The sequence below is a fragment of the Xanthobacter sp. DMC12 genome (genome assembly GCF_056314105.1).
Window position 1 is genome coordinate 283,019 of sequence record NZ_JBQUYZ010000002.1, and the last position, 55,911, is coordinate 338,929.

Genomic DNA, 55,911 nt, shown 5'->3' on the forward strand with positions numbered 1-55,911 from the left:
GCGCCTTCAGCACGAAGGCGTTGACCTGCGCCACATAGGCCGGCGCCTCGATGCCGCGCTCGCGATATTTGCTGCGCTTCACATACCAATCCTGCAGCAACGGCTTGATGAGCGTCGCCGCGAACAGCGGATCGTTAGCCGCGAAGGTGCCGCGCTGCATGCCCTCAGCAATGGCGTCGGCAAGAATGCGCTCGGTGGTGCGCTCGCTCTCCACCGCGCGCCTGCGGGCCTCCGGTGGGAAGGCTTTCGCCTCCATGTAGGCGAAGACGAACCACGGGTGCATGGCCTCGGTGAGGAGGATGTGGCGCTCGATCAGCCAGGCAAGGTGCCGGGCCGGGTCCGCGCGCACCGCCTCCGGCGCCCCGGCGAGCGCGCCCTCGGCGGCCTCCGCCACTTCCTCCAGGATCATCAGGAGCAGCGTGTCCTTGCTGTCGAGGTAGGAATAGAGCCCGCCCATGCTGAGGCCGGATTCCTCCGCCAGCTGGCGCAGCGTCATGGCGTGGAAGCCGTGGCGGTTGGCCAGTGTCAGCGCCGCGCCCAGGATGCGGGCAAGGTTCGCCACCGCCAGATGGGGCTTGCGCACCTTGATGGTGTCGCGATGCCGGGCAAGGATGCGCGCGGCGCTGGCCGCGAGGGCATGGTCCGGCGCGTGAGATGTCGCGATCTGCGCGTGCGCCGCCTGTTCCTCGCCCAATCGAGACCCCCGCCAAAGCTGTGCGCAGACTGCGGCCGGGCCGGCGAATGTCAAGCGAGGTGCCGCACCGGCGGATTTGTCCCATCCCCTTGCATCATGGCCCCGCCTTCGCTTTTCTGCCGGAAAGGGACCGGAGCCCGTCCGCATGAGCCTTCTGCGCGTCTATGCCCGCACCATCAGCCTCCTCGGGCCGGAGGCCCGGCTGGGGGCGCTGCTGGCCGGCTCGAACCTCGCCCTGGCGGTGTCGCAGTTTGCCGAGCCCATCCTGTTCGGCCGCATCATCGATGCGCTGGCGAGCGCGCAGGCCGCCCAGCGCCTGCCGCACACGGACGACCTCGTGCCGCTCCTCGCGGCGTGGGTGTGCTTCGGCCTGTTCAACATCGGCGCCGGGGTGCTGATCTCGCTCCACGCCGACCGGCTGTCCCATCGTCGCCGGCTGGGCGTGCTGACCCAGTATTTCGAGCATGTGCTGCAACTGCCGCTGAGCTTCCACGGGGAAACCCATTCCGGCCGCCTGCTGAAGGTGATGCTGGAGGGCGTCGATGCCCTGTGGGGGCTCTGGCTCTCCTTCTTCCGGGAGGATTGCGCGGCAATCCTCTCCCTCGTCATCCTCGTGCCGGTGGGCATCTACCTGAATTGGCGGCTGGGGCTGGTGCTGATCGTGCTGATGGCGGTGTTCGGCGCCATCACTGCCTATGTCATCCGCCGCACCGAGGCGATGCAGCGGCAGGTGGAGGAATACAATTCCGACCTCGCCGAGCAGACCTCGGACGCGCTGGGCAACGTGGCGGTCATCCAGAGCTATACCCGCACGGAGGCCGAGGTCTCCGGCCTGCGCGATACGGTGAACCGGGTGCTGGCGGTCCAGATTCCGGTGCTGTCGTGGTGGGCGATGGTGTCCATGGCCACCCGCGCCGCGACCACGCTCACCATTCTCGCCATCCTGCTCATCGGCACGTGGCTCTACATGCAGGGCCTCGCCAACATCGGCGACATCGTCACCTATGTGGCCTTCGCCAACATGCTCATCGGCCGGCTGGACCACACCGTGTCCTTCTTCAACCGGCTGATGATGTCGGCGCCGCAGCTCGCCCAGTTCTTCGAGGTGCTGGACACGGTGGGCGCGGTGCGCGACCGGCCGGGGGCCAAGCCCCTGCCGCCGGTGAAGGGCGACGTGACGTTTGACGACGTGTCCTTTTCCTACGACGGCAAGCGCACGGCGGTGGGGGATGTGTCGTTCCACGCCGCGCCCGGCCAGACCTTCGCCTTCGTGGGCACCACGGGGGCGGGCAAGTCCACCGCGCTCGCGCTGCTGCACCGGGTCTTTGACCCCCAGTCCGGCGCCATCCGCATCGACGGCGAGGACATCCGGGACGTCACCCTCTCCTCCCTGCGCCACGCCATCGGCGTGGTGTTTCAGGAGCCTCTGCTGTTCAACCGCTCCATCGCCGACAATCTCAAGGTGGGCAAGCCCGACGCCACAGAGGCGGAGATGCGCGAGGCGCTGGCCCGCGCGCAGGCGCTGGAACTGGTGGAGCGCAATCCGCTCGGCCTCCAGGCGGTGGTGGGCGAGCGCGGCCGCGCGCTCTCAGGCGGCGAGCGCCAGCGGCTCTCCATCGCCCGCGCTCTGCTGAAGAACCCGCCCATCCTCATCCTCGACGAGGCGACCAGCGCGCTCGATGCCGCCACCGAGGTGAAGGTCCAGGCGGCGCTGGACGAGGTGATGAAGGGTCGCACCACCTTCGTCATCGCCCACCGCCTCGCCACCGTCCGCAATGCCGACCGCATCCTGGTGTTCGAGCACGGCGAAGTGGTGGAGGCCGGCACGTTCGAGGAGCTGGTGCGCCTCGGCGGCCGCTTTGCGGCCTTGGCCCGAGCGCAGTTCATGGCGGGTGCCGAAGAGACCCGGCAGCCGGCACCCGCGGTGATCGTCGAGACATGAGTGCCTTCGGCGGCCGAGCATTGCGTACCGTCAAGGACAAGCTGAAGTCTTCATGGTAAAGGTTTCGCGCTTTAAAGGAGTGCGGCCGAATTGTGGCAGACTAGGTTTGGCTTCCACCTGTGCCCGACCGGCAGTCCGCGTCCTTCCGCCTTTTCCGCGCAAGCGAAACCGGTTATGGAAGGACAGTTCCTGCGCGCGATTTCTCAACAGGGAGCGGATCGGTTGGCGCCCACGACATCACGTTTCGCCCTCCGAGCCTCGTTTGTGGGCTGCCTGTTGGCCGCTTTCGGGCTTGTGCTTGCCGCCGGTGCCCCGGCCCGCGCCAACCCGATCCTGCTGGTGGAGGCCGATACCGGCCGGGTGATCGAGCAGAAGGAGGCCGGGCGCCCCTGGCATCCCGCCTCCGTCACCAAGCTGATGACGGTCTATGTGGCGCTCAACGCCGTGCGCAACGGCAGGCTGACCTTCGATACGCCGCTCACCGTCTCGCCGGCTGCGGCGGCGCAGCAGCCCTCCAAGATGGGTTTCAAGGTCGGCACCGTCGTCACCCTCGACAATGCCCTGAAGATGGTTCTGGTGAAGTCAGCCAACGACATGGCCTGGCTGGTGGGCGAGGGCGTCGCCGGCTCCATGCCCGCCTTCGTCGCCGAGATGAACGCCACCGCCGCGCACCTCGGCATGACCGGCACCCATTTCGAGAATCCGAACGGCCTGCCGGACCCCGCGCAGGTGACCACCGCCCGCGACCTCGCCATTTTGGCGCGCGCCATCATCTATCATTTTCCCGAGCAGGAAGCCCTGTTCCGCATCCCGGCCATCAAGATCGGCAAGGTGGTGCTGCGTAACTACAACCGGCTGATCGACCGCTATCCCGGCGCGGACGGCATGAAGACCGGCTTCGTCTGCGGCTCCGGCTACAATCTCGTCGCCACCGCCACGCGCGGCAACAAGCGCCTCATCGCGGTCATCCTCGGTGCCCGCTCCGGCACCGCCCGCACCGAGCAGGCGGCCCTGATGTTTGAGAAGGGCTTCCAGTCGTCCTGGTCGGTGTTCGGCGCCGCTGCCCCGCTTCTGTCAGCCATCCCCAACAGCGGCGGGCCGATCTATGACATGCGGGCGGAAGTGTGTGGCGGCAAGCGCGCCGTGACCGCCTCCGAGGCGGACGACGAGCCGGATCCGCAGGCAAGCTCCAGCTTCTCCTTCGCGACGCCCGCCCTGCCCAAGTCCGGAGCCGAGTTGCTGCAGACCCTGCCGCCCTCCATGCCGCCGGTTCCGGTCTATGTGGGCACGCGCAATGCGGTGGAGGACTTCGCCACCGCCTACGAACCAGACCCGCCGAAGAAGCCCAAGGCCGGCGCGGGGTCGAAGCCGGACAGCAAGTCGGCCTCCACCGCCGACAAGCCCAAGGCTTCTGGAGATGCGGCGAAGAAGCCGGCAACCTCTGCCGACAAGAAGCCCGCCCAGCCGCAGGGCGCGGTCGCGGCCGGCAGCTCTGCAACGCCGAAGCCGAAGCCCAAGCCGGCCCCCGCTCCGGCCAATCCCGAGGCGGCCGCTCCTGCGCCCAAGCCGGCGACGTAGGTCGCCGGTTCAGTAGGCAAGCTTCGGCGGCGTCGGTCGCCGGTTCAAACCGTCGCGGCACCCTTGACCCGGCAGGCCGTCTCGTAGAGGCAGGGAGGCAATCCATCCCTTCGTCCGGGAGACACCCCATGCCGGGCTCCTCCGACGCTTTCCTCCCGGAAGGCGCCTCTCCGCCAGACGCCGCGCCCCGCCGCGGGCCGCCCGATCCCATCGCCGTCACTGTGCTCACCGGCTTTCTCGGCGCCGGCAAGACGACGCTGCTCAATGCCCTCCTCGCGGATCCGGCGCTTTCCGATACCGCCGTCCTCATCAACGAGTTCGGCGAGGTCGGGCTGGACCACCTGTTCGTGCGGCCGGTGGAGGAGGGCATCGTGATGCTCTCGTCCGGCTGCCTGTGCTGCACCGTGCGGGGCGATCTGGTCGCCGCGCTGGAAGACCTGCTGCGCGGCCGCGACAACGATCGCCTTCCCCCTTTTTCCCGCGTCGTCATCGAGACCACCGGCCTTGCCGATCCGGCACCGGTGATCCACACGCTGATGACGCATCCCTATCTCGGCCTGCGCTATCGGCTCGACGGCATCGTCTGCGTGGTGGATGCGGTCAACGGCGACGCCACCCTCGACGCCCACGCCGAGGCGGTGAAGCAGGCGGCGGTGGCCGACCGCATCGTCCTCACCAAGACGGATCTCGTGACCAACGCCGAACCCCTAGACGCGCTGAGGACGCGGCTGCATCGCCTCGCCCCGGCGGCGAAGATCGTCGATGCGGCGGCGGGGGAAGCGACGGCGGACGCCCTGCTCGGCGCCGGACTGTTCGACGCGAAGACGCGGACCCCGGACGTCGCCCGCTGGCTCGCGGCCGAGGATGTGGCGGCGGCGCAGAGCGAGGTGGATCCCTCGGGTCTCGACCCCAACCGTCACGACAGCCGCATCCGCGCCTTCACCCTCGCCACCGACGCCGCCATTCCGGCCGCGACGCTGGACCTGTTCCTGGAATTGCTGCGGGCGACCCATGGCGCCAGCCTGCTCCGCATGAAGGGCATCGTGAAGCTGGCCGAGGAACCGGACACGCCCGTGGTGCTTCACGCCGTGCAGCATGTGATGCACCCGCCCGCCCGCCTCGCTGGCTGGCCCGACGACGACCACAGGAGCCGCCTCGTGATGATCGTGCGCGACCTCGACCCCAAAGTGATCGCCCGTTTGTTCAACGCCTTCCTCGGCATCCCGCAGGTGGATATGCCGGACCGCGCCGCGCTCACCGACAATCCGCTGGCGCCTCCGGGGATGGCCCGATGAGCGCCCCCGTCCCCAGCACCGAGGCGGTGCTCTCCTTCTGGCAGGCCGCCGGACGCGAGAAGTGGTTCGGCGGTGGTCCGGCCTTCGACGAAGAGGTCCGCGCCGCTTTGCTGCCGGCCTATGAGGCCGCGGCGGAAAGCGCCCTCGACAGCTGGCAGGGCACCGCGCCCGGCGCGCTCGCCCGCATCATCCTCCTGGATCAGGTGCCGCGGAACGTGTTCCGGGGCACGCCGCAGGCCTTCGCCACCGATGCCATGGCTCTAGCGGCGGCGGAGAAGGCGGTGGATCGCGGCTTCGACGCGGACCCGTCCATTCCGGAGGCGCTGCGCAGCTTCTTCTATCTGCCCTTCATGCACGCGGAGGACCCGGCGGCTCAGGCCAGATGCGTGGCGCTCTACAAGGCGCTGGGGCAGGAGGAAGGGGTGCGCTACGCGCTCATCCACCAGGAGTGCATCGAGCGCTTCGGCCGCTTCCCCCATCGCAACGCCATCCTCGGCCGCGCGACCACGCCGGAAGAGGCGGACTATCTGGCAAACGGCGGCTTCAGCGGCTGAGGCGCACCTTTACACCTTCCCCGGCGGCCCGGCCGGTGGCGATGACCGCCTGAAGCAGGTAGCCGCCCGTGGGCGCCTCCCAATCCAGCATCTCGCCGGCGACGAACACCGGCGGGAGGTGGGGCGGCAGGCCGAGGAGCGAAAAGTCTCCGGCGATACCCTCCCAGCCGATGCCACCGGCCGATGAGATGGCCCGCTCCAGCCTGGCATGGCCGGTGACGGTCAGCGGGAGCGCCTTGATGAGGCGGGCCAGCGTCGCCGGATCGGATTTGCCCGGGCCAAGCTTGGCCGGGCCGGTCGCCTCGCGGAGGAGCCCCACCGCTACCGGCGCCAGTCCTGCCGCCTTCCGCAGGAAGGTGGAGAGCGAGGCGCTGCCCGGCCCGCCGCCGAGCCGGCGCGCCAGCTCTGCGCCATCGAGGTCGGGCCGAAGATCCACATGCAGCGTCACGGCACCATCCGTCAGCGCCCGCCGGATCGGCGCGGAAAGGGCGTAGACAGCCCCGCCTTCCAGCCCGGCCGCGCTCACCATGGCCTCGCCCTTGACCGTCACGCCGTTGAAGGTGAGCGCGATGCGCTTCAGCGGCGTGCCGGCGAACTTCTGCCGGAAAATCTCGGACCAGGGGACGAGCACGCCCATATTGGCCGGCACGAAGTCGTTGATCTGCACGCCGAGCGTGCGCAGCGCCGGCACGAAGGCGCCATCCGATCCCAGCCGCGGCCAGGAGGCGCCGCCGAGGGCGAGGATGACGGCATCCGCCTTCACCTCGGCCCGGCCGTCGGGCGTCTCGAACAGCAGGGCCCCGGTGGTGTCGACGCCCCGCCAGTCGTGGCGGGGATGGAAGGTGACGCCGTTCGCCGCGAGCCGGCCCAGCCAGGCGCGCAGCAGCGGCGAGGCCTTGAAGCTCTTGGGGAAGACGCGGCCGCTGGAGCCGACGAACGTCTCCTCTCCCAGCCCCGCCGCCCAGTCGCGCAGCGCCTGTGGCGGGAAGGCATTGAGCGCGGGGGCGATGCGCTCCGCGGACGTGCCATAGCGGGCGCGGAAGGCGTCCGCCGGTTCGGAATGGGTGAGGTTCAGCCCGCCGCGCCCCGCCATCAGGAACTTCCGCGCGGCGGATGGCATGCGGTCATAGAGCGCCACCCGCAGACCGGCCGCCGACAACACCTCCGCGGCCGCGAGCCCGGCCGGGCCGGCGCCGACGATGGCGATGAAGGGGGGAGGCTGGATCACGATGGGGTCCGGGGTTTTGGGGGTGACCGGGTGTAAGCACGACCGCGCCCCGGACGCCAGCGTTCTCGGCTCTGCGGCCCGCAAAGCCGTGGACGGCGGGGATTTGGCGCAGCGGCCATCGACGTGCGGGCGCGCGATGCTATGTATGGGGCAGGCCAGCGACGGCCCCGAAGGCAGGCAGATGAGCGACGAGCAGCACACCGACGACCAGCAGGACGGACCGGGCTTCGACCTCGGCCTGCCCGAAGCTGCGCCGACGCCTGCCGCCCCCGCACCCGCCCAAACTGCGCCCGCCGAGGCCTCGCCCGGCGCCTACCGCGTGCTGGCGCGCAAATACCGGCCGCAGAATTTCGCGGACCTCATCGGCCAGGAGGCCATGGTCCGCACCCTGCGCAACGCCTTCTCCTCGGGGCGGATCGCGCAGGCCTACATCCTCACTGGCGTGCGCGGCGTGGGCAAGACCACAACCGCCCGCATCCTTGCCCGCGCCCTGAACTACGAGCCGGCCGACGGCGCCCCCGGCGGCCCGAGCCTCGATCTCGCGGTCATGGGCAAGCACTGCCGCGACATCATCGAATCCCGCCATGTGGACGTGATGGAGATGGACGCCGCGTCCAACACCTCCATCAACGACATCCGCGAGATCATCGAGAGCGCCCGCTACCGTCCGGTGATGGCGCGCTACAAGGTCTACATCATCGACGAAGTGCACATGCTCTCCACGGCGGCCTTCAACGGGCTGCTGAAGACGCTGGAAGAGCCGCCGGAGCATGTGAAGTTCATCTTCGCCACCACCGAGATCCGCAAGGTGCCCGTCACCGTGCTGTCCCGCTGCCAGCGCTTCGACCTGCGCCGGGTGGAGGCGGGCACGCTCGCCGCGCACCTCTCCGGCATCTGCGCGCGCGAGGGCGTGACCATCGAGCCGGAAGCGCTCTCCATCGTCGCCCGCGCGGCCGAGGGCTCGGTGCGCGACAGCCTTTCGCTGCTGGATCAGGCCATCGCCCATGGCGGCGGCACGGTGAGCGCGGATGAGGTGCGCCGCCTCCTCGGTCTTGCCGACAAGGGGCGCGTCATCGACCTGTTCGAGGCGCTGATGAAGGGCGAGATGGCCCGCGCGCTGGCGGAATTCCGCGACCAGTACGATTCCGGCGCCGACCCTGCCGTCATCCTGACCGACCTTGCCGATTTCACCCATCTCGTCACCCGCCTGAAGATCGTTCCCGACGCAGCGGACGACGCGGCGCTGGTAGAAGCCGAGCGGGTGCGGGGGTCGGAGATGGCGCAGGGCCTCTCCATGCGGGTGCTGGCCCGCGCCTGGCAGATGCTCTCGAAGGGCATCGGCGAGGTGCAGCAGGCGCCCAAGCCCGCCCAGGCGGCGGAGATGGTGCTGGTCCGCCTCGGCTATGCCGCCGACCTGCCGACCCCGGACGAGGCGCTGCGGCGGCTGAAGGATCAGCCGGCCCCCGCGCCCGCTGCTCCGTCCCTGCCCTCCGGTGGCGGCGGCGGGGGCGGCGGCCCGCGCCTCTCCCTCGCGCCCCGTCCGGCCGAGGCCCGGCCGCAGCCGCGCGTGGAGATCCGCACCGACGCCCGCGCAGCGATGCCGGCGGAAGGTCCGCGCCTCGGCAGCCTTGCCGATGTGGCGGCCCTCGCCGCGGCCCGCCGCGATCTCGCCCTCAAGCATGGGATCGAGACGCAGTTGCGCCCGGTGCATGTGGAGGACGGGCGCATCGAGGTGGCGCTGGTGCCCGGCGCACCGGGAACCCTCATTCAGGATCTGTCCCGCAAGCTCAACGACTGGACCGGCCGGCGCTGGATGGTCTCGGTCTCCTCCCAGTCCGGCGGGCCGACGCTGGCGGAGGAGAATGCGGCGGTGAAGGCCGAGCGGGAGGAGGGCATCAAGGCCCATCCTTTGGTGGCCGCCGTGCTCGCCCGCTTCCCCGGCGCCGAGGTGGTGGACGTGCGCACCCGCGAGGAGCCCCCCGCCGACGAGGGCCTCGCGCCCTCCGAAGAGGATTACCTCGCCGGACCGGGCGCCGACGACGAGATCGAATTCTAAGCAAGGGATTGGAGCACCATGCGCGACCTCATGGGCATGATGAAGCAGGCCAAGGAGCTTCAGGACCGCATGCAGCAGATGCAGGCGGAACTGGAGACCGTCGAGGTGGACGGCGCGTCCGGCGGAGGCCTCGTCTCGGTGCGGGTTACGGCCAAGGGCGAATGCAAGGCGGTGCGCATCGACCCTTCGCTGGTGAAGCCGGACGAGGTGGAAATCCTCGAAGACCTCATCGTCGCGGCCTTGGCCGACGCCCGCGGCAAGGCCGAGCGGGTGATGCAGGAGAAGATGAAGTCGCTCACCGGCGGGCTGGCCTTGCCGCCGGGGCTGAACCTGTTCTGACGTCAGCGCTCCCAGACCATGCCGGCGAGGCGCGGGTCTGCGGCGAAGGCCTCACGTCCGAAGGACAGTTGCTGGCGCGGCGCCTCGCAGACAGCTGAAACGCCGGTGCGGCCGAGCAACACGTGCCATGTCCGCCGCTCCACCGGTGCCGGGGCCGCGAAGGCCGCGCAGGCGAGCACGGCGAGGTTGGCGCCCGCATCGAGATCGCGCACGGAGCGGTAGCGGATGATCTCCACCGCCGCCGCCCGCGCCGCATCGGCGAGATGTTGGCAGGGGCCATAGTCGATGGGGTGGGTCCAGGCCGACCCGTCGCGGGAGAGCGGTTCTGCCGTGAGATCGAGATGGCGGTCCGTCCGCACCTCGGCAGCGAAGGCGGTGAACTGGCCGGCGCTGCGCGGCCATGGCGTCCCCGGCGATTCCGCGAAGAACAGCAGGCGATAGAAGGCCAGCTCCGCCAGCGCGGTCTCCGGCTGCTCCGCCGCATAATAGACGCCGGCCGTGCGCCCCGCGCGGCGGAAGCGCGAGCCGTGGGGGTAGGGTGGCTCGTAGCGGAAGGGCGTGAACAGCAGATAGTCGAGATGCCGGCACTCGGGCGGGAGGGGCGGCTTGGTGGCCTCGATGAGGTCTTCCAGCACCTTCTGCTCGTCGGTGTCGTCCACCAGCTTGAGCGTGGACGTGAGGTGCTGCGCCTCCACCAGCCGCCAGCAGCGCCCGGCATAGGGCCGCGCCTCAGACGACAGCGCGTCGGGCGTCCAGATAGGCGATGACATCCATCAATCCCGGGATGGTCCTGATCTTGTCGATGGGCGCGGCGTCCAGCGCGGTGTTGGGGCTGGTGAGCCATGCGCGGGCGATGCGCTCATCCCCGCCAGCGATGGCGTCCAGCGAGCGGAACAGGCGCACGAACAGGATGGCCAGCTCGAACGGCTTGGTGCCGGCCTCCAGCGCGAATTCACCCTTCTTCATGCGGGTCAGCGAGGCGGGGCTGAGGCCGACGACGGCGGCGAGCGTCGCCCCCGTGACGCCCAGCCGGTCCGCGGCGCGCAGCAGGGCCTTGGTCAGAACCGCGCCCTGGCTGAGGGGCGCTTCGGCGAGGGGGGCAGCACGCATGTGGGCTCCCGGTACGTTCATGTGGAAAGAATAGCACGGGATAATTTCTAGGGGAATATCTTCGCGCTTGGAGAGGCCCAAAAGAAAAGGGCGGCCTCGAGGCCGCCCTTCCCAATTCAACGCTGATGCGACGGATCACTCCGCCGCGCCGGCCTCGCCCTCGGAGGCGGTGCGGCCGGCTTCGCGCTCGGCCTTGGCCTTGGCTTCGAGGTCCTCGCCGGTGGCCTGGTCGACCACCTTCATGGACAGGCGGGTCTTGCCGCGCTCGTCGAAGCCCATCAGCTTCACCTTCACCTTGTCGCCTTCCTTGACGACGTCGGAGGGCTTGGCCACGCGCTCGTTGGCCATCTGCGACACGTGGACGAGGCCGTCCTTGGAGCCGAAGAAGTTCACGAAGGCGCCGAAGTCCACCACCTTCACCACGGTGCCCTCATAGATCTGGCCCACTTCCGGCTCGGAAGCGATGGACTTGATCCAGTTGATGGCCGCCTTGATCGAGTCGCCGTTGGCGGACGCGATCTTGATGGTGCCGTCGTCCTCGATGTTGATCTTGGCGCCGGTCTTCTCGACGATCTCGCGGATCACCTTGCCGCCGGAGCCGATCACTTCGCGGATCTTGTCCACGGCGATCTTCATCACCTCGATGCGCGGGGCATGCTCGCCGAGTTCCGCGCGGGCGGTGGTGAGGGCCTTGGCCATCTCGCCCAGGATGTGGACGCGGCCGTCCTTCGCCTGGGTGAGGGCGACCTTCATGATCTCCTCGGTGATGCCGGCGATCTTGATGTCCATCTGGAGCGAGGTCACGCCCTGCTCCGTGCCGGCCACCTTGAAGTCCATGTCGCCGAGGTGGTCCTCGTCGCCGAGGATGTCGGAGAGCACCGCAAACTTCTGATCCTCGAGGATCAGGCCCATGGCGATGCCCGCCACCGGACGGCGCAGCGGCACGCCGGCATCCATCAGCGCCAGCGAGGTGCCGCAGACGGTGGCCATGGAGGACGAGCCGTTGGACTCGAGGATCTCCGACACCACGCGCAGGGTGTAGGGGAACTCGTGCTTGGCCGGCAGCATGGGGTGGATGGCGCGCCAGGCGAGCTTGCCGTGGCCGATCTCGCGGCGGCCGGGCGAACCCATGCGGCCGGTCTCGCCCACGGAGAAGGGCGGGAAGTTGTAGTGCAGCAGGAAGTGCTCCTTGTAGGTGCCTTCCAGGCTGTCGATGAACTGCTCATCCTCGCCGGTGCCGAGGGTGGCGACCACCAGGGCCTGCGTCTCGCCGCGGGTGAACAGGGCGGAGCCGTGGGCGCGCGGCAGGATGCCGACCTCGGAGACGATCGGGCGAACGGTGCGCACGTCGCGGCCGTCGATGCGGATGCCGTCGTCGAGGATGTTCCAGCGCACGATCTTGGCTTCGAGCGCCTTGAACACCTCGGAGACCACCTGCGGGTTCGGCACGGACGTGCCGCCGATGGCGAGCTCCTCGTAATACTTCTTCACCTTGGACTTGGCGGCGCCGACGGCGGCGTAGCGGTCCTGCTTCTGCTTGATCTTGTAGGCGGCGCGCAGATCGTGCTCGGCGATCTCCTTCACCTTGGCCTCGATCTCCGAGACGTCGAGCGGCGCGAAGGTGCGGGGCTCCTTGGCGGCCTTCTCGGCGAGGCGGATGATGGCCTCGATCACCGGCTGGAAGTGGCGGTGGCCGAACATCACGGCGCCGAGCATGATCTCCTCGGGCAGCTCTTTCGCTTCCGATTCCACCATCAGCACCGCGTCGCCCGTGCCGGCGACCACGAGATCGAGGGAGCTTTCCTTCACCTCGTCCACGGTGGGGTTGAGCACGTACTCATTGTCGATGAAGCCAACGCGGGCGGCGCCCACCGGACCCATGAAGGGGATGCCGGAGAGGGTCAGCGCGGCGGAGGCGGCGACCAGCGAGACGATATCCGGATCGTTCTCGAGGTCATGCGCCAGCACGGTGACGACCACCTGGGTGTCGCACTTGTAGCCCTCGGGGAAGAGGGGACGGATCGGGCGGTCGATGAGGCGGGAGACCAGCGTCTCCTTCTCGGACGGACGACCCTCGCGCTTGAAGTAGCCGCCGGGGATGCGGCCGGCCGCGTAGGTCTTTTCCTGGTAGTTCACGGTCAGCGGGAAGAAGTCCTGGCCCGGCTTCGGCTCCTTGGCCGAAACGACGGTGGCGAGGACCTTGGTGTCGCCGTAGGTGGCCAGCACGGAGCCGTCGGCCTGGCGGGCCATCTTGCCCGTCTCGAGGGTGAGGGTGGTTCCGCCCCAGTCCAGCTCTTCGCGGTGGATGTCGAACATGTCTTGCTCTTTCAGTTCAGGCGCGAACGAAAAAAGCCATGAGCAAGACGGCCGGACGCGCCGCGCGAAGCCAACCCCTCATGCGGGGGCTCCGACGGTTGCGTCCGGCGATCCTGCCATGGCTTTTTCCATTCACGGACCCGCAGCAGGCCCCATGCCCGCTGCGCAAATGCACCCCCCGTGGCGGGGGCGCGCGGCGCCAACCGTTCCTCGGCCGGCGCCGGAAACCGGCGTCAGCGGCGGATGCCCAGACGGCCGATGAGGGACTTGTAGCGGCCCTCGTCCTTCTTCTTCAGATAGTCGAGGAGGCTGCGCCGCTGCGAGACGAGCTTCAGAAGCCCGCGACGCGAGTGGTTGTCCTTGTTGTGGGACTTGAAGTGCTCGGTGAGGTTGGTGATGCGCTCGGTGAGGATCGCCACCTGCACCTCGGGCGAACCCGTGTCGCCGTCCTTGGCACCAAAGTCCTTGATGAGCGCCTGCTTGCGCTCGGCCGTGATCGACATCGGTCAATCCTTTCAACAGAGAGTGGGAAGGAGGCGGAAGCCCTGGCGCCGGGTCCCTCCAGAAGTTCCTTCGGGAGGTAACGGCGGGCTCTCGATCTCCGCTCGGCCGGGCCGGGATGTCGTCCAGCACGGTCGAAGCTGTGCGAAACTTAGGGCCGGTCCAGCGACCGCCCGTTGCCGTTTCCGTATTGCCGTCAGCATATTAAGCTGCCAACAGGAAACGCGGCGCCCCGAAGGGCACCGTCCGCGCGGCGGACTATAGCCAAATTTCCGCGCCCGGCCAGCGGAATGTTTCGCGGCTTCCGGGGGGGCTCAGTCCGCGCCCTGATCGGGCGTGTGGCCGGCGGCGGTGATGCCGGCGATGGCGCAGGCCTCGTCATTGTCGGAGGTGTCGCCGGAGATGCCGACCACGCCGATCACCTTGCCGTCGCCGGAGCGGATCAGCACGCCGCCCGGCACGGGAATCAGCGAGCCGCCGATGGCGGAGGTGGCGGCGGCGATGAAGAAGGGCTGGTCCTTCGCCCGCTTGAAGAGCGAGCGCGAGCCCATGCCCAGCGCCAGCGCGCCCTTGGCCTTGCCGAGGGCGATGTCCATGCGGTTGAGGCTGGTGCCGTCCTCGGATCCGGCCGCCTTGAGCGCGCCGCGCGCATCGAGCACGCAGACGGCGAGCGGGTTCATGCTGCCCGCCCGCGCATGGGCGAGGGCCGTCGTGACGATGGTCTGGGCCTGATCGAGCTTGAGTTCCGACACGCCTTGGTCCTTTCCCCTTCGGACGCCGGGCGGCGTCGCGATTGCCTCTGATGTCTCCCTCTAGCCCATGCGGCGCCCGATGCGAACCGGGTGGGGAGGGCGGGAAAATCCTCTCCCCCGTGCGCCCGTCGCCGTGCCACCATGCGCCGCCCCGCCCCAGAGATCCGATCCGGGAGAGCCGTCATGATCCCCACGCGGACCGTAGCCCCGCGCCAGAGCCGCGAACCCGGGCATCGTCGCAAGTTTCTGGTGGTGGTGGACGATACCCCGGAATGCGACCGCGCCGTTTATTACGCCGCCCGCCGCGCCGCCGGCACCGAGGGCGGGGTGGTGATGCTGGGGGTTCTGGAACTTGAAGGCGTCAGCCAGCAATGGCTCGGCGTCGCCGATCTCATGCGGGCCGAGGCTCATGAGGAAATGGAGGCGCGACTCGCCAAGTACGTCGCGCGGGCGCGGCAGGTGGCGGGCATCGCACCGGAGACCGTGATCCGGGAGGGTGCTTTGGCGGAAGCCATCGGTTCCGTGATCCACGAGGACCGCGATATCGCCATCCTGGTGCTTGCCGCCGGGACCGGAAAGGAGGGGCCGGGGCCGCTGGTCGCCTCGCTTGCTGCCGGCCATGCGGCGCGGTTTCCCATCCCCGTCACCATCGTGCCGGGTGCGCTGACCGATCAGGAACTGGACGGGCTGGCCTGAGAGCGTAAACCGCCGGGACGGATCGCTCCATCCCGGCGGTCGCGCGGCCCGGCGAGAAACGCAAGGACTTGATCCTCGCTCGGGACGGCGGTTCGAATGTCTGGTTGATCCGGCAGCTTTGGCGGATCGGGCGCGGCAGGCCTGACGCGGACGGGCCATCGAGATAGGGTGATGGCGGGCTCTTCAGCGTCGGGCGTCGCCATCGACGGGTCGAGGCGGAGCGCGGTCGGCCGGCTTGAACACCCCGCGTGCGGCGCAATTGCGGCGGCCCGGCTCGGGTGGGGCGGATGTGCCATGCGCGAATCGCAGGTCATTGCCGGCAAAGCGCTAACTTGGACGCCGGGCTTGCGTCTCCGGCGTTTCCGTCTATATTAGCGCCGTCCCCCATGGGGATGCCTCAGCGCCATCGCAGTCGAAGGTGATGAGAGTGGGCCCCGGTCGGGACCCGCTCCTTTTCTGCTTATCCGGTGTCCCGCGACACCAGATGCGCCCTCCAGGGCGCCGGGCGGGCCTGATGGCCATATGAATTTCGGGCGCCGGTGCCGAGCCGCCGCGTCTGGCAAAAAATGAACCAGCGGACGACGCGCGGCGGACAAGCCGGCGCGAAGCGATCCGCACCCGGAGTGACATGACCGAGATCAACGCCGTGCTGGACGATCCCAACGAGCCGCGCCTCATCACCGAGACCGGCGTGGCGGCCCGTGTCGCCGCCATCGCTTCCGGCGTGCTCGGCGGCCTGGGCTATCGCCTGGTGCGCGTGAAGGTGACGAACCGCGACGGCGGCACCGTGCAGATCATGGCCGAGCGCCCCGACGGCACCATGTCCATCGACGATTGCGAGGCTGCCTCCCGCGCCCTCTCGCCGGTGCTCGATGTGGAAGACCCCATCGCCAGCGCCTATCGCCTCGAAATGTCCTCGCCCGGCATCGATCGGCCGCTGGTGCGGCTGTCGGATTTCGTGCGCTGGGCGGGCCACGAGGTGAAGGTGGAGATGAGCGTGCCGGTGGACAGCCGCAAGCGCTTCCGCGGCATCCTCACCGGCGCCGAAGATGGCGATGCGCTGGTGCGCCGCACCGATGCGCGCGCCGATGAAGAGCCCACCGTCCGCCTGCCGCTCCGCGACATCCACGATGCCCGCCTCGTGCTCACCGACGCGCTGATCCGAGAGGCGCTGCGCGCGGCCAAGGCCGCCGGCCAGGAGCTGGACGAGGAGGCCGAGGACTTCCTCGACACCGTCGATCCGCTGGAGGCCGACGACACGTTCGAGCCGGGCGATCTGGACGGTGATGACGACGGGGCGCCCGCCAAGCCGGCGCGCGGTCCGGTTGCCAACAAGGCCGCCACCGGCAAGGTCGCCGGCAAGAAGGCGAAGAAATCCAAGGTCGCGGGCAAGAAGCCCGATGGAAAGAAGTCCAACGCCAAGAAGAAGGCGGGCCTCGAGACGGCCGCCTCCTCGGCCAACGCCAGCAGCGTGAAGGAGAAGCACTGATGGTCGCCGTCAGCGCAAACCGGCTGGAGCTCCTGCAGATCGCCGATGCGGTCGCGCGGGAGAAGTCCATCGACCGCAGCATCGTCATCGCCGCCATGGAAGATGCCATCGCCAAGGCCGCGCGCTCGCGCTACGGCCAGGAGACGGACATCCACGCCGACATCAACTCCAAGACCGGCGAGCTGCGCCTTGCGCGCCACCTGCTGGTGGTGGACGAGGTGGAGAACACCGCCACCGAGATCACGCTGGACGGCGCCCGCCGCCACAATCCCGCGGCGCAGGTGGGCGACACCATCGCCGATACCCTGCCGCCCTTCGATTTCGGCCGCATCGCCGCGCAGAGCGCGAAGCAGGTCATCGTGCAGAAGGTGCGCGAGGCCGAGCGCGACCGGCAGTATGACGAATACAAGGACCGCATCGGCGACGTGCTGAATGGCCTCGTGAAGCGCGTCGAGTACGGCAACGTGGTCGTGGACCTCGGCCGTGGCGAAGGCATCCTGCGCCGCGACGAACTGCTGCCCCGCGAGACGGTGAAGACCGGCGACCGCATCCGCGCCTACATCTACGACGTGCGTCGCGAGCCGCGCGGTCCGCAGATCTTCCTCTCCCGCACCCATCCCCAGTTCATGGCGAAGCTGTTCGCGCAGGAAGTGCCGGAAATCTACGACGGTATCGTCGAGATCAAGGCGGTGGCCCGCGATCCCGGCTCCCGCGCCAAGATCGCCGTCATCTCCCGCGACCAGTCGGTGGACCCGGTCGGCGCCTGCGTCGGCATGCGCGGCTCGCGCGTGCAGGCGGTGGTGAACGAGTTGCAGGGCGAGAAGATCGACATCATCCCCTGGAACCCGGACATCGCCACCTTCATCGTCAACGCCCTTGCCCCCGCCGAGGTGGTGAAGGTGGTGCTCGACGAGGATCGCGAGCGCATCGAGGTGGTGGTGCCCGACGCCCAGCTCTCGCTGGCCATCGGCCGCCGCGGTCAGAACGTGCGCCTCGCCACCCAGCTCACCGGCTGGGACATCGACATCATGACCGAGCAGGAGGAGAGCGAGCGGCGGCAGAAGGAATTCGCCGAGCGCACCAAGATGTTCTCCGAGGCCCTCGATCTCGACGAGATGATGGGCCAGCTGCTCACCTCCGAGGGCTTCACCTCGGTGGAGGAGATCGCCTACGTGCCGATCTCCGAACTGGCCTCCATCGAAGGCTTCGACGAGGACACCGCCACCGAGCTGCAGTCCCGCGCCCTCAAGCACCTCGCCGAGGTGGAGGAGGCGCTCGACGCCCGCCGCAAGGAGCTGGGCGTCGAGGACGAGGTGAAGGACGTGCCCGGCGTCACCTCCAAGATGCTGGTCGCCTTCGGCGAGAATGACATCAAGACCGTCGAGGATCTCGCCGGCTGCGCCACCGACGATCTTATCGGCTGGAGCGAGCGCAAGGACGGCGAGACCATCCGCCATCCCGGCGCGCTGGACGGCTTCGAGTTCTCCCGCGAGGACGCCGAGGCCCTCATCATGCAGGCCCGCGTCGCCGCGGGCTGGATCGAGGCCGAGCCTGAAGCCGAGGGCGAAGACGCCCCGGCCGAAGACGCCTGAGCCCAAGGAGATGACCACTGGTGCACGCTATACTGGACGAGGACGAGACGGACGGGGGGCCGCGCAGCTTGTCTGCGGCGCGGGCGCCTTTGTCGCGCCTGTGCCTCGCCACGCGGCGGGTGCTGCCGGTGGCCGACATGCTCCGCTTCGTGGTGGCGCCGGACGGCGCCATCATCCCGGATCTTTCGCGTAAGCTCCCCGGCCGTGGTGCCTGGGTGGGGGCCACGCGCGCCGATTTCGAGACGGCACTGAAGAAGAAGGCCTTCGGCCGCGCCTTCAAGGGTCGCGGCAAGGCCGCGCCCGATCTCGCCGATCTGGTGGATCGGCTCATCTACAAGGACGCCCTCGCCGCCCTCTCCCTCGCCAACAAGGCGGGACGGGTCGTGACGGGCCACACCAAGGTCGAGGCGGCCCTGGGCACCGGCGATGTGCTGGTCGTCCTCAACGCCAGTGACGCGCGCCCGGACGGGGTGCGCAAGCTCAATGCCCTCCTGCGTCAGGTCGAGGCCGCCGGTTTCCGCGCGGTACACACGGTCGATTGCTTTCCCGGCATCGATTTGGACTTGGCGTTGGGGCGGTCAAATGTGGTACATGCGGCGCTGCTCGCGCATCCGACGGCCAAAGGGTTTCTGGAGCGCTGCCACAGGCTCTCGCGCTGGCGGACGGGTACGTCCCTCGGCGAGACGCTCGGGCAGGGTCCAAACCCCAGCCATGGCAATGATTTGAGCCATGGTGCTGATCTCCCGCATGACCCCGGCCGGATGCAAGGAACGGATACGGAATGAACGACACCAAGACCCCAGGCGACAAGACGCTGCATCCCGCCCCCGGCAAGACGCTCACGCTGAAGCGCCCGGTGGAGCAGGGAACGGTGCGCCAGAGCTTCAGCCATGGCCGCTCCAAGGCGGTCGTGGTGGAGAAGGTGAAGCGCCGCGTCATCGCCCCAGGTGAGGCAGGACACGGGAGCGCGCCTGCGGCGCCGGCTCCGGCCGCCCCGCCTGCGCAGGCGAAGGCGCCTGTGGCTCCGGCTGCGCCTGCCCGTCCCGCACCGGCGGCTCCCGCGCCGTCCGCTCCGGCTCCCGCCGCACCGGTGGAAGCCAAGGCTCCGGCTGCACCGCCGGCAGCACCTGTTGACACGCCTGCCGCTGCTCCCGTTGCGCCGGCTCCGGCCGCGCCTGCGCCCGCCGCTCCGGTGGAGGCGAAGGCCCCGGCTGCACCGACCGCTCCTGAGCCTGCCGCTCCGGCCCCCGCCGCTCCGGCGCCTGCCGAACCGGCACCGGCCGAACCGGTTGCTGCCAAGCCTGCTGCTGCCAAGTCGGAGGCTGCTCCGGCTGCCGCCGCTGCGGCGGCGCCTGCGGCTCCGAAGCCGGCAGCGCCTTCCGCACCGGCTCCTGCCGCGGCCCGTCCGTCCGCGCCGTCCGGCGCGCGTCCCTCCGAGGGACCGCGCTCCGCTTCCGGCCAGACGTCCCGCCCCGGTTCCGCGGGCCAGTCCTCGTCGCGCCCCGGCGCGCCGTCGCGTCCCGGCCAGCCGCCGCGTTCCGGCGGGCCCGGCTCGGATCGGGACCGTCGCCCCGGTGGCGGTGGCGCCCCGTCGCGTCCCGGCCAGCAGCGTCCCGGCGGTTCCGGCGTGGTGCTGCGCACCCTGACCGAGGAAGAGCGTAACGCCCGCGCCAGCGCGCTGGCCGACGCCCGCGTCCGCGCGGTCGAAGAGCAGCGCATGGCCGAGGAGCGCCGTGCCGCCGAGGAAGAGGCCCGTCGCCGCGCCGAGCGCGAGCGCACCGAGCGTGCCGAGCGTGAGGCCGCCGAGGCCCGCAAGCGCGAGGAAGAGGCCCGCCGCGCTCAGGAAGAGGACAAGAAGCGCAAGGCCGAGCAGGAGGCGCGCAAGCGCTTCGGCGGCGAGGAGCAGGGCGCGAGCGCCCGTCCCGCCGGTGCCGGTGCCACGAGCGCCCGTCCGCTCACCCCCCGCCCCGCCGGCACCACTGCTCCGGCAGCGGGTGGCACGGAGGAAGAAGAACGCCGTGGCGGTGCCGTCCGCCGTGGACCGGGCGCCCGCCCGGCTGCCCCGGTCAAGGTGCCCCGTGCGCCCGCCGGCCAGGAGAAGCAGCGCGGTCGCCTGACGCTCGTCACCGCCCAGTCGGGCGAGGAGGAGCGCCAGCGTTCGGTCGCCTCGTTCCGCCGCCGCACCCAGCGCATGACCGGTCACCGGCAGCAGGAGAGCAAGGAAAAGATCGCCCGTGAGGTGATCCTTCCCGAGACCATCACCATCCAGGAACTCGCCAACCGCATGTCGGAGCGGGCCGTGGACGTGATCCGCATGCTGATGAAGCAGGGCCAGATGGTGAAGATCACCGACGTGATCGACGCCGATACCGCCGAGCTCATCGCCGAGGATCTCGGCCACACCGTCCGCCGCGTGTCGGAGAGCGACGTCGAGGAAGGCCTGTTCGATACCCCGGACGCCCCCGAGACGCTGGAGCCCCGCCCGGCCGTCGTGACCATCATGGGCCACGTCGACCACGGCAAGACCTCGCTGCTCGACGCCATCCGCAAGGCCAACGTCGTCTCCGGCGAGGCCGGCGGCATCACCCAGCACATCGGTGCTTACCAGGTGACCGCGCCCTCGGGCTCGAAGATCACCTTCATCGACACCCCCGGCCACGCCGCCTTCACCGCCATGCGCGCCCGTGGCGCCAAGGTGACGGACATCGTGGTGCTGGTGGTGGCGGCCGATGACGGCGTGATGCCCCAGACGGTGGAAGCCATCAACCACGCCCGCGCCGCGCGCGTGCCGCTGATCGTGGCCATCAACAAGATCGACAAGCCCGGCGCCAAGCCCGAGCGCGTGCGCTCCGAACTGCTTCAGTATGAAGTGCAGGTGGAGAGCATGGGCGGCGAGACGCTCGAGGTGGAAGTCTCCGCCAAGGAGCACCTCAACCTCGACAAGCTGCTGGAGGCCATCGCGCTCCAGTCCGAACTGCTCGACCTGCGCGCCAATCCCAACCGCGACGCCGAAGGCACCGTGGTGGAAGCCAAGCTCGATCGCGGCCGGGGCCCCGTGGCCACCGTCCTCGTCCAGCGCGGCACCCTGCACGTGGGCGACATTGTTGTGGCCGGCGCCGAATGGGGCCGCGTGCGCGCCCTCATCTCCGACACCGGCGCCAATGTGGACGCGGCCGGCCCCTCCTTCCCAGTGGAAGTGCTGGGCTTCAACGGCACGCCGGAGGCGGGCGACCGCCTCGCCGTGGTGGAGAACGAGGCCCGCGCCCGCGAGATCACCGATTACCGCCAGCGCCAGAAGCGCGAGAAGGCGGCGGCCCGTTCCGCCACCATCCGCGGCTCGCTGGAGCAGATGATGAGCCAGGTGAAGGCTTCGGGGCGGAAGGAATTCCCCCTCATCATCAAGGGCGACGTGTCGGGCTCGGTGGAAGCCATCATCGGCGCGCTGGAGAAGGTCGGCAACGACGAGGTGCAGGCCCGCATCATCCATTCCGGCGCGGGCGGCATCAACGAGAGCGACGTGACGCTGGCGGAGACCTCCGGCGCCGCGATCATCGCCTTCAACGTGCGCGCCAACAAGGAAGCGCGCGACGCGGCCGAGCGGGCGGGCATCGAAATCCGCTACTACAACATCATCTACGACCTCGTGGATGATGTGAAGAAGGCCATGAGCGGCCTGCTCGCGCCCATCAACCGCGAGACCATGCTGGGCAACGCCCTCATCAAGGAGATCTTCCTGGTCTCCAAGGTGGGCAAGGTGGCGGGCTGCCAGGTCACCGACGGCGTCGTGGAGAGGGGCCAGCACGTGCGCCTCATCCGCGACAACGTGGTGATCCACGAAGGCAAGCTCGCGACGCTCAACCGCTTCAAGGATGCGGTGAACACCGTCCACGCGGGCCAGGACTGCGGCATGTCCTTCGAGAACTACCAGGACATGCGTGCTGGCGACGTGATCGAGTGCTTCCGCGTCGAGGTGATCCAGCGCTCGCTGTGACGTTTTCCTCTTTGCCACGGCAAAGAGGAAAAGGAGCATTCGGTGATGCGGTCCGCCGCATCACCATCACCGGAGTGGAACGGTCCAAGCCCGTCCGCTCCTCGTGTTATCGGGCGATGACGTGCTGAGGCGCGAGGCCCAAAAGGTCAGATGATGAAACTGCCAATTGCTTCTGCCCGGCTTCGGGCGGCAGGAGCGACCACGCAATGGTTGTCCGTCCTCGTCCTCTCTTCCACCGTGTCATCCACCTCTGCGCTGGCCGAGGTTTGCGACAAGGTGGCGGCGGCCTGGACGACGGGCGACCCGCCATCCGGCGTTCTGGGCTTCGCCGCCATGGTGGCTCCCGCACTGGCTTGCGCGCTGGCTTGGTACGCGCGCAATGCTTGGGTTTCCGGACTGTGCGCATGCCTGTGCGTCCTGCTGGCGATGGTCGCGATGTCCGACCTCTCGCTGGACCACTCGGTTTACCGCAGTGCGGTGATCGAAGGGTGCCGCTCCCGCGGGCGAGACATGTTCGAGGCCTCCGTTCTTCTGGCGGGGGCAGCCTTCATTCTGGCGAGCGGCTGGATGCGCCGCCGCAAGACGAGTTGAGACGACAAGAAGAACGAAAATGAGCAGAAGAGCCGAACCCACTGCTGGCCCCTCCCAGCGCATGCTGCGCGTGGGCGAGCTTGTCCGCCATGCCCTGGCCGACGTGCTGTCCCGCGGCGACCATATCGATCCGGTGCTCGCCGGGCACATCATCACGGTGCCCGAGGTGCGCATGTCGCCGGACCTCAAGATCGCCACCTGCTACGTCATGCCCCTCGGCGGCAAGGACATCGCCCCCGTCATCAAGGCGCTGGCCGACAATGCCCGCCGCATTCGCGGCGAGCTGGCGCGGCGGGTGGAGCTGAAGAGCGTCCCCGAGCTGCGCTTTCGCAAGGACACGTCCTTCGACGAAGGCGCGCGCATGGACGCACTCCTGCGCTCCCCCCAGGTGCAGCGCGACCTCGATGCCCTTGAGAGCGGCACCGAGGACGCGACCGACCAGACTTCGACCGACAAAGAGACTGACGCCGAATGACCGTCCGAGCCATTGCCGAAGCCGCGGCTGAAGCCGCACACGAGCCCATCGTTGAAGCCGTTGTCGAGACCGCCGTCGCTGCTGAAGCGGCCGAAGCGCCCCGCGCCGGCGAGCAGCCTCGCGCCAGCCGCGAGCAGGACAACCGCCCCCGCGCGCCCAAGCGCGACCTCGACGGCTGGGTGCTGCTGGACAAGCCCACGGGCATGACCTCCACCCAGGCGGTGGCGGTGGTGAAGCGCATCTTCGGGGCGAAGAAGGCGGGCCATGCCGGCACCCTCGACCCGCTGGCCTCCGGCTGCCTGCCGATTGCCTTCGGCGAGGCCACCAAAACCGTTCCCTACGTGATGGACGGCCGCAAGACCTACCGTTTCACGGTGCGCTTCGGCGTGGAGACGGACACGGACGATTCCGAGGGCAAGCCGGTGGAAACCTCGGACCTGCGCCCCTCGGACGACGAAATCCTCGCAGCTTTGCCCACGTTCCGGGGCGAGATCATGCAGGTGCCGCCGGCCTATTCGGCGCTGAAGATCGGCGGCGAGCGCGCCTACGACCTCGCCCGCGAGGGTGAGGAGGTGAAGCTGGAGGCGCGCCCCGTCACCATCTTCCGCATTGAGCTGATGGAGCGTCCGGACGCCGACCATGCGGTGCTCGAGGCCGAGTGCGGCAAGGGCACCTATGTGCGCGCCATCGCCCGCGATCTCGGCCGCATGCTCGGCTCGCGCGGCCACATCTGCCAGCTGCGCCGCGCCTGCGTCGGGCCGTTCCTGGAGGAGCGCCTCGTGCCCCTCGACGAATTGCGCGATCGCGCCGAGGCGAGCGAGGAGGCGCTGATGGACGCCCTGGATCCGGTGGCCGTGGCGCTGGAGGAGATTCCCCAGCTCAACGTTGCGCCGCAGGATGCCCATCGCCTGCGCTGCGGACAGAGCATCATCCTGCGCGGCCGCGATGCGCCCATCGTCGAGGGCCACGTGGCGGTGTCCTGCCAGGGCGCGCTCATCGCCATCGGCGACGGCGAGAACGGCGAGGTGTTCCCGCACCGCGTGTTCAACTGGGGCAAGTCCTCGGGCAAGTCTTCGGGCAAGCCCTCCGGCCGTCCGCCCCGGCGCGGGCGCTGACGCCCGTTTCGCAAAAGCGAAGCATACGGCATATCTTTTGCCTTCCTTCCGTGGGGCTTACTCACGGAAGGACGATAGATGCTGCGTTTCCGCGCGCTTCGAACCACTCTCGCCACCGCGCTTTTCCTCGGTCTTGCCGGAGCGGCACCGGCCGGCGCGGAGAGCGTGGTCCGCTATGGCATCTCCATGGCGGACATTCCGCAGACCACCGGTCAGCCTGATCGTGGGGCAGGTGCCTATCAATTCACCGGCTACACCCTGTACGACCCGCTGGTCGCCTGGGAGATGAACGTGGCCGACCGGCCCGGCAAGCTGGTGCCGGGCCTCGCCACCGAGTGGAAGGTGGACCCGGCCGATCCCAAGAAGTGGCTGTTCACCCTGCGCAAGGGCGTGAAGTTCCACGACGGTTCGGACTTCAATGCCGACGCCGTGGTCTGGAACCTCGACAAGGTGCTGGACGAGAAGGCACCCCAGTTCGACAAGCGCCAGTCCGCCCAGGTGAAGACCCGCCTGCCGTCCATCGCCTCCTGGCGCAAGGTGGACGACATGACGGTGGAGATCACCACCAAGGACGTGGATTCGTTCTTCCCCTACCAGATGCTCTGGTTCCTGGTGTCGAGCCCGGCGCAGTACGAAAAGCTCGGCAAGGACTGGGACAAGTTCGCCCAGAACCCCTCGGGCACCGGCCCCTTCAAGCAGGACAAGCTGGTGCCGCGCGAGCGGCTGGAGCTGGTGAAGAACCCCGATTACTGGGACAAGTCCCGCCTGCCCAAGACCGACCGGATGATCCTCATCCCCATGCCGGAGGCGCTCACCCGCACCAACGCGCTGCTCGCGGGCCAGGTGGACCTCATCGAGACCCCCGCGCCCGACGCCGTGCCGCAGCTGAAGGCCGCCGGCATGAAGCTCGTGACCAACGTCACGCCGCACGTGTGGAACTATCACCTCTCCATGCTGCCCGGCTCGCCCTGGACCGACATCCGCCTGCGCAAGGCGCTGAACCTTGCGGTGGATCGTGATGGCGTGGTGGAGCTGATGAACGGCCTCGCCCAGCCGGCCAAGGGGCAGGTGGACAAGACCAGCCCATGGTTCGGCAAGCCCACCTTCGACCTGAAGTATGATCCCGAGGCCGCCAAGAAGCTGGTGCAGGAGGCGGGCTACTCCAAGGAGAAGCCGCTCAAGACCACCTTCATCATTGCCGCCGGCGGCACGGGGCAGATGCTCTCCCTGCCCATGAACGAGTTCCTGCAGGCGAGCTTCAAGGAGATCGGCATCGACGTGGAGTTCAAGGTGGTGGAGCTGGAGGCGCTCTACACCGCCTGGCGCAAGGGGGCGAAGGACCCGATGAACGAGGGCATCACCTCGAACAACATCGCCTATGTCACTTCCGACCCGCTCTACGCCCTGATCCGCTTCTTCGACAGCCGGCAGGTGGCGCCGGTGGGCGTGAACTGGGGCTACTACTCCAACCCCAAGGTAGATGCCCTCATCGACGAGGCGAAGCGCACCTTCGACACCAAGAAGCAGGACGAATTGCTCGCCCAGGTGCATCAGCAGGTGGTGGACGATGCCGTGCTGGTCTGGGTGGTCCACGACGTGAACCCGCACGCGCTCTCGCCCAAGGTGAAGAGCTTCGTGCAGGCCCAGCACTGGTTCCAGGACCTCACCACCATCGGCCTCAACTGAGGCCTGCTCCACAAACGCAAAGGGCGCCCCATGGGGGCGCCCTTTTTCGTTCCGGGAGCGCGATCAGAGGATCTGCGCGGCGTCCTCGAAGGCGAGGCGCGGCAGGCGGGGCATCACCTTGGAGGCATCGCCGTGGCCGATGGCGGCGATGAAATTGGTCTTGGTGGTCCCACCGGGGAAGAATTCCGCGTCCACCTTGGCGGCGTCGAAGCCGGAGATGGGGCCGACATCAAGGCCGAGCGCGCGGGCGGCGAGGATGAGATAGGCACCCTGCAGCGAGGAATTGCGGAAGGCGTGGGGCTCGATCATGCCCGGGTTGTTGATGAACAGGTCGCGGAACTGCGGATAGTGCGGGAACAGCTCGGGGATCTTGTCGTGGAAGTCGAGGGCGTAACCGATGATGGCCACCACCGGCGCGGCGAGGATCTTGTGGTTGCTCTCCGGCAGGGCCGGGCGCAGGCGCTCCTTGGCTTCCGCGGTGGTGAGAAACACGTAGCGCGCGGGCTGGGTGTTGGCGGAGGTCGGGCCGTACTTCACCAGATCATAGAGGGCGCGGACTTCCGCCTCGGTGACCGGCGCATCGGTCCAGCCATTCTGGGAACGGGCGGCGAGGAAGAGGCGGTCGATGGCGGCGGCATCAATGGCCGGGGTGACGGTCTGCGACATGGGGGGCATCCAATTTGAACCGGCGAGCGCAGGGAGGTGCGCGGGTGATGCAATGGACGTAGGACCGCGCGTCCGCGCCGGCAACGGTCCCGCTTCGCAAGAGGCCATTGCGTTTGTGCAATGACGTTACGGCGTATGCGATTCATCACCGGCGCTGATCGGTTCGCCACTTCATTTGATGGCGCACGGGCGCGCCCAGGCTCTATAAGTCGCGCCGGCGCACCCGCCGATGTCCCTCCGCGCCGCCACCCCGCTTTCGTGCCCGCGAGCAATCCATGATGTCCCCTGCTGCGCCCGTCCCCGCCTTGCCCGTGGAGGATCCCTATCTGGAGCGTGTGCGCGAGCACGTGCGCGCGCTGCCCGAGAGCGGGATCGTCGAGGTGATGAACTACGGCCGCGACCGGCCCGGCATGATCCCGCTGTGGGCCGGCGAGGGCGACGTGCCCACCCCGCCCTTCATCTGCGAGGCGGCCGCATCCGCCCTCCACGCGGGCGAGACCTTCTACACGTGGCAGCGCGGCCTGCCGGAGCTGCGCGCCGCAATCGCCCGCTACATGAGCGGCCTCTATGGCGTGCCGGACATGCCGGAGCGCTATTTCGTCACCGGCTCGGGCATGCAGGCCATCCACGTGGCCATGGCGCTGGTGGCGGGGGCAGGCGACGAGGTGCTCATCCCCTCGCCCACCTGGCCCAACGCCGCGGCGGCGGCGCAGAAGGCCGGTGCGCGTGCCGTTTATGTGCCTTTCAACTACGGACCGGAGGGCTTCACCCTCGACCACGACCGGCTCGCCGCGGCGGTGACGCCCGCGACCCGCGCCATCTTCCTCAACACCCCGGCCAATCCCACCGGCTTCGTGGCGACGCTGGACGATCTCAAGGCGGTGCTGTCCCTCGCCCGCCGCCACGGCCTCTGGATCATCGCCGACGAGATCTACGGCCGCTTCTACTACGGAGAGGAGGGGCGGGCGCCGTCCTTCCACGACATCATGGACGAGGAGGACCACATCCTTTTCGTCCAGACCTTCTCGAAGAACTGGGCCATGACCGGCTGGCGCATCGGCTGGCTGGAGGCGCATCCGCGCCTCGGGCAGATCATCGAGAACCTCATCCAGTATTCCACTTCCGGCGTCGCCGCCTTCATGCAGCGCGGCGCCATCGCGGCGCTGGACCAGGGCGAGCCCTTCGTCGCCGAGCAGATCGCCCGCGCCCGCCGCGGTCGCGATCTCGTGGGCGATGCGCTGCTCGCCACCGGCCGGGTGGACCTCGTGAAGCCGCCGGGCGCCTTCTATCTCTTCTTCGGCATCGAGGGCCGGCGCGACGTGCGCAGCCTTGGCCTGACCCTGGTGGACGAGGCCAATGTGGGCCTTGCCCCCGGCACCGCCTTCGGGCTCGGCGGCGAGGGTTTCATGCGCCTGTGCTTCGCGCGGGGCGATGCGCAGCTCGCCGAGGCGAGCCGGCGCTTGGTCGACTGGCTGGAGCGCACACGGCCGACGGGATCGGGCGCCGCGTGAGGGGCTTGCCCTTCAGGATGCGCTCTGCCGCATCGGCGGTGATCACGCTTGGGGCCGGAGCCCTTGGCGGCGGCGCCTTCGCGCTGCTCGGTCTGCCGGCGGCATGGATCTCGGGCTCGCTGGTCGCCTGCATCGGCCTCGCGCTGGCCGGGGTGCGCATCGTCGTGCCCGAATGGCTGCGATTCCTCGCCTTCGTCGTGCTGGGCACCTCCATGGGCACCATGCTGACGCCGGAGACCTTCGCCCGCGCCGCCACCTGGCCGGTGAGCATGGCGTGCCTCGGCGCCAGCGTGCTGGGCACCATGGCGGGCGGAACGCTCTTCCTCACCCGCGTGGCCGGCTGGAGCCGGGAGAGCGCCTTCTGGGCCTCCGCGCCCGGTGCCTTCGGTACGGTGGTCGCCATGGCGGCGGACACCAGTGCGGACCTGCGGCAGGTCGCCTTCGCCCAGACCCTGCGGCTGTTCCTGCTGGTGGCGGCCCTGCCCAACGTGCTGGCGGCGCTGGGGATGACGGCGGGCGGCGTGCCGCCTCCGCCGCATGTCTCGACCATCGCAGAGATCGCCATCCTCTTCCTCGTCTGCACCGGCGCTGCCCTGCTCGCGGCGCGGCTGAAGCTGCCGGGCGGCCTGATCCTCGGGGCGCTCGCCGGCAGTGCCGTGCTTCATGCCACGCGGCTCTCCACCGCCGTGCTGCCGGCGGGCCTGCTCATTCCGGCCTTCGTGGTGCTGGGGGGAAGCGTCGGCGTGCGCTTCATCGGCACGTCCCTCGCCACCATCCGGGCCTATGTGCTGGCTTCGCTCGGGGCCTTCCTGGTGGCGGTGGCGATCTCCACCCTGTTCGCGGTTCTTGCGGCGTGGCTGACCGGCGATGATCTCGGCAAGCTCGTCACCGCCTTCGCGCCGGGTGCGCTCGAGGCCATGACGGCCCTTGGCTTCGCCATGGGCTACGACCCGGCCTTCATGAGCGCGCACCATCTTTTCCGCTTCGCCGGCCTGTCGGTCGCCCTGCCGGTGGCGGCGCGGCTGATGTTCGCCGCCGCCGAGGAGGCGGGACGGGACCACACGCAATAGTGTTCTGAAACCTCCGCCCCAAGGTTGCGACGCAGCATTTCCAGCAGCAAACACTTACCGCTGCTTCCGTACGGGGAAGCGTGTGCTGGAGAACAAGCCTTGCGTACCCTTGATGATCTCGTCCTGCTCGTCGGCCGGCTCTTCCTCGCGGCTCTCTTCCTGCCGGCGGGGATCGGCAAGCTTGGCAACCTCGCGGGCTTCGCGGGCTCCCTCGCCGCCAAGGGCGTCCCGGCGCCGATGGTGTTTGCAGGCCTTGCCGCCGCCACCGAGGTCATCGGCGGACTGCTTCTCATCGCCGGTCTTTTCCCGCGCATCACCGCGCTGTGGCTCGCAGGCTTCACCGTGGTGGCCACCGTGCTTTCGCACCTGTTCTGGACCTTCCCGGAAGCCGCTCAGGCGGGGCAGCAGATCCATTTCTTCAAGAATGTCGCCATCATCGGCGGTTTCCTGATGTATTTCGTGGCCGGCCCCGGCGCGATCGCCATTGGCGGCAAGAAGGCGCTCTGAGGACGGGGCCTTAGGGCGCCGCGAAGCTCAGCCTTCGCCGTAGCGGTGAAGTTCGGAGCCGTGGCGCCTCAGCCACGCCTCCGCCTCCTTGCGGTTGGGGCAGACCTGCTCCACCAGCCGCCAGAAGCGCACCCCATGGTTCATTTCGAGCCGGTGCGCCACCTCGTGGGCCGCGAGATAGTCGAGCACGAACGCCGGCGCGAGGATCAGCCGCCAGGAAAAGGAGAGGTCGCCCCGCGCCGAGCAGGAGCCCCAGCGGCTCGCCGTGTCGCGCAACGTGAGCCGTCCGACCTCGACCCCGAGGGCCTGCGTATAGTGCTTCACCGCGGCGGCAAGGTCGCGCCGCGCCTCCTTCTTCAGGAAGTCCTGCACGCGCCGTGCGACGTGCGGCGCCTCCCCCGCCACGCAGAGCGCGGGCATGCCGCGGACGGCCGGCTCGATCCACACGGTGCCGCGCGCATCGGGACGGTGGACGATGCGGTGCGGCTCGCCGCGCAGGGGGATGACGGCACCATCCGCGAAGGGCACCGCCTCCGGCAGGCGCACGAGGCGCACCCGCACCCATTCGCGATGCCGTTCCACGAAGGCGCGGGCGAAGGAGAGCGCTACATGGGGCGGCGCCGTCAACGTCACGTCGCGGGACGTGGCGCGCACCCGGAGCGTCAGGCGGCGGGCCTGCGGATGGCGACGGACCATGACGCGCAGCAACTCGTCATCAAGCAACAATTCGATCGTCTCGGCACCGGGCGCGAGCGACGATTTGCGGTTCTCGTTGCGAGTCTCACGGCGAAACAGCATTGGGCAGCCGGGGCGAAGTTACCTCCGGCATCTTCCCAAGAATTTCGCCGCGCCGCCAGTGCTAAGTCGGCGCAATCCGGGGATAAAGCGCGGTCACATTCTTGTTGAGGGCGAACACATCCGGCTCTTCCTCGCCTGCGGCCTCGGGCGCAGGGCGGTCCGGCATGGGCCGGGCCCGGCCGTCGCGGCGGAATTCCTGGGAGAGGATGAAGTCGGAGATGCGCGGTGCGATCTCCGAGCGGAAGCGCGAGCCGTTGAAAACGCCGTAATGGCCGACGCCCGGCTGCTCCCAATGGGCCCGCATATCCTCGGGGATCCGCGGGCACAGCTTGTGCGCGGCCTTGGTCTGGCCGATGCCGGAGATGTCGTCCTTCTCCCCTTCCACCGTCATCAGCGCAACGCGGTGGATGGCGTCCGGCTTCACCACCTGCGAGTGGTGCATGATCTCGCCCTTGGGCAGGGCGTGGGTGATGAAGACATTCTCCACGGTTTCCAGGTAGAAATCCGCGGTCAGGTCCATGACGGCGAGGTACTCGTCGTAGAAATCGCGGTGCTTTTCCGCCGAGTCGCCGTCGCCCTGCACCAGGTGCCGGAACAGGTCCCAATGGGCCTGCAGGTGCCGGTCAAGGTTCATGGACATGAAGCCGTTGAGCTGCAGGAAGCCGGGATAGACCTCGCGCAAAGCGCCGGGGTGCGGCCACGGCACCGTGGTGATGACGTTGCGGCGGAACCAGTCGATGCCGCGGTCCTTGGCGAGGGCGTTGACCGCCGTCGGGGCCTCGCGGGTGTCGATGGGGCCGCCCATGAGCACCATGGACTTCGGCACGAAAGGGTCTTCCTCCGCCTCCATGCGGGCGATGGCCATCATCACCGGCACCGCCGGCTGGCACACGGCCATGACATGGCAGTTGCCGCCCATGCGGTGGAAGATGGAGATGAGGTAGTCCACATAGTCGGACAGGCTGAAGCGGCCTTCCGACATGGGCACCAGCTTGGCGTCGATCCAGTCGGTCACGTAGACGTCGTGGGTGGGCAGCATGGCCTCGACCGTGCCGCGCAGCAGCGTGGCATGGTGGCCGGACACCGGGGCCACGATGAGCAGGCGCGGCTGCGGGCGGCGCGGCGGATATTCAAACGCGCGCTCGAAATGCAGCAGCCGGCAGAAGGGACGCTCCCAAACGGTGTTGACGTGAACCGGCACCGTCTGGCCCGCGGCCGAGGTATGGGTGATGCCCCAGTCCGGCTTGCCGTAGCGGCGGGTGGTGCGCTCGAACAGCTCGCAGGCGGCCGCCATGGACTTGCCGATGGTGGTATGCGAGACGGGGTTGATCGGGTTTTTCAGGAACAGCCGGCTGGCGTCCGCCATGGCCCGGGACGGGTTGAGCGCAGCATATCCCATCTCGTACATCCAGTAGAGCGGAGTCGAGAGTCCAACGTCGCCTTGACGCGGCAGCCGGGTGGCACTTGCAAACTCGCCGATTGCCATGACTGCTCCTCACCGTTACTGCGCTGCCCAGAAAGGCGGCACGTTGACGCAAGCGTGTGCCCACTTCCAAGGTTGGTCAATGCCGACAAAAGACATAGGGCGCTATTGTTCCGCTGCTATGGCAGTAGGGTCACTATTCCCTTTCGCGAGGCTCGCTTCTGCGCATCGGGACACCGGGACCGCTACTCCATGACCACTGCCTTTGTAACGCCGCCACACGGCAGATCGTTCGGCCTGCGTCTCGACACTTTGATTCGCCTGCGATGGCTGGCGATTTCGGGCCAGATTGCGGCGCTGGTCGTGGTCAATCTCGGCCTTGGCTTCCCGCTGCCGCTAACTTCCTGCCTCGCCGTGGTCGGTCTGTCCGCGCTGGTGAACGTCCTGCTGCGGGTCAAGTATCCAGTTGCCCGCCGGCTCGGTGACGCAGCGGCGGGGCCGCTGCTCGCCTATGATGTGCTCCAGCTGACGGCATTGCTGTACCTGACGGGCGGATTGAAGAACCCGTTCGTGTTGCTCTACCTCGCGCCGGTCATGATCTCCGCCACCGCGCTGGCCTGGAGCACGACGGTGATGCTGGGCATTCTGGCAGTGGCCTGTGCCGGCGCGGTCGGCCTGTGGACCCGCCCCCTGCCGTGGGCCGGCGCCGATGTGCCGGTGCTCCCGGACCTGTATCTGGCGGGTATCTGGGTGTCCCTGTCGGTTGCGGTGGGCTTCATCGGCATGCACGCGTGGCGGGTGGCGGAGGAGGCGCGCGAACTCGCCGACGCCCTGGCCGCCACCGAGCTGGTGCTGGCCCGCGAGCAGCACCTCACCGCCATCGACGGTCTGGCCGCTGCTGCTGCCCACGAATTGGGCACGCCGCTGTCCACCATCGCCCTGGTGGTGAAGGAGATGCACCGGTCCATCGGCGACAGCAGTCCCTACAGCGAGGACGTCGCTCTGCTGCGCGATCAGGTGGCGCGCTGCCGCGACATCCTACAGACGCTGACTTCGCTGAGGTCCGGCGACGCGCCGTTCGATCGCATGCCACTCGCTTTGCTGCTGGAGGAGGTGGTGGAGCCGCACCGCAATTTCGGCATCACCATCGCCGTGTCGGTGAAGGACGATCCCGACGCCCCGGTCATCGCCCGCAATCCGGGGTTGCTCTACGGCCTCGGCAACCTCGTGGAGAACGCGGTCGACTTCGCCGCGACGCGGGTGGACATCAGCGCCCAGTGGACCCCGTCCGGTCTCGACATCGTTGTCGCCGACGACGGGCCCGGCTTCTCGCCGGAAATTTCCGGCCGCATTGGCCAGCCCTACGTCACCTCCCGCGCCCGCGAGCGGCAGGATGCGGATCTTGAGGCGGAGAGTGGCCTCGGTCTCGGCTTCTTCATCGCCAAGACGCTCTTGGAGCGCACCGGGGCGAATCTGACCTTTGAAAACCGCGTGCCGCCGGCCACCGGCGCGGTCATCGGCATCCACTGGCCACGCAAAGCGTTGGCGATCGAGGTGGATGGGGACGCGACAAAGGGACGCGCATTGGATTAATCTACGGGCAGATCGGCGTAAAAGCCGCATCGCTCGTGCTTGTTTGCCGGCATTGCCGATCAGGGATTGAGGAAGACGCGATGAACGAGATGCCTGAGGTGGGGGAAGACCGGTCGGTTCTGATCGTCGATGATGATCGGTCCTTCCTCCAGCGCCTCGCGCGGGCCATGGAGGCCCGCGGCTTCGAGGTGGCCACCGCCGAGACGGTGGCGGACGGCCTCGCCCGCGTCGAAACCTCGGCCCCCGCATATGCGGTGGTGGACATGCGGCTCGGCGACGGCACCGGTCTCGACGTCATCTCCGCGCTCAAGAAGCACCGCCCCGGGGCCCGCGCCATCGTCCTCACCGGCTACGGCAACATCGCCACCGCCGTCACGGCGGTGAAGCTCGGCGCCGTGGATTACCTTGCCAAGCCCGCCGATGCGGACGACGTGGTGGCGGCGCTGCTCGCCAATGCGGATCACAAGCCGACCCCGCCCGAAAACCCCATGTCGGCAGACCGGGTGCGCTGGGAACACATCCAGCGGGTCTACGAATTGTGCGGCCGCAACGTATCCGAGACCGCCCGCCGCCTCTCGATGCACCGCCGCACCCTGCAGCGGATTTTGGCCAAGCGGGCGCCGCGCTAGCGGTTCCCGCCAAGCAAAAGATGGGCGCCGCGCTAGCGGTTCCCGCCGAGCAAAAGACGGGCGCCGCGGTATCGGGTGCCCGGGACCTACATGTCGGCCCGCAGCAGATCCGGGTCGTAGAGCACGGCAAGGCGGGTGGCGGCGGCGCGGGCGAAGCGCAGGGTCAGCGCCTTGCGGGTCGCCCCCGGCAAGGGATGGAGTGGCGCGGGCCTGAGGCATTCGGCGCCAAAGGCGTCGGCGACGAACAGTCCGGTCTCCTCCGGCAGGATCTCCACCGGGAAGTCCATCGGCACCGCGAACATCAGCCGGTCGCAGAAATCGCGATATTCCGGCCACTTGGCATCGGTGCGGAAGTCGGTCACCGACGACTTGATCTCGATGATGGTGATCTCGCCCTTCGGCCCCAGCGCGAGGATGTCCGCCCGGCGTCCGCTCACCAGCGAGAATTCGGGCAGCCCGGCCATGCCCGACAGGGCCAGATGGCGCAGCACGCCGCGCTGAACCGCCCGGGCGGTCTCCGACTGGCGGCCGTCCGGCCGCGGCTCGGGAAGGAGCGCCCGCATCGTCGTCTCAGGAGGCCGCCTTCAACGCCTCGGCCTCCTCGTGGGACGGCTCGGGCGCGAAGGCGCGCTTAATGGCGGCATTGAGTTCGCCGCCGAACACGAAGATGGAGGCGGTGAGGTAGAGGAAGACCAGCGCGATCATCACCGAGGCGAGGCCGGCATAGGTGGTGACGTAATTGGCCGGAAATTCCGCCAGATAGAAGCCGAAGGCCGAGGCGGCGACCAGCCACATCACCAGCGTCACGAGAATGCCGGGCGCCACCTCCGCGAGCTTGCGCCGTCCGGCCGGCAGCCACAGGTGCGCCACCAGCAGCGACACCACGAGGATGATGGAGGTGGCGCCGAAGCGCAGCACGGTGATGGTGCCCGAAAAGCGCTTGAGCGCCGGCACCTGCGCCACCGCCGTCTGCCAGAGCAACGGCCCGAGCACCACGAGGAAGGAGAGCGCCAGCATGGCGGCGGCGGCGATCAGCACGTAGCCGATGGATTCCAGCCGCAGCCAGTACCAGGCCCGCATCTCCTTCATGCCATAGGCGCGGTTGAGGCCGATGCGCAGGCTCTCGACCCCGTTGGAGGAGAAATAGAGGGCGAGCACCACGCCGTAGGTGAGCACATCGGTGCGCACTTGGTTCACCACGTTGTAGATCTCGCGCGCGATGGGCCCCGCCACCTGCTCCGGCCAGGTCTCCAGGATGAGCTGGATGGTCTCCTGCGCCAGCGGGCGAAGGTCGAGGAAGCCGGCCAGCGCGGTGACGAAGATCAGGAAGGGGAACAGGGACATGAGCGCCGACAGGGCGATGTGGCTGGCAATCGCCCAGCCGTCGTCGGCGGAGAAGGTCCAGAACGCATCCAGAACGATATGGTAGATGCGCCGCAGCATGTGGTCTCCCGTTTCAACTCACATCGGGCTTTCCGGCCGGAATGGCAAGCGCCGGCAGCGCCCGTCCACGGTCCGGCTGGTGGCGCCGCGCGCCTTCGGCTAGACAGCGCAGACAGGGCGCCGTCGATCCGGCGTCTGACCTGCCGAGAGGCTCCATGGCGCGCCAGCCCAAAAGTCCGGCTGAATTGTCCCCGGCTGAATCCCCGGGGGCCGGGACTTCCCAGGCCGACCCGGAAGATGCAACGCCGGACACCGCATCGGGCGTTCCCACGCTACGGGATCGGCTGGGCAAGATCATCGCCCTCGCCCACCTCAAGCTCGCGCTTCGGGCAACCATCGCCGGCATCGTCACCTATCTGCTGGCGGAACAGTTCTCCCTCCCCAACGGCTATTGGGCGGTTCTGACGGCGGTGCTGGTGGTGCAGGCGACGCTGGGCGCCAGCCTCTCGGTGGCCATCGACCGGGCCTTGGGGACGCTGGCGGGCGGTGTCGTCGGCGTGGCCGGGGCCATGCTGGCGGGCCCATCCCCGCTGGAAACCCTGGCCGTGCTGTCGCTGGCGCTGTTCGTCGCCGCGGCCATGGCGGCCCGCTCGCCCAGCTTCAAGCTGGCGCCGGTGACGGTCATCATCGTCATGCTCGCCCATCCCGGCGGCGACGCGCCGTGGCTGGCGGGGTTGACGCGGGTGGCGGAGATCGCGCTGGGCGGGGTGGTCGGCCTCCTGTGCGCCATCCTCATCCTGCCTGAGCGCGCGCTCGGGAAGCTGTTCCCCCATTGTGCGAAGGCGCTGCGGCTGACTGCCCGGCTGCTGGACCTCGGGCAGGGTGGGCTGCTCGGGCGCGGGCTCGATCCCTCGGCCGTGGACCAGCTCAACGGCGGCGCGCGGCTCGCTTTGCGCGCGGCCGACCTGCGCCTCGTGGAGGTGCGGGCGGAGCAGGCCGGGCGGCTGACCACCCAGACCGACCCCGCGCCGGTGGTGCGGGGCGCCCGGCGGCTGTGGCATTCCGCCATCATCCTGCTGCGCAATGCCGACCGGCCGCTGGACGAGCCGGTCGCCGGCCTCGTCTCCGCCACCCTGATCGCCGCGACGACCGCGCTCTCCGCCCAAATGTCGGCCATCGCCGACCGGCTCGACGGCCAGCCGGTTGCCGACCTCGCCGCCCGTGCCGACGCGGCAGGCGCAGCGGTGGCGGCGCTGGAGGCGCGGGTGGAAGAGCTGAATACCCAGGGCGCCTTCGGTGCGGTCGGGGCGGAGACGCTGACGGCTCTGTTCTCCGCGGTCTCCGCCTGCGTCCACATGCGGGAGAACCTTGAGGAACTCGCCGCCCGCCTCGCCGAGGTGCAGGGCGAGACGCCCTGACGGCCGACTGCCGCTCCGTCCCCTCACGGCGAAAGTCGGATCGACCGCGACGATGGATTCCGTATCAAGGCGCATGCGCCGCACCATTCGCGGCGCAGCGCCTGATCCGGCCTTGTCCCGGCTTTCGTAATCAGGCGTTGCCTTGGCCCGGTTCCGGGGCAAGGATAGGTCAATTGCGCAATGCACAATCAAGGGGGAGAGTTCATGTCCGCCAGCGCCGCTGTTCAGTCCGTGCCCACCGGGGAATTCGACGCCGTGGCGCTCGGGCGCGTCGCGACCGACAGCCTGGAGAAGCTGCTGGCCGAGGCGACCTCCCTGGTGAAGGCCAAGGTGACGGACGGCGGGCGCATCTCTTCCGCTTTGCTGGAGAAGGAGCAGCGCGCCACCCACGGCCTCGCGTGGCTCGCCACCTACGTCTTCTCCGTGCGCGAGCTGGTGCACTATGCCGACCGTCTGACCGAGATGGGCAAGTTCGGCGACACCGAGAAGCTGATCGTCCAGATCGGCCTCGGCGAGTACACCGCGCAGATCCTCGGCGGCATTCCCATGAGCCAGGGCGAGATCGTCCGGCTCCCCGATCTTTATGTCTCCGGCGCGACCATTGCGGCGCTGGCCGCCGAGCCGGCCATCGCGGCGCTGGTGGAGAACGGCAATACGGCGGCGAGCCGCGCTGCGCTCGCCGACATCATCCGCGACGCGCATCTCGCCGGCACCATCGGCGAGGCGGGTCTCGACGAGACCACCGAGGCGATGCGCACCGAGATGCACCGCTTCGTGGAGGCGGAGGTCGCCCCCCACGCCCACGAGTGGCACCTCAAGAACGACTATATCCCGCTGGAGATCATCTCCCAGCTTTCCGAGATGGGCGTGTTCGGCCTCACCATCCCCGAGGAGTTCGGCGGCCTCGGCCTGCCGAAGGAGGCCATGTGCGTCGTTACCGAGGAGCTATCGCGCGGCTATATCGGCGTCGGCTCGCTCGGCACCCGCTCGGAGATCGCGGCGGAGCTGATCCTCGCCGGCGGCACGGATGAGCAGAAGGGCCACTTCCTGCCCAAGATCGCCTCGGGCGAGATCCTGCCCACGGCGGTGTTCACCGAGCCCAACACCGGCTCCGACCTCGCTTCGCTCCGCACCCGCGCGGTGAAGGAGGGTGACGTCTACAAGGTCAACGGCAACAAGACCTGGATCACCCATCCGGTCCGCGCCGACATCATGACCCTTCTGGTGCGCACCAATCCGGCCGAGCCCGGCTACAAGGGCCTCTCCATCCTGCTCGCCGAGAAGCCGCGCGGCTCCGACGAGAACCCGTTCCCCGCCGAGGGCATGACCGGCGGCGAGATCGAGGTGCTCGGCTATCGCGGGATGAAGGAATACGAGATCGGCTTCGACGGCTTCACCGTGCCGGCGAAGAACCTGCTCGGCGGCGAGGAGGGGCAGGGCTTCAAGCAGCTCATGACCACCTTCGAGAGCGCCCGCATCCAGACCGCCGCCCGCGCGGTGGGCGTGGCCCAGGCGGCCATGGAGGTGGGCCTGAAATATGCCGAGGAGCGCATCCAGTTCGGCAAGTCGCTCATCAACTTCCCCCGCGTCGCCGACAAGATCGTGATGATGGCAGTGGAGACCATGATCGCCCGGCAGATCACCTACTTCGCCGCCCGCGCCAAGGATGAAGGCCGCCGCACGGACCTCGAGGCCGGCATGTCCAAGCTGCTCGGCGCGCGCGTCGCCTGGGCGGCGGCGGACAACGCCTTGCAAATCCACGGCGGCAACGGCTTCGCGCTGGAATATCCCGTGTCGCGCATCCTGTGCGACGCCCGCATCCTCAACATCTTCGAGGGCGCGGCGGAGATCCAGGCGCAGGTCATCGCCCGTCGCCTGCTGGACGGGGGCAATTGAGCGGGCGGGGCGAGGAGATCGCCGAGGTCTTTCTGATCGACGACGCGCGGCCTGAGGACGAGGCCGCATGGCGTCACCTCTGGGCGGGCTACAATGCCTTCTACGAGACCGAGGTGGGGGCGGACATCACCGCCCGCACCTGGGCGCGCATCCTCGATCCCTCGGTCCCCATGATCGGCCGCATCGCGCGGCGCGGCAGCGCGCCGGTGGGCTTCTCCATCAGCATCCTGCATGAGGGCACCTGGGTCGTCGCCCCGGTCTGCTATCTGGAAGACCTGTTCGTCGATCCCGCCTGCCGTGGCGGCGGGATCGGTCGTGCGCTGATCGCGGACCTGGTTCGCCTCGGCCGGGAGCGGGGATGGTCGCGCCTCTACTGGCACACGCGGCAGGACAACCCCGCCCGCCGGCTCTACGACGAATTCGTCCCGGCGGACGATTTCGTCCGCTACCGCATGGACCTCTGACCCGCCCGCTCAGGCGAGCCGGGCGACGTTGTCCCGCGCATAGGTTTCGAGCGTGCGGGGCGCGTGGCCGGTCAGCGTCTCCACGTCGCCCGTTCGGAGCGCCGTCCAGCCTTCGCGCACGGGATGGAAGAGCGTGGCGAGGAAGCGCGCATAGGCGTCCGGCACCCCGGCGCCCGTGAGGATGCCGACGAAAGCATCATCGCTCACCGGCGTGTAGGCGATGGGCTTGCCCGTCATCCGCGAGAGGAGGGCCGCCGCCTCGCCATAGCCCAGCGCTTCGGGGCCGGTGAGGTTGAAGGCGCGCCCGTCGAAACGATCCGTGGTCAGGGCCGCAGCCGCACTTTCGGCGATGTCGCGCCGGTCGATGAAGCTCGTCTTGCCATCCGCGGCCGGTACGGCAATCACGCCGTGATCGATGCCAGGCTTCCAGAAGGTCTGGAAATTGTCTGCGAACCAGTTGGGCCGCAGGATCACGAACGGCGTCCCGGAGCGCTCCAGCGCCAGCTCAACCTGCCGATAGGGAATGGCGTCGTCCGCATCGACCCCGAGCGCCGTCATCAGCACCACCTTCACCTTGCGGGCGGCCGCGGCTTCCACCACGGGCAACAGGCGGCCGGTGATGTCGAGCGAGCCGGTGGGGGCGAGCAGGAAGACGCGGTCCACGCCCTCGAAGGCGGCGGCGAAGGTGGACGGATCGTCGATATCGATGGCGACGCCCTGCGCACGGCCCACCGCCTTGCCCGTGCGGGAGGCCGCCTTCACGAGCTCACCCTTCGCGAGAAGGGCCTCCACCAGCGGCTGGCCTACATTGCCGTTGGCCGCGAAAACCAGAATCTGACCCGACATGATCGCTCTCCTGCTGACCGGCGCACCGGGCGGGGCATCCAAGGATAGGTTTCTATTGGAAACCAGCTTCCGAATGGATACATATTGCTGGTCGAGCGAGCCCAAAAGAGAGCACTTTGAAGTCACATGGTCACTTCCGGGAAACCTGAGGACGTGCAGACGCCGGCCGGCGAGAGCTGCCGTCTGCCGTGGCCCTTCGACGTCTACGAGGCCCAGTGCCCCACTCGCATGGTGCTGGACCGCATCGCCGACAAATGGGCGGTGCTGATCCTCGACCGCCTGCGCGACGGGCCGGTGCGGTTCAACCACCTGAGGCGCGACATCAAGGGCATCTCGCAGAAGGTGCTGTCGCAGACCCTGAAGAAGCTGGAGCGCGACGGGCTCCTCTCGCGGGCGGTGTTCCCAACGGTGCCGGTCACGGTGGAATATGCGCTGACGCCGCTCGGCCGGACGCTGACTGACGCGGTGGCGGCCATCGCCCATTGGGCCGAGCGCAACATGGACGCGGTGCTGGCCGCCCAGGCCGCCTATGATGCGCGGGCGGGGGGTGAAGCGGGGCTCTAGTCCCCCGCGCCCTCGTCCGCCTCTTCCGGTCCCGGCACGTATTCCAGGATGTCGCCCGGCTGGCAGCCGAGGGTTTCGCAGATGCGGGCGAGCGTGTCGAAGCGCACGCCGCGCACCTTCCCGGACTTGAGCAACGAGACGTTCTGCTCGGTGATGCCGATGCGCTCGGCCAGCTCGCGCGAACGCATCTTGCGGCGCGCCAGCATCACGTCGAGATTGACGATGATGGGCATGGTGCTCCCATAGCCTCCCCGCTCAGATGAAGCTCGCGTTTTCTTCCGCGATGCGCGCCGCCTCGCGCATGACCGCACCCACCCCGATGACGAGCAGGCCGACGATCACCGCCACCACGTCATGGCTGGAGATGGAGACGGCGATGGCGCGCGCACCGGGCGGATTGTTGAGGGTGAGGGCGATGCTCAGCGCCGCTCCGACGAAGGGCGCGATCAGCCCCTGAAGGGCAACCGCCGCGCCGAAGCGTTCCAGCCGGACCGCGAGCAAAGCGGAGATGAGTTCGCCGCGCCCGAAGTCGCGGAAAATCTGGCGCACCTGCAACAGGCCATAGGCGAGGATGCCGAGCGGGATCGCGGAAATCGCGAGCCCGGCCGACAGGCTCGCGCCATCGAGCGCGACGGGATGCCCGACGAGGCCGACGCGCGGGACGATGACCCGCTCCACCAGCCCCGGTGAGAGCCAGATGCCGAGGCCGGACGCCACCAGCAGCAGGAGGATCACGAGGGTTGCGACCGAGAGGGTGCGGCCGAGGCGCACGACGCGATGGAGTTTGGGGTCGAGGGGCAAAGCGGACATGAGCGACCTTTCCTTGACGCATTCATTTTTTATCGTAAAACAGTAATTATTCAACCCAAAATGAGAGATCGAATGCGTTTCTTTCCCGCCCTTGGGCGCGCCCTGCGGCCGCTCGCCGTGCTGGCGCTCGTTCTGTCCGTCGGTGCCTGCTCCCATGTGCCCATCAGCTCTTTGCCCCAGCTCGCCACCCTTGATCTCGAGACGGCGGACCTCACCGTCCTGCGTGCGGCCGTGCGTGCGCCGAAGGAGATCGTCGCGGTGCCCGGCGGGGCGTTCGTTGTCATGACCTACTGGCGACAGGGCGAGGAGGCCCGCAAGACCACCGTGCAGGCGGCGCTGGAGGTGGAGGCTGATCCGAAAGCGCTCTCGGCGCTGAAGGAGGAAGAGCGCGCGGGCATGCGCATCACCGTCTTCCGGCTGACGGACGAAGGCCGCCGCAAGCTGGAGGCGGCGCGCAGCGAGGCGCTGGCGCTGAAATCGGACGAGCTGGCGAAGGGCCGGCGCGCCAGCGGATCCCTAGCGGTTTCCGCGGAGGGGTGCGTGCGCGGCACGCTGCCGGCGGGGCCGCTCCTGCTCAGCACCTATCTCCGGCTGAAGCCGGGCGGAAATTTCGTGACCCTGATCCAGGACATCGACCTGAGGACCCTGCTCGCCCAGGCCGGCTCCGACGAGACGGCCATGAAGCCGTGTGTCAATTGAAGCCCTGCGCCAATTGCCCGGGGCTCACGCTTCGGCCGGCGGAATCTCCACTTCCATCGCCTCGTGGCCGGTCAGGCGGAAGAAGGCGCGCAGCGCATCCGGCGTGAGCACGGTGGTGCGGGCATTGGTGAGCGGGTGGCAGCCCACGAGATCGGCGCGCATGAGCGCGGCGTCGATGGCGAAGCGGACATGGCCTTGGGTGTCGTTGGCGAGCGCCAGCAGGCTCACCGAGCCGGGCAGGATGCCGAGGTGCTCCATGAGCGCCTCCGGTGAGGCGAAGGAGAGCGAGCCCTTCGCCCCGAGCGGTCCGCGCAGGGCCTTGAGGTTCACCGGGGTGTCCTCGGCCAGCGTGAGCAGGAAATAGGTCTTCTTCCCGTCGCGCAGGAACAGGTTCTTCGTGTGGGCGCCGGGAATGTCGCCGCGCAGCGCCTGGGATTCGGCCACCGTGTGGACGGGCGGATGCTCGTAGGTGGTGCCGGGGATGTCGTTCTGGGCGAGGAGGGCGAGGAGCGTGTCGGGCGTGTGGGGCGTGTCGGACGTATTGGTCATGGGCCGGTCGGTCTGGACGGGGAAGAGGCGAGCCTTAGACCCGTCCCGCTGCCTCGGGCAAGCAGGCTCCCGCATTGACGGCCCAAAGGCCGTTCGTCCGGGGCCCTGAACAGCCCGCCAGCCCGAGGGCGTGAAGGCCGCCCGCTCCACGGAGCCGGCGGCCTGTTCAGTCAGCGCAGCTGGGTGAGGCACGCGCCGGCCGCTTCGGCGGCGGGGCGGGCGTTGCTCATGGAGACGGCGCCGGACTGCACCAGGGCCTTGGTCTTCGCGGTCACGAGCGCGCGCGGGTCGGACGCGCTGGCGAAGCCCGGCGCGACGGCGGCATAGATCGCCTTGGCGTCGGCGCCGAGGCCGGCGGCGCACTGATCGGCCGAGGCCTTGTCGGCGAGCGCCGGGGCGGCGCAGGCGAGGGTGAGGGCGGCGGCGCAGAGCAGGGACTTCATGGGGTGTTGCCTCCAGTGGATTTCAGAACGCGCGCGATCAGCGCACGCCGACGCGGTTCACCGGGCCGCCGGCATTCACGCCGGCTCCGGGCGCGACACCGACACCGGGCGCACCGACGCCGACGCCGGGGGTGACCCCCACGCCGGGGGCACCGGCGCCGGGCACGCAGCCTGCGGGATAGCCGGGCCGGGTGCAATGGACCGCTGCACGGGCCGCCGGGGCCGTGGGACGGGCGACGCAGCCCTTGGGAACGCCGACCGTCCGGCAATAGACCACGGCGCCCGCGGGAGCGGTCGTCGCGAGCGTGACGACGGCGGCGGGGGGTATCGCGGCGAGGGTTGCGGCAAGGAAAGCGGAACGTGTCAGCACGCGCAGTCGCATGGCGGCCTCGGCATCCTTGGAAGACACCTGTGCGTGACGCCCGGGGTGACACCACGCCGAGGTGACTTCATGTGAGCTAGGCGCCATCCTGTCTTACCGCAATGGCGATTCTTGGCCCGACTGACGTTGGGTCCTGCGGGACGATGGGGCGGAGGCGCGGGTGCCGGGGCGGGTGGCGGAGCGGTCGGGTTCGGCGGTGGATTGGCTTGCCGCGTGCGGGGCCGAGACGCGGGCGGCGCTTGCCGCCCATCCGGACTTCCGGCCGGCGGTAGCGCGCCTCATCAGCGAGATCAGCGCGCTCTACAGCGGCAACCGCCTGCTCAATCGGCTGCTCAGCGATCGCGGCCGCAACATGCTGGGCCTTCTGGTTCTCTATCTCGATGCCTTGCCGCCGGCCGAGGGCGGTGGGCTGACGGCGGCGCGGATCGTCGCCCTGTGTACCGCAACCGGCCTGTGCAGCCGGGGCCGGGCGAAGGCGATGCTCGCCCTCATGCGCTGGGGCGGCTATCTGACGTCGGCGGCGCCGACCGAGGATCGACGGGTGAAGCCGCTGATCCCGCAGGAGAAGCTCGTTGCCCTCCAGCACCAGCGGTGGCGCCTCGTTTTCGAGGCCGGCAGCGCGCTCGATCCTGAACTCGCCCGGCTGGCGCCCCGCCTTTCGGATGCGGCCTTCACGCGGATGCTCGCGGTGATGCTGGGCGATGCCTTCCTCGCCGGCTTCCGCCCGGTCTCCGCGGCCCGCGAACTGGAGGATCTGGTTGATCGCGACGGCGGTCTGATGGTGCTGATCGCGCTGCTCACCGCCGAATCGGCGGGCGACGAGCCACCCTCCATCGCCAATCTCGCGCGCCGCTTCCACCTGTCGCGGGCGCATGTGCTCGATTTGCTGCGGCTGAGCGAGGAGCGCGGACTGGTGGAGCGCGGCGCGCGCGGCACCGGCCATCTGTCCCCGCTGGGGCGGGACGCGCTGGAGCGCTTCTTCGCCTGTATCCTAGCCGTGATGTCGGGCGCCGCCCGTGCCGCCGAGGCCCGTCTTCACGGCGCGTGAAAGCACCTTCGCCCGGAACGCCCTTTCGCTCCTGCACAATTTCCTTAAGACTAAGGTCGAAAGAGACGTGCGCCGCAGCAGCGGACGAGTCTGGGGGAAATCGGATGACGAATTTGGCACTTTCGAGCGGCATCGCGCCGCGCGCAGAGGACGTGAAGGACCAGCCGCTGCGCGACGACATCCGGCTGCTCGGCCGCATTCTCGGTGACACCGTGCGTGACCAGGAAGGCGCCGAGGTGTTCGACCTCGTGGAGCGCATCCGCCAGTTGTCCATCCGCTTTCACCGTGACGACGACCAGGCGGCCCGCGATGAGCTGGGCGGCCTGCTCGGCGCGCTGCCTGCCGACCGCTCCCTCGATACCATCCGGGCCTTCAGCTACTTTTCCCACCTCGCCAACATCGCCGAGGACCAGCACCACATCCGCCGCAACCGCGCCCACGCCATCGCCGGCTCGGCGCCGCGGGCGGGCAGCCTCGCCTATGCCTTTTCGCGTGCGGAGCAGATGGGCATCGGCCGCGAGGCGCTGGCCCACTTCTTCTCCGGCGCGCGCATGAGCCCGGTGCTCACCGCCCACCCCACCGAGGTGCGCCGCAAGAGCACGCTCAACCGCGAGATGGAGATCGCCGCCGAGCTGGATCGCCGCGAGCGCGTGGTGCCCACCCCGCAGGAGCGGGAGGAGGGCGAGGAAATCCTGCGCCGCGCGGTGCTGACCCTGTGGCAGACGGCGCTGCTGCGTCGCATCAAGCTGACCGTGCTGGACGAGGTGGCGAACGGTCTCTCCTATTACGATTACACCTTCCTCACCGAGGTGCCGCGCCTTTATTGCGCCATCGAGGATCGCCTCGCCGAAGAGGGGGACGAGGTGCAACTGCCCTCGTTCCTGCGCATCGGCAGCTGGATCGGCGGCGACCGTGACGGCAACCCCTTCGTCACCGCCCAGGTGCTGAAGGAGACCGTGCGCCTGCACCGCGACCGCATCCTCGCCCATTACGAGGAGGAACTGGTGGCGCTCGGGGCCGAGCTGTCCCTGGCCCAGCGCCTCGTGACCGTATCCGATGCCCTCACCGCGCTCGCCGCCCGCTCACCGGACCGCTCCCAGGAACACCGCGAGGAGCCCTATCGCCTCGCCCTCGCCTACGTGCTGGAGCGCCTCCGCCAGACCGGCCGCAAGCTGCGCGGGGAGCCGCTGACGGCCGAAGGGCTTGTGCCCTACGCCACGGCGCAGGAGTTCCGTGCGGACCTCGACATCATCAGCGAGTCGCTGGTGGCAAACGGCTCGAAGGTGCTGGCGCGCGGGCGGCTTCGGCTGCTGCGTCGCGCGGCCGACTGCTTCGGCTTCCACCTCGCCTGCATCGATCTCAGACAGAATTCCGACGTCCATGAGCGTGTGGTCGCGGAACTGCTGGAGAAGGCAGTGCCCGGCAGCAACTACGCGGGCCTCGACGAGGAGGCGCGCATCGCGCTGCTGCTCAAGGAGCTGGCGACGCCCCGGCCGCTCGCCTCGCCGTTCATCGCCTATTCGGACGAGACCTGCTCGGAGCTCGACATCCTCCGCGAAGCGGCCGCCGCGCACCGCGCGCTCGGACGGGAGGTGATCCCCAACGCCATCATCTCCAAGGGCGAGGGTGTGTCGGACCTCCTCGAGGTGGCGCTGCTGCTCAAGGAGGTCGGCCTCGTCACCAGCGACGGGGCGGGCGGGCTCGTGAGCGAGGTGAACATCATCCCGCTGTTCGAGACCATCTCGGACCTCAAAGCCTGCGCCAAGGTGATGGACCGCGCCTTCGCCATTCCCGCCTATCGCAAGCTGGTGGAAAGCCGCGGCGCCGAGCAGGAGGTGATGCTCGGCTATTCGGACAGCAACAAGGACGGCGGCTTCGTCACTTCCGGCTGGGAACTGTACAAGGCGGAGATCGGCCTCATCGAGGTATTCCGCGCGCATGGGGTGCGCCTGCGCCTGTTCCACGGTCGCGGCGGTTCGGTGGGCCGGGGCGGCGGGCCGAGCTACGACGCCATCCTCGCCCAGCCGGGTGGGGCGGTGAACGGGCAGATCCGCATCACCGAGCAGGGCGAGATCATCGCCTCCAAATATTCCAACCCCGATGTGGGGCGGCGCAATCTGGAGATTCTCGTCTCAGCAACGCTGGAAGCCTCCCTGCTCCAGCCGCAATACAAGGCGCCGCGCACCGAATTCCTCACCGCCATGGAGGACATCTCGGACACCGCCTTCGCCGCCTATCGCAACCTCGTCTACGAGACCGAGGGCTTCGAGGACTATTTCTGGTCTTCCACCGTCATCAATGAGATCGCGACGCTGAACATCGGCTCGCGCCCGGCCTCGCGGGCCAAGACCCGCTCCATCGAGAAGCTGCGCGCCATTCCATGGGTGTTCTCCTGGGCGCAGTGCCGGCTGATGCTGCCGGCCTGGTACGGCTTCGGCACGGCGGTGGAGGCGTTCGTGGCGCGCCGGCCGGACTATGGCCTCTCCTTCCTCAAGGCCATGCAGCACGAATGGCCCTTCTTCCGCACGCTCCTGTCCAACATGGACATGGTGCTGGCGAAGAGTTCGCTTGCCATCGCCTCGCGCTATGCGGAGCTGGTGCCGGACGTGGAATTGCGCACCGCCATCTTCGGCCGCATCCGCGCGGAATACGAGCTGACGCTGAAGCATCTCCTCGCCATCATGGACCAGCAGAAGCTGCTGGAGGGCAATCCGCTGCTGGATCGCTCCATCCGCAACCGCTTCCCCTATCTCGATCCGCTGAACCACCTGCAGGTGGAGCTTCTGCGCCAGCACCGCGCCAGCCCCGGCGACGACAAGGTGCTGCACGGCATCCAGCTGTCCATCAACGGCATCTCGGCCGGCCTGCGCAACTCGGGCTGAGGGCGCACCTGTCCCGTTCCGGCACAGGCCGGGACGGGCGATCGGGACGCAGCGGGAACGGGGCGTGACCGAATCGGCTGCGGCCCCGTTTTCCGGGTTCGTTCTCTCTCTGGCGGTGCTTCCCTTGGGGTGGGCTCTTCCCTGTGGCGTCGCTTGGCGCTCTAATCGAAACGATTAGGGCCCGCAGCCCCAACAGAAGCAGCCCAAGGGATTTCGTATGCCCCTCACCCTCGGCGTCATCGCTGACGACTACACCGGCGCCTCCGACCTCGCGAACACGCTGTCAAAGGAGGGCGTGCGCACCGTCCAGACCATCGGCGTGCCGGATGCCGCGCTGGCGCTGCCGGATGCCGACGCCGTGGTGGTGTCGCTGAAAAGCCGGTCCATCCCGGCGGACGAGGCGGTGGCGCAGTCGCTGGCGGCCTATGCGTGGCTGAAGGGGTGGGGCGCGTCGCACGTCCTGTTCAAGGTCTGCTCCACCTTCGATTCCACCGACGAGGGCAATATCGGTCCCGTCACCGATGCCCTGCGTATCGCCACTGGCGCCGCCATCGTGCCGGTGACCCCGGCGTTCCCGGAGACCGGGCGCACCGTCTACATGGGCCACCTCTTCGTGGGCGGCGTGCCGCTGAATGAGAGCCCGCTCAAGGACCACCCCCTCAACCCCATGACCGATTCGGACCTGAAGCGCGTGCTCGCCCGCCAGAGCGCCGGCCGGGTGGGGCTGGTGCCGCTGAAGGACGTGGCGGCGGGCGCCGATGCTGTCTCCTCGCGGCTTGAGCAACTGGCGCTGGAGGGACGCACAGCGGCCATCGTGGATGCGGTGTTCGACCGGGATCTGGAGGCGGTGGGCATTGCGGCGGCGGCATTGCCGCTCTCCACCGGCGCTTCCGGCCTCGGCCTCGGTCTGGCGCGGGCGCTGATCGCGGACGGGCGGGTGTTGCGGCAGCAGAGCGACGGCGCGGCATTGGCGGCGGGCATCGGCGGGTATGCGGCGGTGGTCGCGGGCAGCTGCTCGAAGGCGACGCTGGAGCAGATCGCCATCGCGGAAGGCCAGATGCCCGTGCTGCGGCTCTCCGCCGAACGCCTCGTGACCCATCCCGAGGCGGAGGTCGCCGCCGCGCTGGAGTGGGGGAAGGCGCGCCTCGCATCCGGGCCGGTGCTGATCGCCGCGAGCGGAGCGCCCGAGCAGGTGGCCGAGGTGCAGGCCCGCTTCGGCCGTCACGCGGCGGGCGTCGCCATCGAGCACGGCACGGCGGCGATTTCCGAAGGGCTGGTGGCGGCCGGGGTGCGCCGGCTCGTGCTGGCCGGCGGCGAGACATCCGGAGCAAGCGTGGACCGGCTGAAGATTCCCGCCTTCCTCGTCGGCCCCGAGATCGCTCCCGGCGTGCCCCTGCTGCGCACGGAGGGGCAACCGGGTGAACCCATGGTGCTGGCGCTGAAATCCGGAAATTTCGGCGGGCCGGACTTCTTCGCGAAGGCGCTCGCGATGATGGGTGTTGGGTGAAACGTTCGGCCGAGTAACCGGCCAAGACGCAGCATAAAAAAAGCCCGGCTGAACGGGGCAGTCCGTTCGGCCGGGCGTCGTCCGCGGGTCACGTCGCGGAGCGGTCTTCAATGTGACGAATGCGGGGCTCTGCCCCCGATGGGGCGAGCCCCGGCTGAGTGCCCTCCTCAGCCGCCGTGGGCGGGGCCGGAATGGGGGTCGTTATCCGAGAACGGGCCGGAAGTGGTCGCGGCCGTGGTGTCGGGGTGCTGCTGGGCGCGCTGTTCCTGGATGCGGGAGCCGGCGGCCTGACGCTCGAGGCTCACAGGCGCGGCATTGATCGGCAGGCGGGCCTCGTCGCTGTAAGCTCCGGCGGCGACGGCGTGCGCCTCGTTGTTCAGCGCGGTCACGTATTCGTCGGCGAATGCGGAGGTCGCGGAAGCGGAAAGTCCCGTGGCAATCAACGCCGCCGCAATAATCTTCGCAGTGTTCAGGGTCTTCATGGTCTTCTTTCCTATACATCCACCAGTACACGAGGTGGCGACGCGCCATGTGTGTTCGGCTTCGTCTGGCGGTGAACTTATGTATTCGGGAAACTTTCGCAAATCACGACGGCGTGTGCGCTGCAATAACAAAATTGTCATCGCCATCTGCGCGAAGATCGATTTGCATTCGTGCACATGAACGCGGAATTTATCTCCGCATGACGGAAAACGGATGCGATTTATATCTGGATCGTTTGTCTACAAACATCAGTTTTAAACTGCGAATTACATTGGATATGAATGTTATTTCGCTGATTTTATGAATGTGCCAATCGTATTTTCAACGATGTCGTAAGGGCTGAGCGCTGTAAAAAAGCCCCGGCATCTTGCGATGCCGGGGCCGGGCAGACGTATGCGTGGTCTCGAAGCGGATCAGGACCCGGAAGGGCTGCTTGGCCGCCTCCTATTCCCCCGGCTGGAGCGCATGAGGCGCGTGAGCGGCCGGCGTGCTTCCCACGGTCCCGTGCCCGTGCTGGGTGAGCGGCCGGTTGCCCGCCAGCCCGCGCAGCATCACGTAGAACACCGGCGTCAGGAAGATGCCGAACACCGTCACGCCGATCATGCCGGCGAACACCGCCGTACCCATGGCCTGCCGCATCTCCGCGCCCGCGCCAATGGAGGTGACGAGTGGCACCACGCCCATGATGAAGGCGAGGGAGGTCATCAGGATCGGGCGGAGCCGGAGCCGGCTCGCCTCGATGGCCGCCTGGACCGGCGTGCGCCCCTCGAATTCCAGTTCGCGGGCGAATTCCACGATCAGGATCGCGTTCTTCGCCGAGAGCCCCACCAGCACCACGAGGCCGATCTGGGTGAAGACGTTGTTGTCCCCGCCCGCGAGCCACACGCCGGTCATGGCGGCGAAGAGGCCTGTCGGCACGATCATGATGATGGCGAGCGGCAGAACCAGGCTCTCGTATTGCGCCGCCAGCACCAGGAAGACGAGGAAGATGGCGAGCGGAAAGACGAACACCGCCGAATTGCCGGCCAGGATGTCCTGGTAGGTCAGTTCGGTCCACTCGAAGGAGAAGCCCTTGGGCAGGGTCTCCCTGGCGATGCGCTCCACCGCCTGCTGCGCCTCGCCCGAGGAGAAACCGGGCGCGGCGCCGCCGTTCACGTCGGCGGAGAGGAAGCCGTTGTAGCGCATGGCCCGCTCCGGCCCGGCCGCCGAGCGCACCTTGAGCAGCGCGGAGAGCGGGATCATCTCGCCCGTGGCCGATCGTACCTTGAGCGTGCCCACGTCCTCTGCGCGGGCGCGGAAGGGGGCGTCGGCCTGGACGCGCACCGTGTAGGTGCGGCCGAACTTGTTGAAGTCGTTCACATAGGACGAGCCGAGATAAATCTGCATGGTCTCGAACACGTCGGTGACGGCCACATTCAGCTGGCGCGCCTTCACCCGGTCGATGTCGGCGAAGAGCTGCGGCACGTTCACCTGATAGGAGGAGAACAGGCCGGCCAACTCCGGCGCCTGCCGGGCCGCGCCGAGGAAGGCCTTGGTGGCCTCGTCGAGGGCGGCATAGCCGAGGCCGGCGCGGTCCTCGATCTGCAGCTTGAAGCCGCCGATGGTGCCGAGGCCCTGCACCGGCGGGGGCGGGAACATGGCGATCATCGCGTCCGGGATGCCGGCAAACTTGCCGTTCAGCTTCATGGCGATGGCATTGCCGTTCAGCCCGGGGTCGCGCCGCGCCTCGAACTCATCGAGACCGACAAAGACGATGCCGGAGTTGGACGAGTTGGTGAAGCCGTTGATGGACAGGCCCGGGAAGGCGATGGCCGACTTCACGCCCGGCTCCTTCAGGGCGATGTCGCTCATCTTGCGGATCACCTCCTCGGTGCGGTCGAGGGTGGCGCCGTCGGGAAGCTGGGCGAAGCCGACGAGATACTGCTTGTCCTGTCCCGGCACGAAGCCGGGGGGCACCGCCTTGAACAGCACGCCGGTCATCGCCACCAGCACGATGTAGAGGCCGAGCATCAGCACCTTCTGGCCGATGACGCGGCGGACCACTCCGCCATAGGCATTGGAACCGCGCACGAAGGCCTTGTTGAAGCCGCGGAAGAACCAGCCGAACAGCCGGTCCATGATGCGGGTGAGGCGGTCCTTCGGCGCGTCGTGGCCCTTCAGCAGCAGGGCCGAAAGCGCGGGCGAGAGGGTCAGCGAGTTGACGGCCGAGATCACCGTCGAGATGGCGATGGTGAGGGCGAACTGCTTGTAGAACTGGCCCGTGAGGCCGGTGATGAAGGCGAGCGGCACGAACACCGCGATCAGCACGAGGGCGATGGCGATGATGGGGCCGGAGACCTCCTGCATGGCCTTGTAGGTGGCCTCGCGCGGGGAGAGGCCGCCCTCGATGTTGCGCTCCACATTCTCCACCACGACGATGGCGTCATCCACCACGATGCCGATGGCGAGCACCAGGCCGAACAGCGTCAGCGCATTGATGGAGAAGCCGAACACGTACATCACCGCGAACGTGCCGACGATGGAGACCGGCACCGCCAGCAGCGGGATGATGGAGGCCCGCCACGTCTGGAGGAACACGATCACCACCAGCACCACCAGCGCGACGGCTTCGAGCAGCGTGTGGACCACGGCGTCGATGGAGGCGCGCACGAACTGGGTGGTGTCGTAGACGATGGAATAGTCCACGCCCTCCGGCATGTTCTGCTTGATCTCCTCCATCACCCGCCGCGTGTCGTCGGCGATGCGGATGGCGTTGGAGCCCGGCGCCTGGAAGATCGGCACCGCCACCGCCTGGGTGTTGTTGAGGAGGGAGCGCAGGGCATATTCGGAAGCACCCAGCTCGATGCGCGCCACGTCCTTCAACAGCACGATCTCGCCGTTGGCGCCGCTCTTCACCACGATGTTGGCGAACTCCTCCTCGTTGGCGAGGCGGCCCTGTGCGTTGATGGAAAGCTGGAGATTGAGCCCCGGCGCGCCGGGGGAGGCACCGACCACGCCGGCCGCCGCCTGCACGTTCTGGGCGCGGATCTCGCGCACCACGTCGGCGGCGGAAAGGCCGTGCTCGGCCACCTTCTGCGGGTCCAGCCAGATGCGCATGGAATAGTCGCCCGCGCCGAACAACTGCACTTGCCCCACGCCGTCGATGCGGGCGAGGCGGTCCTTCACGTTCAGCACCGCGTAGTTGCGCAGGTAGGTCGTGTCGTAGCGATTGTTGGGGGAAATGAGGTGGACCACCATGGTGAGGTCCGGCGAGGACTTCACGGTGGTGACGCCGAGGCGCCGCACCTCTTCCGGCAGGCGGGGCTCGGCCTGCGAGATGCGGTTCTGGACCAGCTGCTGCGCCTTGTCCGGGTCGGTGCCCAGCTTGAAGGTGACGGTCAGCGTCATGATGCCGTCGGTGGTGGCCTGGCTCGACATGTAGAGCATGCCCTCGACGCCGTTGATGGATTCCTCCAGCGGGGTCGAGACCGTCTCGGCGATCACCTTGGGATTGGCCCCGGGATAGGTGGCGCGCACCACCACCTGCGGCGGCACCACCTCGGGATATTCCGAGATGGGCATGGCCCGCATGGCGATGAGGCCGGCGAGGAAGATGAGGACGGAGAGCACGCCGGCGAAGATCGGGCGGTCGATGAAAAATCTGGACAGGTTCATGGAACCCTCCCGCCACGCGGCGGCTGGATGAAGACGGGCGAAACGCGGAACGCGGCCGGCACCCCCGCTGCGCTGGGCGCGCGGGAATGACCCGGCAAAGGGGTGAGGGGCTGCACCGGACGAGGGGGGCGTTTACGCCCGGCGCAGCCCTCTCCCGACCCCCTCCGTGCGGGGAGGGGGCGAGGCGATGTCCTGGGAGCGGTAGCCGTCCCGGCGGGGCCGGAAAGGCCGGCTTGGGTCAGTTCGTGCGGGTGGTCGCCGCGTCGCTCACCCGCATGGCGACGGGCTCGGGCGTGACGGCGGCGCCGGGGCGGACCCGGTGAAGGCCGTTGACGACCACGCGCTCTCCGGCAGTCAGGCCATTGGTGACGACGCGCAGACCGTCCACGGGAGCGCCGAGGGTCACCTCGCGCCACACCGCCTTGTTGGAGGCATCGACCACGAAGACGAACTTCTTGTCCTGGTCGGTGCCCACGGCGCGCTCGCTGACGAGCACGGCGGGCGCGGCCTTGGGCTGGCCCATCTCCAGCCGCACGAACTGGCCCGGCAGGAGCCGCCCATCCGGATTGGCGAAGCGGGCGCGGACGCGGACCGTGCCGGTGCGGGGATCGACCTGATTGTCCACCAGCTGCATCACGCCTTCCACCGGCGGGGTGCCGGCGGCGACGGTCATCAGCACCGGGATCTGGTCGAGCCGGTCGGCCACGTCACCGCCGCCGCCGAGACCGGCGAGGGCGCGGGCGACGGTGCCTTCGTCGGCGCTGAAGCTGGCGTAGATGGGGTCCACCGAGACGAGCGTGGTGAGCACCGGCGCGCCGGGGCCGGCGGCCACCAGATTGCCGACCGTGATCTCCGACTTGCCGACGCGACCCGACACCGGGGCGCGGACCTTGGTGTAGGAGAGGTTGAGCTTCGCCGCGGCCAGCTTCGCCTGCGCGGCCCTGAGACCGGCCTCGGCGGCGCGCTGGCCGTTGAGGCGCTCGTCCAGGGTGCTCTGGGAGAGCGTCTTGGTGGTGAAAAGCTTCTCGCCGCGCTCCAGCTCGTTGCGGGCGAGGTCGAGGCGGGCCTGGACCGAGGCGACCTGCGCCTCGGCCTCGGCCACGTCCGCCTCATAGGGCTCGGGATCGATGGAGACGAGGAGTTCGCCCTCCCGCACCAGCGCGCCTTCGCGGAAATGCACCGCCTTGATGGCGCCGGCCACGCGGGAGCGCACCTCCACTCGCTCCACCGCCTCCAGGCGACCGGAGAAGGTGTCGAACAGGCGCGCCTCGCGCTGCTCGACGGTGGCCACCGAGACCGGCACGGCCGGCGGGGCGGACGCCGCCGCGGCTGCGGGCTTGTCGGCATGGGCGCCGCCTTCCTTGGGCAGGCCGTAGAGCACGCCGAATACCGCGAGCAGCGCGGCAGTGCCGAGCAGCAGAGCCTCCCGGAGGCGGGACTTCTTCGCGGCGGCGGGCTTGGTGGAAATCTGGGTAGGGGGCGTATCGTTCGGAGCGGAGTTCGGAGCGGAGTTCGGGGCGGTCATGGGGGCAGTCCTTGGCGGTCGGTCTGTCAGAGGACGGCCGGATCGGCCTTCAGCCGACCGGTCCGTGAAGCGGGACGCGTGGAAACGAAGAAATCGCGGAACAGGTCGCGCATGGCGGTGCTCCAGGCAGCCGGTTTGGGCGCCGGACACGAGATGCTGTCGGGCCATTCGGTCGGGCCCTGAAGGATGTGCACGCAGGTCGGAACGCCGGCCGAGGCGAGCGCATCGGCATAGCGCCGGCTCTCGTCGCACATGGGGCAGTCCTCCGCGCTCAACACCAGCGCCGGCGGCAGGGCGCCGAGGCGGGACGAGGCGAGGGGCGCGGCATAGGGATGAGCTGCCTTCTCGGGCGAGCCGAGATAGGTCTGCCAGCCATCCGCCCACTTGCAGCCGCAGCTGCCGGCATCGGCGCGGCGGATGGAGGCGGTGGCGAGGCTGGGGTCGAGCATGGGCGAGACGAGGATCTGCCCGGCGATGGGAGGGGACTGCTGGTCACGCGCCATCATGGCGAGGCCGGCGGCGAGGTTGCCACCCGATTCCTCCCCCGCGAGATAGAGCGGCGCGCCGCGCCCGGCGAGGGCGGCCCGGCGGCGATAGACGTCGGTGACGGCGGCGAACAGCGCTGTCAGGGCGAAGGGGAACGGGTGCTCGCAGGCCAGCGGATAGTCCGCCGAAACCACCACCGCCCCGGCCGCTGCCAGGATGCCGGAGATATAGGCTCCGCACTCCAGATTTCCGCCGGTGAAGGCGCCGCCGTGGAGGTGGAAGACGAGTGGCGCGGACCCCTTTGCCGGACGCGCCCCATAGAGCCGCGCCGGCAGCGCGCCGGTCCCGGTCTCAAGGGTGATGGTCTCGGTGGCGGTGGTCATGATCTCGTCCCTCGCGTGAGGCCGGCGGCGGCCGCGCTCTCACGCCCTTGTGCAATGCAGTAACGATATTGGAGGGATAGAACGCGATAAACCGCCTTAACGTGACATCATTATTCACGTAACGGAACAGTATGCACAGAAGGGCCTGCCCATGGACCAGCTCACGGCGATGCGCGCCTTCACCCGCGTGGTGGAAACCGGCAGTTTCACCCGGGCGTCCGACCTGCTGGTCATGCCGAAGGCAACGCTCACCAAACACGTTCAGTCGCTTGAGGCGCATTTGCAGACGCGC

The 55,911-nt window shown here is 68.8% G+C and carries 51 protein-coding genes (2 of these 51 only partly in view); 29 read left to right on the forward strand and 22 right to left on the reverse strand.

Annotated features, from left to right (window positions below):
* Positions 1-694, reverse strand: partial view of a TetR/AcrR family transcriptional regulator gene (locus ACT535_RS09490; protein WP_476364174.1) — the 5' portion only. 8 nt of this gene lie to the left of the window's left edge; only the first 694 of its 702 coding nucleotides appear in the window; its start codon is at positions 692-694; its stop codon lies beyond the left edge, outside the window.
* A gap of 145 nt (positions 695-839) precedes the next feature.
* Between ACT535_RS09490 and ACT535_RS09495 the strand changes: the two genes are divergently transcribed.
* The 4 genes from ACT535_RS09495 (at position 840) to ACT535_RS09510 (ending at position 6,063) form a co-directional block, all read left to right on the forward strand.
* Positions 840-2,636, forward strand: coding sequence for a glucan ABC transporter ATP-binding protein/ permease (locus ACT535_RS09495; protein WP_476325912.1), 1,797 nt, complete (start codon positions 840-842; stop codon positions 2,634-2,636).
* Between the two features lie 276 nt (positions 2,637-2,912).
* Positions 2,913-4,214, forward strand: a complete 1,302-nt coding sequence (locus ACT535_RS09500) for a D-alanyl-D-alanine carboxypeptidase family protein (RefSeq protein ID WP_476364175.1) — start codon at positions 2,913-2,915, stop codon at positions 4,212-4,214.
* A 128-nt stretch (positions 4,215-4,342) separates the two neighbouring features.
* Positions 4,343-5,509 carry a CobW family GTP-binding protein gene (locus tag ACT535_RS09505; RefSeq protein ID WP_476364176.1) on the forward strand — a complete coding sequence of 389 codons (1,167 nt, stop codon included), beginning with the start codon at positions 4,343-4,345 and terminating at the stop codon, positions 5,507-5,509.
* Positions 5,506-6,063, forward strand: a complete 558-nt coding sequence (locus ACT535_RS09510) for a DUF924 family protein (protein ID WP_168458516.1) — start codon at positions 5,506-5,508, stop codon at positions 6,061-6,063. Before ACT535_RS09505 ends, ACT535_RS09510 begins: the two co-directional genes overlap by 4 nt.
* Here ACT535_RS09510 and ACT535_RS09515 read toward each other — a convergent pair.
* Positions 6,053-7,291: a TIGR03862 family flavoprotein gene (locus ACT535_RS09515; protein WP_476364177.1), complete on the reverse strand. Its 1,239-nt coding sequence runs from the start codon at positions 7,289-7,291 to the stop codon at positions 6,053-6,055. The genes ACT535_RS09510 and ACT535_RS09515 overlap by 11 nt on opposite strands.
* A gap of 181 nt (positions 7,292-7,472) precedes the next feature.
* On the opposite strand from ACT535_RS09515, the gene ACT535_RS09520 reads away from it, so the two are divergent.
* A complete protein-coding gene (locus tag ACT535_RS09520; RefSeq protein ID WP_476364178.1) occupies positions 7,473-9,347 on the forward strand; it encodes a DNA polymerase III subunit gamma/tau in 1,875 nt (624 codons plus the stop codon).
* Positions 9,348-9,365: 18 nt separating this feature from the next.
* Entirely contained in the window at positions 9,366-9,686 is a 321-nt protein-coding gene (locus tag ACT535_RS09525) for a YbaB/EbfC family nucleoid-associated protein (RefSeq protein WP_029556421.1), read from the forward strand.
* Positions 9,687-9,688: 2 nt separating this feature from the next.
* On the opposite strand, the gene ACT535_RS09530 is transcribed toward ACT535_RS09525, so the two are convergent.
* The 5 genes from ACT535_RS09530 to ACT535_RS09550 all read right to left on the reverse strand — a co-directional run bounded on the left by ACT535_RS09530 (position 9,689) and on the right by ACT535_RS09550 (position 14,365).
* Entirely contained in the window at positions 9,689-10,456 is a 768-nt protein-coding gene (locus ACT535_RS09530; RefSeq protein ID WP_476364179.1) for an RES family NAD+ phosphorylase, read from the reverse strand.
* A complete protein-coding gene (locus ACT535_RS09535) occupies positions 10,416-10,796 on the reverse strand; it encodes an antitoxin Xre/MbcA/ParS toxin-binding domain-containing protein (RefSeq protein ID WP_476364180.1) in 381 nt (126 codons plus the stop codon). The genes ACT535_RS09530 and ACT535_RS09535 overlap by 41 nt, the downstream gene beginning before the upstream one ends.
* A gap of 135 nt (positions 10,797-10,931) precedes the next feature.
* Positions 10,932-13,112: a polyribonucleotide nucleotidyltransferase gene (gene pnp / locus ACT535_RS09540; RefSeq protein ID WP_476325895.1), complete on the reverse strand. Its 2,181-nt coding sequence runs from the start codon at positions 13,110-13,112 to the stop codon at positions 10,932-10,934.
* 233 nt (positions 13,113-13,345) lie between these two features.
* Positions 13,346-13,615, reverse strand: coding sequence for a 30S ribosomal protein S15 (rpsO, locus tag ACT535_RS09545; RefSeq protein WP_024281319.1), 270 nt, complete (start codon positions 13,613-13,615; stop codon positions 13,346-13,348).
* A 312-nt stretch (positions 13,616-13,927) separates the two neighbouring features.
* Positions 13,928-14,365: a GlcG/HbpS family heme-binding protein gene (locus tag ACT535_RS09550; protein WP_476325893.1), complete on the reverse strand. Its 438-nt coding sequence runs from the start codon at positions 14,363-14,365 to the stop codon at positions 13,928-13,930.
* A gap of 183 nt (positions 14,366-14,548) precedes the next feature.
* Between ACT535_RS09550 and ACT535_RS09555 the strand changes: the two genes are divergently transcribed.
* The 9 genes from ACT535_RS09555 to ACT535_RS09595 all read left to right on the forward strand — a co-directional run bounded on the left by ACT535_RS09555 (position 14,549) and on the right by ACT535_RS09595 (position 26,000).
* Complete coding sequence (locus ACT535_RS09555) at positions 14,549-15,061, forward strand: universal stress protein (RefSeq protein WP_476364181.1); 513 nt, start codon at positions 14,549-14,551, stop codon at positions 15,059-15,061.
* Positions 15,062-15,689: 628 nt separating this feature from the next.
* Positions 15,690-16,550 (forward strand): ribosome maturation factor RimP, encoded by an 861-nt coding sequence (gene rimP, locus ACT535_RS09560; protein WP_168458509.1) that lies wholly within the window; start codon positions 15,690-15,692, stop codon positions 16,548-16,550.
* The gene (gene nusA, locus ACT535_RS09565) at positions 16,550-18,142 is read left to right on the forward strand and encodes a transcription termination factor NusA (RefSeq protein WP_476364182.1); all 1,593 of its coding nucleotides are present in this window, start codon (positions 16,550-16,552) and stop codon (positions 18,140-18,142) included. The genes rimP and nusA overlap by 1 nt, the downstream gene beginning before the upstream one ends.
* A gap of 20 nt (positions 18,143-18,162) precedes the next feature.
* Positions 18,163-18,927, forward strand: coding sequence for an RNA-binding protein (locus tag ACT535_RS09570; protein WP_476364183.1), 765 nt, complete (start codon positions 18,163-18,165; stop codon positions 18,925-18,927).
* A complete protein-coding gene (gene infB / locus ACT535_RS09575) occupies positions 18,924-22,133 on the forward strand; it encodes a translation initiation factor IF-2 (RefSeq protein ID WP_476364184.1) in 3,210 nt (1,069 codons plus the stop codon). The genes ACT535_RS09570 and infB overlap by 4 nt, the downstream gene beginning before the upstream one ends.
* 210 nt (positions 22,134-22,343) lie before the next feature.
* Positions 22,344-22,724, forward strand: a complete 381-nt coding sequence (locus tag ACT535_RS09580; RefSeq protein WP_476364185.1) for a hypothetical protein — start codon at positions 22,344-22,346, stop codon at positions 22,722-22,724.
* A gap of 19 nt (positions 22,725-22,743) precedes the next feature.
* Positions 22,744-23,199 (forward strand): 30S ribosome-binding factor RbfA, encoded by a 456-nt coding sequence (gene rbfA, locus ACT535_RS09585; RefSeq protein WP_476364186.1) that lies wholly within the window; start codon positions 22,744-22,746, stop codon positions 23,197-23,199.
* On the forward strand, positions 23,196-24,314 hold the full coding sequence (truB, locus tag ACT535_RS09590; RefSeq protein ID WP_476364187.1) for a tRNA pseudouridine(55) synthase TruB: 1,119 nt from the start codon (positions 23,196-23,198) through the stop codon (positions 24,312-24,314). The genes rbfA and truB overlap by 4 nt, the downstream gene beginning before the upstream one ends.
* Before the next feature lie 78 nt (positions 24,315-24,392).
* The gene (locus tag ACT535_RS09595; protein ID WP_168458504.1) at positions 24,393-26,000 is read left to right on the forward strand and encodes an ABC transporter substrate-binding protein; all 1,608 of its coding nucleotides are present in this window, start codon (positions 24,393-24,395) and stop codon (positions 25,998-26,000) included.
* A 63-nt stretch (positions 26,001-26,063) separates the two neighbouring features.
* Here ACT535_RS09595 and ACT535_RS09600 read toward each other — a convergent pair whose 3' ends face one another.
* Positions 26,064-26,666 carry a malonic semialdehyde reductase gene (locus ACT535_RS09600; RefSeq protein ID WP_168458503.1) on the reverse strand — a complete coding sequence of 201 codons (603 nt, stop codon included), beginning with the start codon at positions 26,664-26,666 and terminating at the stop codon, positions 26,064-26,066.
* 275 nt (positions 26,667-26,941) lie between these two features.
* Here ACT535_RS09600 and ACT535_RS09605 point away from each other — a divergent pair, with 275 nt between their 5' ends.
* The 3 genes from ACT535_RS09605 to ACT535_RS09615 all read left to right on the forward strand — a co-directional run bounded on the left by ACT535_RS09605 (position 26,942) and on the right by ACT535_RS09615 (position 29,754).
* Complete coding sequence (locus ACT535_RS09605; protein ID WP_476364188.1) at positions 26,942-28,177, forward strand: pyridoxal phosphate-dependent aminotransferase; 1,236 nt, start codon at positions 26,942-26,944, stop codon at positions 28,175-28,177.
* Between the two features lie 17 nt (positions 28,178-28,194).
* Positions 28,195-29,247 carry an AbrB family transcriptional regulator gene (locus ACT535_RS09610; protein ID WP_476364189.1) on the forward strand — a complete coding sequence of 351 codons (1,053 nt, stop codon included), beginning with the start codon at positions 28,195-28,197 and terminating at the stop codon, positions 29,245-29,247.
* A gap of 99 nt (positions 29,248-29,346) precedes the next feature.
* Positions 29,347-29,754 (forward strand): DoxX family protein, encoded by a 408-nt coding sequence (locus ACT535_RS09615; RefSeq protein ID WP_168458500.1) that lies wholly within the window; start codon positions 29,347-29,349, stop codon positions 29,752-29,754.
* Positions 29,755-29,781: 27 nt separating this feature from the next.
* On the opposite strand, the gene ACT535_RS09620 is transcribed toward ACT535_RS09615, so the two are convergent.
* Together ACT535_RS09620 and ACT535_RS09625 are read right to left on the reverse strand one after the other, a co-directional pair.
* Positions 29,782-30,552, reverse strand: coding sequence for a M48 family metallopeptidase (locus tag ACT535_RS09620; RefSeq protein ID WP_476364190.1), 771 nt, complete (start codon positions 30,550-30,552; stop codon positions 29,782-29,784).
* Between the two features lie 61 nt (positions 30,553-30,613).
* Entirely contained in the window at positions 30,614-32,038 is a 1,425-nt protein-coding gene (locus tag ACT535_RS09625; protein ID WP_168458498.1) for a polyhydroxyalkanoate depolymerase, read from the reverse strand.
* A gap of 189 nt (positions 32,039-32,227) precedes the next feature.
* On the opposite strand from ACT535_RS09625, the gene ACT535_RS09630 reads away from it, so the two are divergent.
* Together ACT535_RS09630 and ACT535_RS09635 are read left to right on the forward strand one after the other, a co-directional pair.
* Positions 32,228-33,568, forward strand: a complete 1,341-nt coding sequence (locus tag ACT535_RS09630; RefSeq protein WP_168458497.1) for an ActS/PrrB/RegB family redox-sensitive histidine kinase — start codon at positions 32,228-32,230, stop codon at positions 33,566-33,568.
* An 80-nt stretch (positions 33,569-33,648) separates the two neighbouring features.
* Entirely contained in the window at positions 33,649-34,197 is a 549-nt protein-coding gene (locus tag ACT535_RS09635) for an ActR/PrrA/RegA family redox response regulator transcription factor (protein WP_168458496.1), read from the forward strand.
* A gap of 86 nt (positions 34,198-34,283) precedes the next feature.
* On the opposite strand, the gene ACT535_RS09640 is transcribed toward ACT535_RS09635, so the two are convergent.
* The gene (locus ACT535_RS09640; RefSeq protein WP_476364191.1) at positions 34,284-34,760 is read right to left on the reverse strand and encodes an MmcB family DNA repair protein; all 477 of its coding nucleotides are present in this window, start codon (positions 34,758-34,760) and stop codon (positions 34,284-34,286) included.
* 7 nt (positions 34,761-34,767) lie between these two features.
* Entirely contained in the window at positions 34,768-35,640 is an 873-nt protein-coding gene (locus ACT535_RS09645; RefSeq protein WP_476364192.1) for a YihY/virulence factor BrkB family protein, read from the reverse strand.
* Positions 35,641-35,795: 155 nt separating this feature from the next.
* On the opposite strand from ACT535_RS09645, the gene ACT535_RS09650 reads away from it, so the two are divergent.
* The 3 genes from ACT535_RS09650 (at position 35,796) to ACT535_RS09660 (ending at position 39,358) form a co-directional block, all read left to right on the forward strand.
* Positions 35,796-36,998 (forward strand): FUSC family protein, encoded by a 1,203-nt coding sequence (locus tag ACT535_RS09650; protein ID WP_476364193.1) that lies wholly within the window; start codon positions 35,796-35,798, stop codon positions 36,996-36,998.
* 204 nt (positions 36,999-37,202) lie between these two features.
* Positions 37,203-38,894: an acyl-CoA dehydrogenase family protein gene (locus ACT535_RS09655; protein WP_168458492.1), complete on the forward strand. Its 1,692-nt coding sequence runs from the start codon at positions 37,203-37,205 to the stop codon at positions 38,892-38,894.
* The gene (locus ACT535_RS09660; RefSeq protein WP_476364194.1) at positions 38,891-39,358 is read left to right on the forward strand and encodes an N-acetyltransferase family protein; all 468 of its coding nucleotides are present in this window, start codon (positions 38,891-38,893) and stop codon (positions 39,356-39,358) included. The genes ACT535_RS09655 and ACT535_RS09660 overlap by 4 nt, the downstream gene beginning before the upstream one ends.
* A gap of 9 nt (positions 39,359-39,367) precedes the next feature.
* Here ACT535_RS09660 and ACT535_RS09665 read toward each other — a convergent pair whose 3' ends face one another.
* Positions 39,368-40,204 (reverse strand): SDR family oxidoreductase, encoded by an 837-nt coding sequence (locus ACT535_RS09665; protein ID WP_476364195.1) that lies wholly within the window; start codon positions 40,202-40,204, stop codon positions 39,368-39,370.
* 228 nt (positions 40,205-40,432) lie between these two features.
* On the opposite strand from ACT535_RS09665, the gene ACT535_RS09670 reads away from it, so the two are divergent.
* A complete protein-coding gene (locus tag ACT535_RS09670) occupies positions 40,433-40,768 on the forward strand; it encodes a winged helix-turn-helix transcriptional regulator (RefSeq protein WP_476364705.1) in 336 nt (111 codons plus the stop codon).
* Here the strand turns inward: ACT535_RS09670 and ACT535_RS09675 are convergent.
* Together ACT535_RS09675 and ACT535_RS09680 are read right to left on the reverse strand one after the other, a co-directional pair.
* Positions 40,765-41,001 (reverse strand): helix-turn-helix domain-containing protein, encoded by a 237-nt coding sequence (locus ACT535_RS09675; RefSeq protein WP_476364196.1) that lies wholly within the window; start codon positions 40,999-41,001, stop codon positions 40,765-40,767. The two genes, ACT535_RS09670 and ACT535_RS09675, sit on opposite strands and share 4 nt — an antisense overlap.
* A 22-nt stretch (positions 41,002-41,023) precedes the next feature.
* Positions 41,024-41,578, reverse strand: coding sequence for a DUF2975 domain-containing protein (locus ACT535_RS09680; protein ID WP_476325849.1), 555 nt, complete (start codon positions 41,576-41,578; stop codon positions 41,024-41,026).
* Between the two features lie 72 nt (positions 41,579-41,650).
* Here ACT535_RS09680 and ACT535_RS09685 point away from each other — a divergent pair, with 72 nt between their 5' ends.
* Positions 41,651-42,277, forward strand: a complete 627-nt coding sequence (locus ACT535_RS09685; protein WP_476364197.1) for a hypothetical protein — start codon at positions 41,651-41,653, stop codon at positions 42,275-42,277.
* Between the two features lie 24 nt (positions 42,278-42,301).
* Here the strand turns inward: ACT535_RS09685 and ACT535_RS09690 are convergent, their stop codons facing one another.
* The 3 genes from ACT535_RS09690 to ACT535_RS09700 form a co-directional block, all read right to left on the reverse strand.
* Positions 42,302-42,826: a prolyl-tRNA synthetase associated domain-containing protein gene (locus ACT535_RS09690; RefSeq protein WP_476364198.1), complete on the reverse strand. Its 525-nt coding sequence runs from the start codon at positions 42,824-42,826 to the stop codon at positions 42,302-42,304.
* A 170-nt stretch (positions 42,827-42,996) separates the two neighbouring features.
* Positions 42,997-43,269, reverse strand: coding sequence for a hypothetical protein (locus ACT535_RS09695; protein WP_168458485.1), 273 nt, complete (start codon positions 43,267-43,269; stop codon positions 42,997-42,999).
* A gap of 37 nt (positions 43,270-43,306) precedes the next feature.
* The gene (locus tag ACT535_RS09700; protein ID WP_476364706.1) at positions 43,307-43,651 is read right to left on the reverse strand and encodes a hypothetical protein; all 345 of its coding nucleotides are present in this window, start codon (positions 43,649-43,651) and stop codon (positions 43,307-43,309) included.
* Between the two features lie 160 nt (positions 43,652-43,811).
* Here ACT535_RS09700 and ACT535_RS09705 point away from each other — a divergent pair, with 160 nt between their 5' ends.
* From ACT535_RS09705 to otnK, 3 genes are all read left to right on the forward strand, one after another.
* Positions 43,812-44,699, forward strand: coding sequence for a hypothetical protein (locus tag ACT535_RS09705; RefSeq protein ID WP_476364199.1), 888 nt, complete (start codon positions 43,812-43,814; stop codon positions 44,697-44,699).
* A 104-nt stretch (positions 44,700-44,803) separates the two neighbouring features.
* Complete coding sequence (ppc, locus tag ACT535_RS09710; protein WP_476364200.1) at positions 44,804-47,581, forward strand: phosphoenolpyruvate carboxylase; 2,778 nt, start codon at positions 44,804-44,806, stop codon at positions 47,579-47,581.
* A gap of 217 nt (positions 47,582-47,798) precedes the next feature.
* A complete protein-coding gene (otnK, locus tag ACT535_RS09715; RefSeq protein WP_476364201.1) occupies positions 47,799-49,088 on the forward strand; it encodes a 3-oxo-tetronate kinase in 1,290 nt (429 codons plus the stop codon).
* Between the two features lie 167 nt (positions 49,089-49,255).
* Here the strand turns inward: otnK and ACT535_RS09720 are convergent, their stop codons facing one another.
* The 4 genes from ACT535_RS09720 to ACT535_RS09735 all read right to left on the reverse strand — a co-directional run bounded on the left by ACT535_RS09720 (position 49,256) and on the right by ACT535_RS09735 (position 55,619).
* Positions 49,256-49,570, reverse strand: a complete 315-nt coding sequence (locus tag ACT535_RS09720) for a hypothetical protein (RefSeq protein ID WP_476364202.1) — start codon at positions 49,568-49,570, stop codon at positions 49,256-49,258.
* A 445-nt stretch (positions 49,571-50,015) separates the two neighbouring features.
* Entirely contained in the window at positions 50,016-53,225 is a 3,210-nt protein-coding gene (locus tag ACT535_RS09725) for an efflux RND transporter permease subunit (protein WP_476364203.1), read from the reverse strand.
* Positions 53,226-53,463: 238 nt separating this feature from the next.
* Positions 53,464-54,750, reverse strand: a complete 1,287-nt coding sequence (locus ACT535_RS09730) for an efflux RND transporter periplasmic adaptor subunit (RefSeq protein WP_476364204.1) — start codon at positions 54,748-54,750, stop codon at positions 53,464-53,466.
* Positions 54,751-54,776: 26 nt separating this feature from the next.
* Positions 54,777-55,619: an alpha/beta hydrolase fold domain-containing protein gene (locus tag ACT535_RS09735; RefSeq protein ID WP_476364205.1), complete on the reverse strand. Its 843-nt coding sequence runs from the start codon at positions 55,617-55,619 to the stop codon at positions 54,777-54,779.
* Between the two features lie 151 nt (positions 55,620-55,770).
* Between ACT535_RS09735 and ACT535_RS09740 the strand changes: the two genes are divergently transcribed.
* Positions 55,771-55,911: the start of a LysR family transcriptional regulator gene (locus ACT535_RS09740; protein ID WP_168458478.1), read on the forward strand. Its footprint extends 780 nt past the window's final position; only the first 141 of its 921 coding nucleotides appear in the window; its start codon is at positions 55,771-55,773; its stop codon lies off the right edge, out of view.

Excerpts from the sequence above, each read along its gene's own strand:
- pnp (WP_476325895.1), bottom strand. The coding sequence starts at position 13,112 with ATGTTCGACATCCACCGCGAAGAGCTGGACTGGGGCGGAACCACCCTC.
- ACT535_RS09680 (WP_476325849.1), bottom strand. The coding sequence starts at position 41,578 with ATGTCCGCTTTGCCCCTCGACCCCAAACTCCATCGCGTCGTGCGCCTC.
- ACT535_RS09635 (WP_168458496.1), top strand. The coding sequence starts at position 33,649 with ATGAACGAGATGCCTGAGGTGGGGGAAGACCGGTCGGTTCTGATCGTC.
- ACT535_RS09520 (WP_476364178.1), top strand. The coding sequence starts at position 7,473 with ATGAGCGACGAGCAGCACACCGACGACCAGCAGGACGGACCGGGCTTC.
- infB (WP_476364184.1), top strand. The coding sequence starts at position 18,924 with ATGAACGACACCAAGACCCCAGGCGACAAGACGCTGCATCCCGCCCCC.
- ACT535_RS09495 (WP_476325912.1), top strand. The coding sequence starts at position 840 with ATGAGCCTTCTGCGCGTCTATGCCCGCACCATCAGCCTCCTCGGGCCG.
- ACT535_RS09690 (WP_476364198.1), bottom strand. The coding sequence starts at position 42,826 with ATGACCAATACGTCCGACACGCCCCACACGCCCGACACGCTCCTCGCC.
- ACT535_RS09665 (WP_476364195.1), bottom strand. The coding sequence starts at position 40,204 with ATGTCGGGTCAGATTCTGGTTTTCGCGGCCAACGGCAATGTAGGCCAG.
- ACT535_RS09685 (WP_476364197.1), top strand. The coding sequence starts at position 41,651 with ATGCGTTTCTTTCCCGCCCTTGGGCGCGCCCTGCGGCCGCTCGCCGTG.
- ACT535_RS09505 (WP_476364176.1), top strand. The coding sequence starts at position 4,343 with ATGCCGGGCTCCTCCGACGCTTTCCTCCCGGAAGGCGCCTCTCCGCCA.
- ACT535_RS09525 (WP_029556421.1), top strand. The coding sequence starts at position 9,366 with ATGCGCGACCTCATGGGCATGATGAAGCAGGCCAAGGAGCTTCAGGAC.
- ACT535_RS09530 (WP_476364179.1), bottom strand. The coding sequence starts at position 10,456 with ATGTCATCGCCTATCTGGACGCCCGACGCGCTGTCGTCTGAGGCGCGG.
- ACT535_RS09620 (WP_476364190.1), bottom strand. The coding sequence starts at position 30,552 with ATGCTGTTTCGCCGTGAGACTCGCAACGAGAACCGCAAATCGTCGCTC.
- ACT535_RS09735 (WP_476364205.1), bottom strand. The coding sequence starts at position 55,619 with ATGACCACCGCCACCGAGACCATCACCCTTGAGACCGGGACCGGCGCG.
- truB (WP_476364187.1), top strand. The coding sequence starts at position 23,196 with ATGACCGTCCGAGCCATTGCCGAAGCCGCGGCTGAAGCCGCACACGAG.
- ACT535_RS09600 (WP_168458503.1), bottom strand. The coding sequence starts at position 26,666 with ATGTCGCAGACCGTCACCCCGGCCATTGATGCCGCCGCCATCGACCGC.
- ACT535_RS09510 (WP_168458516.1), top strand. The coding sequence starts at position 5,506 with ATGAGCGCCCCCGTCCCCAGCACCGAGGCGGTGCTCTCCTTCTGGCAG.
- ACT535_RS09555 (WP_476364181.1), top strand. The coding sequence starts at position 14,549 with ATGATCCCCACGCGGACCGTAGCCCCGCGCCAGAGCCGCGAACCCGGG.
- otnK (WP_476364201.1), top strand. The coding sequence starts at position 47,799 with ATGCCCCTCACCCTCGGCGTCATCGCTGACGACTACACCGGCGCCTCC.
- ACT535_RS09670 (WP_476364705.1), top strand. The coding sequence starts at position 40,433 with ATGGTGCTGGACCGCATCGCCGACAAATGGGCGGTGCTGATCCTCGAC.
- ACT535_RS09700 (WP_476364706.1), bottom strand. The coding sequence starts at position 43,651 with ATGCGACTGCGCGTGCTGACACGTTCCGCTTTCCTTGCCGCAACCCTC.
- ACT535_RS09650 (WP_476364193.1), top strand. The coding sequence starts at position 35,796 with ATGGCGCGCCAGCCCAAAAGTCCGGCTGAATTGTCCCCGGCTGAATCC.
- ACT535_RS09645 (WP_476364192.1), bottom strand. The coding sequence starts at position 35,640 with ATGCTGCGGCGCATCTACCATATCGTTCTGGATGCGTTCTGGACCTTC.
- ACT535_RS09595 (WP_168458504.1), top strand. The coding sequence starts at position 24,393 with ATGCTGCGTTTCCGCGCGCTTCGAACCACTCTCGCCACCGCGCTTTTC.
- ACT535_RS09535 (WP_476364180.1), bottom strand. The coding sequence starts at position 10,796 with ATGCGTGCTGCCCCCCTCGCCGAAGCGCCCCTCAGCCAGGGCGCGGTT.
- rimP (WP_168458509.1), top strand. The coding sequence starts at position 15,690 with ATGACCGAGATCAACGCCGTGCTGGACGATCCCAACGAGCCGCGCCTC.
- ACT535_RS09675 (WP_476364196.1), bottom strand. The coding sequence starts at position 41,001 with ATGCCCATCATCGTCAATCTCGACGTGATGCTGGCGCGCCGCAAGATG.
- rpsO (WP_024281319.1), bottom strand. The coding sequence starts at position 13,615 with ATGTCGATCACGGCCGAGCGCAAGCAGGCGCTCATCAAGGACTTTGGT.
- ACT535_RS09730 (WP_476364204.1), bottom strand. The coding sequence starts at position 54,750 with ATGACCGCCCCGAACTCCGCTCCGAACTCCGCTCCGAACGATACGCCC.
- ACT535_RS09625 (WP_168458498.1), bottom strand. The coding sequence starts at position 32,038 with ATGGCAATCGGCGAGTTTGCAAGTGCCACCCGGCTGCCGCGTCAAGGC.
- ACT535_RS09610 (WP_476364189.1), top strand. The coding sequence starts at position 28,195 with ATGCGCTCTGCCGCATCGGCGGTGATCACGCTTGGGGCCGGAGCCCTT.
- ACT535_RS09630 (WP_168458497.1), top strand. The coding sequence starts at position 32,228 with ATGACCACTGCCTTTGTAACGCCGCCACACGGCAGATCGTTCGGCCTG.
- nusA (WP_476364182.1), top strand. The coding sequence starts at position 16,550 with ATGGTCGCCGTCAGCGCAAACCGGCTGGAGCTCCTGCAGATCGCCGAT.
- ACT535_RS09720 (WP_476364202.1), bottom strand. The coding sequence starts at position 49,570 with ATGAAGACCCTGAACACTGCGAAGATTATTGCGGCGGCGTTGATTGCC.
- ACT535_RS09605 (WP_476364188.1), top strand. The coding sequence starts at position 26,942 with ATGATGTCCCCTGCTGCGCCCGTCCCCGCCTTGCCCGTGGAGGATCCC.
- ACT535_RS09640 (WP_476364191.1), bottom strand. The coding sequence starts at position 34,760 with ATGCGGGCGCTCCTTCCCGAGCCGCGGCCGGACGGCCGCCAGTCGGAG.
- ACT535_RS09655 (WP_168458492.1), top strand. The coding sequence starts at position 37,203 with ATGTCCGCCAGCGCCGCTGTTCAGTCCGTGCCCACCGGGGAATTCGAC.
- rbfA (WP_476364186.1), top strand. The coding sequence starts at position 22,744 with ATGAGCAGAAGAGCCGAACCCACTGCTGGCCCCTCCCAGCGCATGCTG.
- ACT535_RS09695 (WP_168458485.1), bottom strand. The coding sequence starts at position 43,269 with ATGAAGTCCCTGCTCTGCGCCGCCGCCCTCACCCTCGCCTGCGCCGCC.
- ppc (WP_476364200.1), top strand. The coding sequence starts at position 44,804 with ATGACGAATTTGGCACTTTCGAGCGGCATCGCGCCGCGCGCAGAGGAC.
- ACT535_RS09725 (WP_476364203.1), bottom strand. The coding sequence starts at position 53,225 with ATGAACCTGTCCAGATTTTTCATCGACCGCCCGATCTTCGCCGGCGTG.